54 protein-coding genes (1 of these 54 only partly in view) are annotated in these 56016 nt (G+C 72.1%); 34 read left to right on the forward strand and 20 right to left on the reverse strand.

The genetic code is table 11. The features are described 5' to 3' along the window. Positions 1–40 precede the first annotated feature (40 nt). Positions 41–958: a LysR substrate-binding domain-containing protein gene (locus Air01nite_RS06850; RefSeq protein WP_203701075.1), complete on the reverse strand. Its 918-nt coding sequence runs from the start codon at positions 956–958 to the stop codon at positions 41–43. A gap of 61 nt (positions 959–1019) precedes the next feature. Between Air01nite_RS06850 and Air01nite_RS06855 the strand changes: the two genes are divergently transcribed. Beyond that, positions 1020–1943 (forward strand): DMT family transporter, encoded by a 924-nt coding sequence (locus Air01nite_RS06855; protein WP_203701076.1) that lies wholly within the window; start codon positions 1020–1022, stop codon positions 1941–1943. Here the strand turns inward: Air01nite_RS06855 and Air01nite_RS06860 are convergent. Together Air01nite_RS06860 and Air01nite_RS06865 are read right to left on the reverse strand one after the other, a co-directional pair. Then, complete coding sequence (locus tag Air01nite_RS06860) at positions 1930–2343, reverse strand: hypothetical protein (RefSeq protein ID WP_203701078.1); 414 nt, start codon at positions 2341–2343, stop codon at positions 1930–1932. The genes Air01nite_RS06855 and Air01nite_RS06860 overlap by 14 nt on opposite strands. Positions 2344–2353: 10 nt before the next feature. Continuing rightward, on the reverse strand, positions 2354–2875 hold the full coding sequence (locus Air01nite_RS06865) for a PadR family transcriptional regulator (RefSeq protein ID WP_203701080.1): 522 nt from the start codon (positions 2873–2875) through the stop codon (positions 2354–2356). 57 nt (positions 2876–2932) lie between these two features. Between Air01nite_RS06865 and Air01nite_RS06870 the strand changes: the two genes are divergently transcribed. Together Air01nite_RS06870 and Air01nite_RS06875 are read left to right on the forward strand one after the other, a co-directional pair. Beyond that, a complete protein-coding gene (locus tag Air01nite_RS06870) occupies positions 2933–3985 on the forward strand; it encodes an alpha/beta fold hydrolase (protein ID WP_203701082.1) in 1053 nt (350 codons plus the stop codon). A 124-nt stretch (positions 3986–4109) separates the two neighbouring features. Next, positions 4110–8042 (forward strand): DUF8189 domain-containing protein, encoded by a 3933-nt coding sequence (locus tag Air01nite_RS06875; protein ID WP_203701084.1) that lies wholly within the window; start codon positions 4110–4112, stop codon positions 8040–8042. A 52-nt stretch (positions 8043–8094) separates the two neighbouring features. Here Air01nite_RS06875 and Air01nite_RS06880 read toward each other — a convergent pair whose 3' ends face one another. Beyond that, on the reverse strand, positions 8095–8454 hold the full coding sequence (locus Air01nite_RS06880; RefSeq protein ID WP_203701086.1) for a nuclear transport factor 2 family protein: 360 nt from the start codon (positions 8452–8454) through the stop codon (positions 8095–8097). A gap of 102 nt (positions 8455–8556) precedes the next feature. Between Air01nite_RS06880 and Air01nite_RS06885 the strand changes: the two genes are divergently transcribed. The 3 genes from Air01nite_RS06885 (at position 8557) to Air01nite_RS06895 (ending at position 11626) form a co-directional block, all read left to right on the forward strand. Next, a complete protein-coding gene (locus tag Air01nite_RS06885) occupies positions 8557–9324 on the forward strand; it encodes a helix-turn-helix domain-containing protein (RefSeq protein ID WP_203701088.1) in 768 nt (255 codons plus the stop codon). A gap of 203 nt (positions 9325–9527) precedes the next feature. After that, positions 9528–11117, forward strand: coding sequence for a PHP domain-containing protein (locus Air01nite_RS06890; protein WP_239090545.1), 1590 nt, complete (start codon positions 9528–9530; stop codon positions 11115–11117). After that, complete coding sequence (locus Air01nite_RS06895; RefSeq protein ID WP_239090546.1) at positions 11114–11626, forward strand: hypothetical protein; 513 nt, start codon at positions 11114–11116, stop codon at positions 11624–11626. The genes Air01nite_RS06890 and Air01nite_RS06895 overlap by 4 nt, the downstream gene beginning before the upstream one ends. On the opposite strand, the gene Air01nite_RS06900 is transcribed toward Air01nite_RS06895, so the two are convergent. Then, positions 11623–13698: an HsdM family class I SAM-dependent methyltransferase gene (locus tag Air01nite_RS06900; RefSeq protein ID WP_203701092.1), complete on the reverse strand. Its 2076-nt coding sequence runs from the start codon at positions 13696–13698 to the stop codon at positions 11623–11625. The two genes, Air01nite_RS06895 and Air01nite_RS06900, sit on opposite strands and share 4 nt — an antisense overlap. A gap of 93 nt (positions 13699–13791) precedes the next feature. On the opposite strand from Air01nite_RS06900, the gene Air01nite_RS06905 reads away from it, so the two are divergent. Further along, positions 13792–13962, forward strand: a complete 171-nt coding sequence (locus Air01nite_RS06905) for a hypothetical protein (RefSeq protein ID WP_203701094.1) — start codon at positions 13792–13794, stop codon at positions 13960–13962. A 45-nt stretch (positions 13963–14007) separates the two neighbouring features. Beyond that, positions 14008–14667: a hypothetical protein gene (locus Air01nite_RS06910; protein WP_239090547.1), complete on the forward strand. Its 660-nt coding sequence runs from the start codon at positions 14008–14010 to the stop codon at positions 14665–14667. Here Air01nite_RS06910 and Air01nite_RS06915 read toward each other — a convergent pair. After that, the gene (locus tag Air01nite_RS06915) at positions 14639–15898 is read right to left on the reverse strand and encodes a serine/threonine-protein kinase (protein ID WP_239090548.1); all 1260 of its coding nucleotides are present in this window, start codon (positions 15896–15898) and stop codon (positions 14639–14641) included. The two genes, Air01nite_RS06910 and Air01nite_RS06915, sit on opposite strands and share 29 nt — an antisense overlap. Before the next feature lie 161 nt (positions 15899–16059). Between Air01nite_RS06915 and Air01nite_RS06920 the strand changes: the two genes are divergently transcribed. From Air01nite_RS06920 to cas6e, 7 genes are all read left to right on the forward strand, one after another. Beyond that, positions 16060–18057, forward strand: coding sequence for a UvrD-helicase domain-containing protein (locus tag Air01nite_RS06920; RefSeq protein ID WP_203701096.1), 1998 nt, complete (start codon positions 16060–16062; stop codon positions 18055–18057). A gap of 67 nt (positions 18058–18124) precedes the next feature. After that, on the forward strand, positions 18125–18808 hold the full coding sequence (locus tag Air01nite_RS06925; RefSeq protein ID WP_203701097.1) for an HD domain-containing protein: 684 nt from the start codon (positions 18125–18127) through the stop codon (positions 18806–18808). Positions 18809–18838: 30 nt separating this feature from the next. After that, complete coding sequence (casA, locus tag Air01nite_RS06930; RefSeq protein WP_203701098.1) at positions 18839–20491, forward strand: type I-E CRISPR-associated protein Cse1/CasA; 1653 nt, start codon at positions 18839–18841, stop codon at positions 20489–20491. Continuing rightward, positions 20488–21108 (forward strand): type I-E CRISPR-associated protein Cse2/CasB, encoded by a 621-nt coding sequence (casB, locus tag Air01nite_RS06935; protein WP_203701099.1) that lies wholly within the window; start codon positions 20488–20490, stop codon positions 21106–21108. The genes casA and casB overlap by 4 nt, the downstream gene beginning before the upstream one ends. After that, positions 21105–22229 (forward strand): type I-E CRISPR-associated protein Cas7/Cse4/CasC, encoded by a 1125-nt coding sequence (gene cas7e, locus Air01nite_RS06940; protein WP_203701100.1) that lies wholly within the window; start codon positions 21105–21107, stop codon positions 22227–22229. The genes casB and cas7e overlap by 4 nt, the downstream gene beginning before the upstream one ends. Further along, a complete protein-coding gene (cas5e, locus tag Air01nite_RS06945; RefSeq protein ID WP_203701101.1) occupies positions 22226–22927 on the forward strand; it encodes a type I-E CRISPR-associated protein Cas5/CasD in 702 nt (233 codons plus the stop codon). The genes cas7e and cas5e overlap by 4 nt, the downstream gene beginning before the upstream one ends. 2 nt (positions 22928–22929) lie before the next feature. Then, positions 22930–23598: a type I-E CRISPR-associated protein Cas6/Cse3/CasE gene (gene cas6e, locus Air01nite_RS06950; RefSeq protein ID WP_203701102.1), complete on the forward strand. Its 669-nt coding sequence runs from the start codon at positions 22930–22932 to the stop codon at positions 23596–23598. Here the strand turns inward: cas6e and Air01nite_RS06955 are convergent. Both Air01nite_RS06955 and Air01nite_RS06960 read right to left on the reverse strand, forming a co-directional pair. Then, the gene (locus Air01nite_RS06955; RefSeq protein ID WP_203701103.1) at positions 23573–24943 is read right to left on the reverse strand and encodes a hypothetical protein; all 1371 of its coding nucleotides are present in this window, start codon (positions 24941–24943) and stop codon (positions 23573–23575) included. The two genes, cas6e and Air01nite_RS06955, sit on opposite strands and share 26 nt — an antisense overlap. Positions 24944–25407: 464 nt before the next feature. Continuing rightward, the gene (locus Air01nite_RS06960) at positions 25408–25866 is read right to left on the reverse strand and encodes a MarR family winged helix-turn-helix transcriptional regulator (RefSeq protein ID WP_203701104.1); all 459 of its coding nucleotides are present in this window, start codon (positions 25864–25866) and stop codon (positions 25408–25410) included. Between the two features lie 62 nt (positions 25867–25928). On the opposite strand from Air01nite_RS06960, the gene Air01nite_RS06965 reads away from it, so the two are divergent. Further along, the gene (locus tag Air01nite_RS06965) at positions 25929–26297 is read left to right on the forward strand and encodes a VOC family protein (protein WP_203701105.1); all 369 of its coding nucleotides are present in this window, start codon (positions 25929–25931) and stop codon (positions 26295–26297) included. Positions 26298–26305: 8 nt separating this feature from the next. On the opposite strand, the gene Air01nite_RS06970 is transcribed toward Air01nite_RS06965, so the two are convergent. Both Air01nite_RS06970 and Air01nite_RS06975 read right to left on the reverse strand, forming a co-directional pair. Next, positions 26306–26953: a hypothetical protein gene (locus tag Air01nite_RS06970; RefSeq protein WP_203701106.1), complete on the reverse strand. Its 648-nt coding sequence runs from the start codon at positions 26951–26953 to the stop codon at positions 26306–26308. Further along, the gene (locus Air01nite_RS06975) at positions 26946–27443 is read right to left on the reverse strand and encodes a sigma-70 family RNA polymerase sigma factor (protein ID WP_203701107.1); all 498 of its coding nucleotides are present in this window, start codon (positions 27441–27443) and stop codon (positions 26946–26948) included. Before Air01nite_RS06975 ends, Air01nite_RS06970 begins: the two co-directional genes overlap by 8 nt. 246 nt (positions 27444–27689) lie before the next feature. Between Air01nite_RS06975 and Air01nite_RS06980 the strand changes: the two genes are divergently transcribed. Further along, positions 27690–29906, forward strand: a complete 2217-nt coding sequence (locus Air01nite_RS06980) for an ATP-dependent Clp protease ATP-binding subunit (protein ID WP_203701108.1) — start codon at positions 27690–27692, stop codon at positions 29904–29906. Here the strand turns inward: Air01nite_RS06980 and Air01nite_RS06985 are convergent. Both Air01nite_RS06985 and Air01nite_RS06990 read right to left on the reverse strand, forming a co-directional pair. Then, the gene (locus tag Air01nite_RS06985; RefSeq protein WP_203701109.1) at positions 29894–30733 is read right to left on the reverse strand and encodes a hypothetical protein; all 840 of its coding nucleotides are present in this window, start codon (positions 30731–30733) and stop codon (positions 29894–29896) included. The genes Air01nite_RS06980 and Air01nite_RS06985 overlap by 13 nt on opposite strands. 41 nt (positions 30734–30774) lie before the next feature. Beyond that, complete coding sequence (locus Air01nite_RS06990) at positions 30775–31194, reverse strand: carboxymuconolactone decarboxylase family protein (protein WP_203701110.1); 420 nt, start codon at positions 31192–31194, stop codon at positions 30775–30777. A 152-nt stretch (positions 31195–31346) separates the two neighbouring features. Between Air01nite_RS06990 and Air01nite_RS06995 the strand changes: the two genes are divergently transcribed. Then, the gene (locus Air01nite_RS06995) at positions 31347–33611 is read left to right on the forward strand and encodes a glycoside hydrolase family 9 protein (RefSeq protein WP_203701111.1); all 2265 of its coding nucleotides are present in this window, start codon (positions 31347–31349) and stop codon (positions 33609–33611) included. On the opposite strand, the gene Air01nite_RS07000 is transcribed toward Air01nite_RS06995, so the two are convergent. The 3 genes from Air01nite_RS07000 to Air01nite_RS07010 all read right to left on the reverse strand — a co-directional run bounded on the left by Air01nite_RS07000 (position 33602) and on the right by Air01nite_RS07010 (position 36293). Next, complete coding sequence (locus Air01nite_RS07000) at positions 33602–34357, reverse strand: LLM class flavin-dependent oxidoreductase (protein ID WP_203701112.1); 756 nt, start codon at positions 34355–34357, stop codon at positions 33602–33604. The two genes, Air01nite_RS06995 and Air01nite_RS07000, sit on opposite strands and share 10 nt — an antisense overlap. Before the next feature lie 9 nt (positions 34358–34366). Then, on the reverse strand, positions 34367–35254 hold the full coding sequence (locus Air01nite_RS07005) for a hypothetical protein (RefSeq protein WP_203701113.1): 888 nt from the start codon (positions 35252–35254) through the stop codon (positions 34367–34369). Positions 35255–35372: 118 nt separating this feature from the next. Then, positions 35373–36293, reverse strand: coding sequence for a LysR family transcriptional regulator (locus Air01nite_RS07010; RefSeq protein ID WP_203701114.1), 921 nt, complete (start codon positions 36291–36293; stop codon positions 35373–35375). 71 nt (positions 36294–36364) lie between these two features. Here Air01nite_RS07010 and Air01nite_RS07015 point away from each other — a divergent pair, with 71 nt between their 5' ends. The 10 genes from Air01nite_RS07015 (at position 36365) to Air01nite_RS07060 (ending at position 45570) form a co-directional block, all read left to right on the forward strand. Then, the gene (locus Air01nite_RS07015; RefSeq protein WP_203701115.1) at positions 36365–36961 is read left to right on the forward strand and encodes a short chain dehydrogenase; all 597 of its coding nucleotides are present in this window, start codon (positions 36365–36367) and stop codon (positions 36959–36961) included. A 51-nt stretch (positions 36962–37012) separates the two neighbouring features. Continuing rightward, positions 37013–37750, forward strand: a complete 738-nt coding sequence (locus tag Air01nite_RS07020) for a prepilin peptidase (protein ID WP_239090552.1) — start codon at positions 37013–37015, stop codon at positions 37748–37750. Between the two features lie 168 nt (positions 37751–37918). Beyond that, complete coding sequence (locus tag Air01nite_RS07025; RefSeq protein ID WP_203701117.1) at positions 37919–38113, forward strand: Flp family type IVb pilin; 195 nt, start codon at positions 37919–37921, stop codon at positions 38111–38113. Then, positions 38074–38559 (forward strand): TadE/TadG family type IV pilus assembly protein, encoded by a 486-nt coding sequence (locus Air01nite_RS07030; protein ID WP_203701118.1) that lies wholly within the window; start codon positions 38074–38076, stop codon positions 38557–38559. The genes Air01nite_RS07025 and Air01nite_RS07030 overlap by 40 nt, the downstream gene beginning before the upstream one ends. After that, positions 38550–39569 carry a pilus assembly protein TadG-related protein gene (locus Air01nite_RS07035; RefSeq protein ID WP_203701119.1) on the forward strand — a complete coding sequence of 340 codons (1020 nt, stop codon included), beginning with the start codon at positions 38550–38552 and terminating at the stop codon, positions 39567–39569. The genes Air01nite_RS07030 and Air01nite_RS07035 overlap by 10 nt, the downstream gene beginning before the upstream one ends. Positions 39570–39589: 20 nt before the next feature. Continuing rightward, the gene (locus Air01nite_RS07040; protein ID WP_203701120.1) at positions 39590–40387 is read left to right on the forward strand and encodes an RcpC/CpaB family pilus assembly protein; all 798 of its coding nucleotides are present in this window, start codon (positions 39590–39592) and stop codon (positions 40385–40387) included. After that, positions 40384–41544 carry a CpaE/TadZ family protein gene (locus Air01nite_RS07045; protein WP_203701121.1) on the forward strand — a complete coding sequence of 387 codons (1161 nt, stop codon included), beginning with the start codon at positions 40384–40386 and terminating at the stop codon, positions 41542–41544. The genes Air01nite_RS07040 and Air01nite_RS07045 overlap by 4 nt, the downstream gene beginning before the upstream one ends. After that, positions 41541–42866, forward strand: a complete 1326-nt coding sequence (locus Air01nite_RS07050) for a TadA family conjugal transfer-associated ATPase (protein ID WP_203701122.1) — start codon at positions 41541–41543, stop codon at positions 42864–42866. Before Air01nite_RS07045 ends, Air01nite_RS07050 begins: the two co-directional genes overlap by 4 nt. Continuing rightward, positions 42860–44668, forward strand: coding sequence for a type II secretion system F family protein (locus Air01nite_RS07055; protein ID WP_203701123.1), 1809 nt, complete (start codon positions 42860–42862; stop codon positions 44666–44668). The genes Air01nite_RS07050 and Air01nite_RS07055 overlap by 7 nt, the downstream gene beginning before the upstream one ends. Before the next feature lie 2 nt (positions 44669–44670). Next, positions 44671–45570, forward strand: a complete 900-nt coding sequence (locus Air01nite_RS07060; RefSeq protein ID WP_203701124.1) for a type II secretion system F family protein — start codon at positions 44671–44673, stop codon at positions 45568–45570. Between the two features lie 4 nt (positions 45571–45574). Here Air01nite_RS07060 and Air01nite_RS07065 read toward each other — a convergent pair whose 3' ends face one another. Next, on the reverse strand, positions 45575–46156 hold the full coding sequence (locus Air01nite_RS07065) for a response regulator (RefSeq protein WP_203701125.1): 582 nt from the start codon (positions 46154–46156) through the stop codon (positions 45575–45577). Between the two features lie 159 nt (positions 46157–46315). Here Air01nite_RS07065 and Air01nite_RS07070 point away from each other — a divergent pair, with 159 nt between their 5' ends. Next, complete coding sequence (locus Air01nite_RS07070) at positions 46316–48394, forward strand: serine/threonine-protein kinase (protein WP_239090549.1); 2079 nt, start codon at positions 46316–46318, stop codon at positions 48392–48394. Here the strand turns inward: Air01nite_RS07070 and Air01nite_RS07075 are convergent. After that, positions 48378–49733 carry a serine/threonine-protein kinase gene (locus Air01nite_RS07075; RefSeq protein WP_203701126.1) on the reverse strand — a complete coding sequence of 452 codons (1356 nt, stop codon included), beginning with the start codon at positions 49731–49733 and terminating at the stop codon, positions 48378–48380. The genes Air01nite_RS07070 and Air01nite_RS07075 overlap by 17 nt on opposite strands. Positions 49734–49962: 229 nt before the next feature. Here Air01nite_RS07075 and Air01nite_RS07080 point away from each other — a divergent pair, with 229 nt between their 5' ends. From Air01nite_RS07080 to Air01nite_RS07090, 3 genes are all read left to right on the forward strand, one after another. Next, positions 49963–50229, forward strand: coding sequence for a DUF6458 family protein (locus tag Air01nite_RS07080; protein ID WP_203701127.1), 267 nt, complete (start codon positions 49963–49965; stop codon positions 50227–50229). A 115-nt stretch (positions 50230–50344) separates the two neighbouring features. Beyond that, a complete protein-coding gene (locus Air01nite_RS07085; RefSeq protein ID WP_203701128.1) occupies positions 50345–51166 on the forward strand; it encodes an SAM-dependent methyltransferase in 822 nt (273 codons plus the stop codon). A 6-nt stretch (positions 51167–51172) separates the two neighbouring features. Beyond that, a complete protein-coding gene (locus Air01nite_RS07090; RefSeq protein WP_203701129.1) occupies positions 51173–52768 on the forward strand; it encodes an alkaline phosphatase D family protein in 1596 nt (531 codons plus the stop codon). Here Air01nite_RS07090 and Air01nite_RS07095 read toward each other — a convergent pair whose 3' ends face one another. Then, positions 52769–53959 carry a DUF418 domain-containing protein gene (locus tag Air01nite_RS07095; RefSeq protein WP_203701130.1) on the reverse strand — a complete coding sequence of 397 codons (1191 nt, stop codon included), beginning with the start codon at positions 53957–53959 and terminating at the stop codon, positions 52769–52771. A gap of 84 nt (positions 53960–54043) precedes the next feature. Here Air01nite_RS07095 and Air01nite_RS07100 point away from each other — a divergent pair, with 84 nt between their 5' ends. Beyond that, entirely contained in the window at positions 54044–54604 is a 561-nt protein-coding gene (locus tag Air01nite_RS07100; RefSeq protein ID WP_203701131.1) for a TetR/AcrR family transcriptional regulator, read from the forward strand. Positions 54605–54654: 50 nt separating this feature from the next. Further along, complete coding sequence (locus Air01nite_RS07105; protein WP_203701132.1) at positions 54655–55278, forward strand: DNA-3-methyladenine glycosylase family protein; 624 nt, start codon at positions 54655–54657, stop codon at positions 55276–55278. Here Air01nite_RS07105 and Air01nite_RS07110 read toward each other — a convergent pair. Together Air01nite_RS07110 and Air01nite_RS07115 are read right to left on the reverse strand one after the other, a co-directional pair. Then, complete coding sequence (locus Air01nite_RS07110) at positions 55262–55720, reverse strand: hypothetical protein (RefSeq protein WP_203701133.1); 459 nt, start codon at positions 55718–55720, stop codon at positions 55262–55264. The two genes, Air01nite_RS07105 and Air01nite_RS07110, sit on opposite strands and share 17 nt — an antisense overlap. Positions 55721–55743: 23 nt before the next feature. After that, positions 55744–56016, reverse strand: the end of a protein-coding gene (locus tag Air01nite_RS07115) for a threonine aldolase family protein (protein WP_203701134.1). 822 nt of this gene lie beyond the right edge of the window; only the last 273 of its 1095 coding nucleotides appear in the window; the start codon falls outside the window, past its right edge; it ends in the stop codon at positions 55744–55746.

Genomic DNA, 56016 nt, shown 5'->3' on the forward strand with positions numbered 1-56016 from the left:
GTTACCCGAGCGGTGTGCCGGCAAGCGCCGGGCGTCCTGGTCATCGTGTGACGCCGGTCGCCTGATCGGTCACGGCGGCCAGGAAAGCGGTCAGGGCCGGTGCCGGCGGGGTGTCCCGCGTGACGACGACCAGACGGCGCGTGAGGTCAGCCTCGGCGACGTCGCGCACGGCGAGCGCTTGGTCGCCCACGGGCAGGGTCAGCGGCGGCAGCAAAGCGACGGCGGCGCCGACGCGGACCAGTTCGAGCAGGACGTCCGCGTCGTTGGAGCGGTGCCGGATGTCGGGCTCGTAGCCGCCCAGCGAGCGGCAGGTGCCGACGACCATCGCGTGGTGGCCGGTGCCCACGGCGGAGGCCGCCCAGATGTCGTCGCGCAGGTCGGCGACCGCGACCGGCCCGGCGGGCCCGGCCAGCCGATGGGTCGCCGGCAGCACCAGCCGCAGCGGCTCCTCGAGCAGCACCCCGAAGCGCAGCCCCGCCGGCCGCGGCCGTGGATGGCCGTCATACTCGTCGCCGATCACCAGGTCGACCGCGCCGAGCCGCAGGCCGGGCAGCGCCTGTTCGAGCTCGAGCTCGAAGATCTCCACCCGGACCCGCGGGTGGTCGGTGATCATCCGGGCCACGGCCGGGATCAGGAAGCGGCGCGCCGCCGACTGCAGGCCGCCGGCCCGCACGGTGCCGCGGACGTCGCCGCTGAGCGCCGCCAGGTCGGCCTCGGCCGTCTCCGCCGCGGCCAGCAGCACCTGGGCGTGCCGGGCCAGAAGCTGCCCGGCGTCGGTCAGCCGTACACCTCGACCGGCTTTCTCGAACAAGGGTGTGCGCGCGTCCTTCTCCAGGAGCGCGAGCTGCTGGGACACGGCTGACGGGCTGTAGCCGAGCGCGGCGGCGACGGCGGCCAGGGTGCCGCGCTCCGCGAGCTCGCGGAGGAGGAGCAGCCGGCGCAGGTCGAGCGTGACCATGCGGGAATGCTAACGAATCAGCTCCAGAAACCATCGCTGGCCCTGACGGGTCTGGTGATTGATGCTCGACGTCGTGGGTCCCGCTCTGTGTCTCGTCTCCGCCATGTTCTTCGGCGCCATGCCGATCTTCGGGAAGTTCGCCTACGAGGCGGGCGTCTCGCCGGGCGCGCTGCTGCTCGTGCGGTTCGGCCTGGCGGCGCTGCTGCTCGCGACGCTGCTGCTCCTGCGGCCTGGGCTGCGCCGCGGGCCACGGCCCTCCGGCCGGCAGATCATGATCGCCCTCGGTCTGGGCGCCGTCGGGTACGCCGCACAGGCCGGCCTCTACTTCTCGGCGCTGCAGCGGCTGGACGCCTCGCTGCTGTCGCTGATCCTCTACACGTTCCCGATCATGGTCACCGCGGTGGCCGTGCTGCTGGGCCGCGAGCGGCTGACCGCCCAGCGCACCGCGGCGCTCGCCGCCGCGTCCGGCGGCACCCTGCTGGTGCTGCTCGGCGCGGGCGGGATGAGCTTCCAGCCGCTCGGCGCGCTGCTGGCCTTCGGCGCGGCGGTCGTCTACACGGGCTACATCCTGGTCTCCGACACCGTCGTGCACAGCGTGCCGCCCGTGGTCCTCTGCACGCTGGTGATGACCGGCGCCACCGGCACGCTGGGCGCGCACGCGGCGCTCTCCGGCGGTGTCGACCTCGGCTTCGCCGCGCGGGGCTGGTTCTGGCTGGCCTGCATCGCGGTGGTCTCCACCGTGCTGGCGATGCTCGCCTTCTTCGCCGGCCTGCGCCGCACGGGCCCGTCGACCACGGCGATCCTGTCGACGTTCGAGCCCGTGGTCACCACGGCGCTGGCCACGCTCACGCTGCACGAGTCGCTGAGCCCGGTCCAACTCGCGGGCGGTGCCCTGGTGCTGTCGTCGGTCGCCGTCCTCCAGCTCCGGCCGCGCTCACCGCGTCAGGCGACGCCCGCGCCGGTCGCCGCCGCTACGACGACCTAGCCGCGTCGAGGCGGCGCTGGAGGAGGTCGCGGAGGGGGATCGAGTCGCCGTCGCGGCCGCCCTCGCCGACCCGCAGGGGTGCCGGGCGGGGCTGGATCGTGACGCCGGTGAACCGGGCCCGCAGGGAGTTCCGCGTGGTCAGGACATAGAAGCGGCCCTCGGTGTCGACGGCCAGGCGGTCGTGGCGGTCCAGGTACCAGCCGCGCAGGCCGGTGCGGTAGCGGGTGCGGCCGCGGTCGGCCGGCGCGGTCAACGCGGTGGGTGCGATGCCGCGGGCGGCGGCGTCGGCGACGAACGCGTCGATCAGCTCTTTCGCCTCGTCGGCCTCGCGCGCCCGCTGGTCGCGCTGCGCCCGGGCGTGTGCGTCGACCGCCCGCCGGCGCTGCTCGAGCCAGTCCATGACCGTGACCCTATTCGGCGCGGTCGAGGCGGGCCAACGCCCACAGGGCCCACTCGTGGGTGGTCTCGAACATGCGGAGGCCGTATTCGGCGATCAGGCGGTTGAACGACGGCTCGGCGTCGGCCGCGTCGGCCTTGTCGATCGCGTCCCGCAGGTCGGCCATCTCGCGGGCGCTGCCGTCGGCGATCGGTCGCAGCATGGCCCGCGCCTCGTCCCTGTCCAGTGTGGACAGCAGAAAGAGCCGCAGCACGAACTCGTTGCGGACCGTGAACACGTCCGGCGGGTCGAGCATCCAGGTGCGCAGGTCGGCGCGGCCGGCGTCGGTGATCGCGTAGGTCCGCCGGCCCCGGGCGCCTTCGGCGACGATCTCGACCAGGCCGTCGGCCGCGAGCCGGTTGAGCTCGGGGTAGATCTGGCTGTGCTGGGCGTGCCAGGCGTAGCGCGCAAGGACGCGCTCGAACTTCCTGGTCAGCTCGTAGCCGCTGGCCGGCTCCTCGGCGAGCAGCCCCAGCAGCGCGTAGCGCAACGACATGGGGTCATCGTACCGGTCGGCATTGACATGTAGAAACCTACATGTCATCTTCGGTATATGGCTGGTTTCGTCCTCGGCGGCGCGGCAGTCGTCGCCCTCGTCGCCTGTCTCGTCGCGTACCGAAAGGTGCGCCAACGCGCGGTTGCCCGCGCGATCGCCATCTCCTCCGCCGACGGCATCGACGAGGGGCGGTACGTCCGGGCCGGCGGCGTCGACCAGTGGATCCGCCTGCGCGGCGCGGACCGGGCCAACCCGATCCTGCTCGTCCTCGCCGGAGCCGGCCTGCCGATGGAGCCGTTCGTCCCGACGCTGCGGGCCTGGGAGCGGCACTTCACGGTCGTCCTGTGGGACCGCCGGGACGTCGGCCGCACCCGGGCCCGCAACGGCAAGGCGGGCAACGAGTCGTGGACCGTCTCGACGCTGGCCGACGACGGCATCGAGGTCGTCGAGTTCGTCCGCCGGCGGCTGGGCCAGGACAAGGTCGTCCTCTTCGGACACTCGCAGGGCAGCATGGTCGGCGTCACGATGGCGGCGCGGCGACCGGACCTGGTGCACGCCTATGTCGGCGCCGGCCAGATGGCGGACATGGTGGAGAACGAACGCGTGACGCACGGGTTGGCCGTGGAGCGGGCTCGCGCCGCGGGCAACCGCAAGGCTCTGAAGGCTTTGGAGCGCGCGGCGCCGCCGTACACGGACCGCCGCACCTGGGTCACGAAGCAGCGCTGGAGCATGGCCACGGACCCGACCCTGCGCGCCTGGCAGCGCAGCCTGCCCGCGCTGGCACTGACCTGGCCGGGCTACTCGTTGGCGGACGTCTACCGCAGCCTGTTCGGGGTGCTCTTCCTGCCGCCGGGCCTGTTCACAGCGGCGGTGTCGGCCTCCCCGTCGACGCTGGGCACCCGGTTCGAGATCCCGTTCTTCGTCCTGCACGGCGACGCCGACCAGCACACCCTCCCGGGGTTGGCCGAAAGCTACGTATCGGCGATCGACGCACCGCACAAGGAGTTCGTCCGCCTACCCGGCGCCGGACACCTTGGGCCGCTGACGCACCCGGACCTGTATCTGGCCGAACTGCTGGCGCGGGTGCGTCCACTGGCGACGGCGCCGTAAAGCGACCTTGGTCTGATCGTCCAGATGGCGAAAGCCACCCATCCGCACAGTCCGCCGCGGCGAACCACAGCCGACCTACGGCATTCGGCCGAGGGAGAACCGAGCAGGGCGGAGGGGTTTGACGATGTATCGAAGGAAGCGGCACGGGGCGTGGCTGGCCCGCGCGTCGGCGGCCGCGTGCCTCCTCGTGCTGGCCACGGGGTTCACCGCGCCCAGGGAGCCGGATCCGTCCGGCATCACCGTGGCGGCCGACCCGTCGGCGGCGGACGTGTCGGCCGAGATGCGGGCGGCGCTGCGGCGGGATCTGAAGCTCACCGACCAGCAGGTCACCGAGCGGTTGATCCGCGCGGACTGGGCTGCCCGCCTGGATCCGAAGCTGCGCGGTCGGCTGGGAGAGGCGTACGCCGGTTCGTGGATCGCCGACAACGGCACGGACTTCGTCGTCGCGGTCACCGACCGCAAGATGGAAAGCGTCGTCCGGGCCAGCGGGGCCACTCCCAAGCTGGTGCGGCGCAACGCCGCCGAGCTCGCCCGGATCGGCGACCGGCTCGGCAAGCGGTCCGGCGTCCCGAAGTCCCTTGTCGGCTGGGTCACGGACCCGACGACGAACCAGGTCCGCCTGCGCCACGAGCCCGGCGGCCGGGCCACGGCCGAGGCGTTCGCCGCGGCCGCCGGGGTGTCCGGCGACGGTGTCGGTTTCGAGGTGACGGCCCAGCGACCGAAGCCGCTCTTCGACACCGAGGCCGGCGACCTGGTCGGCTTCACCACCGGCGCACCGCCGGGGCGGGGACCGGACGGCCAGCTCAACTACGTCGCCTGCACCACCGGCTTCGGCGTCGTCCACCGGCCGTTCACGGCGCAGGCCCGCTCGGGTTTCCTCACCGCGGGACACTGCGTCATCGACGGCGGGACCGTGGCCTGGGGCAAGCCGTTCGCCAACCTGCCCATCGCGTTCCCGCTGGGCGAGGCCGTGGACCTGCGATTCAACGGCGAGAACGACGCGGCGCTGGTCACGACGACGCCGCTTTTCAACCCGGTGGCCCGGGTCAACGGCCACCGGCGGGCCGACATCCCGGTCCGCGACGGGATCGAGCAGCCCGGCGGGTCGCCGGTGTGCGTCTCCGGCTACACCAGCCGTCGGCTGCAGTGCGGGCACATCAGGCAGGGGACCTACACCTTCCCGGAAGGCATACCGCGGGTCGGCCTGCGCGGCACCGACACCTGCCAGATGCCGGGTGACTCGGGCGGCCCGGTCATCTCCGGGAACCACGCCCAGGGCCTCGTCAGCCTCGGCTACTGCGGCGCCTTCGAGTCGGGCACGTTCTATCCGCCGCTGGAGAACGCCCTGCGGATGAACACCTTGCTGAAGACCACGCCGGCGCCGGTCACGCCGCCGGCGGCGACACCGAGTACGAAGTGGACCGAGGGCACCCAGGTCTGGTCCGGAGATGTCGGCGGCACCGCCCTCGGGCAGGTTTCCGCTGTCGCGCTCGGCCCCGACCGGCTGCACGCGTTCGCCCGCGGCACCAACAACAACCTCTACACGAACGTACAGACCAACGGGGTGTGGGCAACGGAGTGGCTGAACCTCGGCGGCGGGCTGACCGACCCGCCGACCGTGGTGACGCGGGCCGGCGGCATCGACGTCTTCTACCGAGGCTCCGACACCCGGCCCTACTTCCGGCGTTTCAACGGCTCGTCCTGGGAACCGGCCGTGAAGCTGGGTGACGTCGACGTCGAGGGCGGGATCGCCGCGGCGGTCTACCAGGAGAACTGGGTGATCCTGTTCATCCGGAGCTCCGACGACGAGGTCAAGTACAACTTCTTCGACGGGCAGCAGCAGCGCTGGTCCGGCTGGCTCGGCCTGGGTGGCGACGTCAGCGACGCGCCGACGGCGATCATGCGGCCCAACGCGGCCGGCCAGCCGGTCCTCGAGGTGTACGCGCGATGGGCCGACGACAACGTCCGCTACCGCAGGCTCGACCCCGCCGGTCCACCCGGCTGGCAACCATGGACCAACCTCGGCGGCATCTGGAAGCGCACTCCGGTGCCGGTGACGGTCGGCACCGATGACAGCTTCCTGCTCGGCTGGGCGCGCGACGACACGTTGCACTTCCAGCGTTGGCGGGGTGGAACATGGCTGCGGGGTCCGGACGGCAGCAGCAACACGGGCTGGCGGGGCATCGGCGGCCAGCTCGCCGCGAACCCGACCGCCGTGGCCGGCCCGGGCAACCAGATCCGCGTCTTCGCCCGCGACGCGAGCCAACGGGTCAACATGGCCGCGTGGACGGGCAACGACATCTACTGGGAGAACTGGGTCCCGCTCGACGGCGACACCACCGCGCCGCTGGGCGCCAGCCTGCGTACGTTCCAGGGCAACGGTGTCATCGACGTGCTCGGCGTCGACGCCGCCACCCAGCGGGTGTTCCAGACCAGCGTCGACGTCCTCGGGCCGCAGCCCACGATCGAGGCGGGCGAGGAGCGGTTCGATGTCGGCGAGGAAGCGGCCTTCACCGTCACGGGCCCGCCGGGCGCCGAGCTGAGCTGGTCGTCCACGAGGGACGGCGTGGTGGTCGAGGACCACGTCTCCGCCGGCCAGCATCTCGACGGCAGCGGCGTGTTCACCTGGTACGCCGGCGAGCTGCCGGGCTCGGCGATCGGCTCCTGGGTCCGCCAGGCGCACGTCGTCACCCCGGCCGGCACGACGACCACCCAGGTCGCCTACACCGTGGGCGCCCGGCCCGTCACCGTCGACGTCAGCCGGAAGCAGTTCGCGGTCGGCGAGACCGTCAGCTTCGCGGTCACGGGACCACCGAACCAACCGATCCTCTGGTCGAGCACGGTCAACGGCGCGTCGAGCGGCGAGAGCAACGCGTTCTACGGGCAGCACACGGATGCCAACGGCATGTTCCTGACCGCGGTGCCGTGGACCGACGGCCGCGCCGGCACCTGGGTCAAGTCGGTCAGCGTCGGCGGGCGGACCGCGCAGATCTCCTTCGACGTGACCGCGCCGACGCCACCACCGCCTCCGCCGATGCCGCGGGTGGGACCGCTGGCGACGGCGACGGGCGGGGACGGCCGCACCTACGTCGTCGCCCTCGCCGAGGACCGCCGGTTCCTGGTGCGCGAGCAGCAGGGGAGTGGCTCGACGGACTGGTACGCGCTCGGCACGCCGACGTTCGCGCACCCGCCGACCGCCGTGACCAACTCCCGCGGCGGCGTCGAGGTCTACGGGGTCGGCACGGACGGCGCCGTCTACCGCAACGCGGTCGCCGGCGCCGGTCCGGGCGGCTGGTCGGGCTGGACCACGGCCGGACCCTGCTGCATCGTGAGCCGATTGTCGGCGGTCGTCGACCGGTTCGGCCGGGTCAACGTCTTCGGCCTGGGCACGGACAACGCCGTGTACGTCAACCGGGAGACGGCTGCCGGCTCCGGGGCCTGGACGGGCTGGACCAGCATGGGCACCTACCTCACCAGCGCACCGGCCGCGGTCCGCAACAGCGACGGCTATCTGGTCGTCTTCGCGGCCGGCAGCGACCGCAACGTCTTCGCGAAGGAGATCATCGACATCGGGCCCGACACCCGGCAGTACAGCGCCTGGAAGGCCCTCGGCGGCGGGCCGGTCGTCGGCGAGCTGACCGCGGCGGGCCCGGTGCCGACCGTCTTCGTGCGCCGACCCGACAACCTCGTGTACGCGACCCACGCGCAGGGCGCCTCCTTCCGGCCGTGGATCTCGGTCGGTGGTGGCGCGCTGGTCAGCGACCCGGTCGCGGTCAGCGGCCCGGGCAGCACGACACCACTGGTGATGGCGATGGGCACTGACCAGCGGCTGTATGTCAACCGGCTCACCTGCTACGGCGGCGGATGGCAATGCTTCGAGACGCTGTACTCGGGCTGGCAGCCGACGGGTGCCGAAACCTTCGGCGCGCCGGCGGCGCTGGGCTACCTGCCTGACGGCCGTCTCCGGGCGGCGGCGATAGCAGCGGACCGCCGGGTCTTCAGCAACACGCAGACGGCCGGCAACACGACCTCGTTCGGCGGCTGGTCTCCGTTCTGAGGTGAGGCTGGCGGACCGGACCGGACCCGGCCCGGTCCGCCAGCCGGGCAGGTCACGCCGGGACGCGGTCGAGGAAGCCCAGCACCTGGTCAAGGCGGCCGTCGCCGTCGGTCGTCGCGACGTCGAAGCCGACTATCGGTGCCTCGACGCCGTCCGGGCCGAGCTCCCAGGTGAACCGGACCTGGCTGTGGTGGCCGTCGACCGGCCCGACCAGCCGGAAGGTCATGCCGGGGAACTGGCCCTGTGCGGCCGCGATCGTGGCGTCGATCGCGTCCCGGCCCTCGGCGACCGCCAGCGGGTCGACGTAGCGGCCCTCGGGCGCCCACAGCTCGTCGATCAACTGCCGGCGCTTCACCGGGTCGGTCTCGTTCCAGGTGGCGATGTACCCGTGGGCCAGGTCGTCGTACGTCATCGTGCAGTCTCCTTCGTATCGGTCGTGTGGCAATGGAACCCGGCGTGGCGGCGCGGCGTCGATTACCTCGGAGGTAATGGCCGGTCGTTAGAGTCGGTTGGCGTGACCACTCTGACCAGGCCCGGGCCTGCGGTGGGCGACCTCCTCCGCGACTGGCGCCGCACCCGCCGCCTGAGCCAACTCGACCTGTCGATCTCGACCGGGGTCTCGGCGCGACACATCAGCTTCGTGGAAACGGGCCGCTCACGCCCGAGCCCGGACCTGATCCTGCGGCTGGCGGAGCAGTTGGAGATCCCGTTGGCGGACCGCAACGCTCTGCTGCTGGCCGGGGGACACGCGCCGGCGTACCCGAGCCATGCCTTGACCGACCCGGAAATGGGCCCGGTCCTCGCGGCGGTGCGCCACCTCCTCGACGGCCACGACCCGTATCCGGCGGCCCTGATCGACCAGCACTGGGATCTGGTCGAGGCCAACGCGGCCATCGAGGTCTTCACGGCGGGCTGCGCGCCCCACCTGCTCGAGCCACCGATCAACGTGCTGCGGCTGAGCCTGCACCCGGACGGCATGGCCCCCCGCATCGGCAACCTGGCGGAGTGGCGCGCGCACCTGCTCCACCGGCTGCGCCAACAGGCCACGACAACCAACGACCCGATGTTGTACGACCTGCTGGAGGAGCTGTCCGGCTATCCGGGCGGCACGGGCGCGGCCGGACCGACGAGCGTCGTGGTCCCGCTCGTCTATCAGCACTTGTCCTTCGTCAGCACGACCACGCTGTTCGGCACGCCCCTCGACGTCACCGTCGCGGGCCTGGCCATCGAGTCCTTCTTCCCGGCGGACAGCGCGACGGCCGAGCGCCTCCGCGCGCGCTGACCGTCACCAACGGTTCACCGCATTTCAGCCGGCCGTAGCCGGGTAGCCACCCTGCGTTACCCGGCCGGGACGAGCGTGATTCGCCGCACGGGCGCTCGGAGGACGTACCTGACCGAAGGGATCCGCAGATGAGCCACGCCCACCCGCACCACCATCACCACGATGAGGTTGAGGCCGCCGGCGATCGGCCGGAGGCGCTTGACTTGTCCATTCCGGACACCGAACTCTCGCCGGACGACTTTTCCCGGCGGTCCTTCATCCGGCGGGCCGGGTTGCTCGGCGCCGGTGCCGCCACCGCCAGCGTGTTCGGGACCGCCACTGCCGCGGCCGCGCACGGCGGCGGCGATGACGACGGCGGCGACCTGCGCTGGCTGGCCGGCGACCACCACATCCACACGCAGTACAGCAGCGACGCCATGTTCCGCGTCATCGACCAGGCCCAGCACGCGCAGGCGTACGGCCTCGACTGGATCGTCATCACCGACCACGGTGGACCGCAGCATGCCCGCATCGGCGTCGAGCGGGTCAACCCCGACATCCTCGCCACCCGCAACGCGCTGCCCGACCTGTTGGTCTTCCAAGGTCTGGAGTGGAACATCCCGGCCGCCGAGCACGGCACGGTGTTCGTCGCGCCCGGGCGCAACGAGGTCGCGGTGCTCAAGGAGTTCGAGAACACCTACGACGCCAGCGTGGTCGGCGCCGGGCCCTCGACGCCCGCCAACGAGGCGCTCGCGATCGCCGGCATCAACTTCCTCGGGCAGGCCGTCAAGCGTCGGCGGGTCGACGCCGCGCTGTTCCTCGCCAACCACCCCGCCCGGCGCGGGCTCGACTCGCCGCACGAGTTCCGCGGCTGGCGGGACGCCGATCCCACCGTGGCCGTGGGTATGGAGGGCGCGCCGGGGCACCAGGCCGCCAGCATCCCCGCGCCGCAGGGTCCGGGGAGCGGGCGCGGCTTCTACGCGGGGTCGCCCACCGCGGACTCGTTCCCCGGTTTCCCGCCGGAGAGCTACCGCACCTGGGGCGGCTTCGACTTCTTCACCGCGACCGTCGGCGGGCTCTGGGACAGCCTGCTCGCCGAGGGCAAGCCCTGGTGGATCACCGCGAACTCCGACGCGCACTCGATCTACCTCGACACGGCCGTCCGCGGGCCGGGCAGCAACTTCGACGTCAACGGCTTCTACAACGACCCCGTGCACGGCGGGGTGCCGAACACCGGGGCCGGCGACTTCTGGCCGGGCCTCTACAGCCGCACGCACGTGGGCGCCAAGGCCGACTCGTACCGCGCGGTGATGGACGGCATCCGCGCCGGCCGCGTGTGGGTCGACCACGGCGGGCTGATCCGCGGCCTCGACGTGCGGGTCGACGGCACCCCGCTGGGCGGCGTGCACCGGGTCCGCCGCGGCACGGCGGTGGAGCTCACGATCTCCGTCGACCTGGCCGACAAGCCCAACTGGGCGCAGTTCCTGCCGAAGCTGGCCCGCGTCGACGTGATCCGCGGCGCCGTGACCGGCGTGGCGGCGGACAAGGACACGTTCACCGCACCGCAGACCCGGGTGGTGAAGTCGTTCGAGGTCGCTTCGGGCCAGCGCCGGGTCACCTTCCGGTACGCGCTGGGCCGCCTGGACGAGCCTTTCTACGTCCGGGTACGCGGCACGGACGGTCTGCGCTCGCAGCCGGGCTTCCTAGGCGCCTCCGTCGACCCGGTGGGCCCGCAGCTCGACGTCCTGGGCAACTCCGACCCGTGGTCGGACCTCTGGTTCTACTCGAACCCGATCTGGATCATCCCGCGGTGACCTCCGTCCACATCGGCCTCGACCGCGGCGACGCCACCGTCGCCGCGGCCGAGCACTGGCTCCACGAGCTGCTCGCCGACATCGACCCCACCGACGTGATGGCGTGCACCCACTTCGTCTCGACGCCGACGCCGCATGTCGCGGTCAGCCTGGCACTCCCGCGGGCCCTTACGCTGCCGGACCCGGCGGCGGAGTTCGCGGAGGGCGCGCGGATCGCCCGGGACGCGCACGCGGCCGGCACGGCCGGCCGAGCCGTGGTGTTCCCGGGCCAGGACCGGATGACCGGCGTCATGTCGGTCGCGGACCTCCTCGCCGCCGGCGCCATCGACCGGATCAGGGTCCTCGGCAGCGCGGCGCCGCCAGCTCCGTCGACGGAGGTGGACACGCTCGGCTACCTCCGTCCGCAATGGATGGACGGCCGCCTCACGCTGCTCACCCAACCGGCCAACAGCGGCCGCCTGGCCCCGTTCGAGGTCGCCGACCAGCGGGGTTGCTGCTCAGACCACTAACCAACAGGGTCCACACCGATGGTGCCCGCGGTGAGGCTGTCGCCGATCTCGCGCGCCAGCACGGCACCACTCGCTGCGGCGTCGTCGAGTCGTGTCCGAAACTCGGCCAGTTGGAGGAAGACCCGCCCGTACTCCTGCTGCTGGTCCAGGGGCAGCACAGGAATGCTGAGCCGTCTGATGTCGATGCGGAGGGCGCCGCTGACGCCGCTCGACGTGCGGGCCGCGACCCGGACGTTGTCGGTCCGGGAGATGACGCCCGCGACGAACCACGAGTCGAAGAGGTCCCGGTCGACGCGGATCAGTTGGACTCCCGGTCCGAGCTCGGCCCCGACCTGCTCCGCGGTGGCCACTCGCGCGGTGATCCGGTGGCCGATGACGGGCACCAGAATGTCACCGGCGGCGACCCGCGGCCCCGGCTCGTCGTCAGCGCCGCGGGCGGCCGTGCCGGTCGCCGGCCCACCGGACAACGCGTCGGACGGGGTCAGGACAACGGTGGCCGCGCCCTGCCGACCGCGGGAGACCGCTCGCAGGACGGTGATGCTCCCCGATCGGACCAGATCGGCGACGTCGGCCTGCGGTGCCGATCGCAGCGGCGTCGTCGAGACCTGTCGCACCATGGGCAAGCTTTGCCGTACCCGTTCGATGAGCTCGTCGAAGTCCTTGATCCTGGCGATGATCTCGGCGGGGTCGGCGGCGACCTCTCGGGCCTGCGCCAGGTAGCGCTGCGGCGTCATGTCGACCTGGTCGTCGAGCAGCTCGATCGCGGGCACGGCGCGATGGACGGCGGGCTCCTCGGCGTAGCTGCCGGACAGATAGGAACGCCAGGCATTCGCGACGACGTCGACGAGGGTACGACCGGCCGGCGCGGCTGTGGCGTCGACGAACAACAGCTCTCCGGACCCGCGCGGGTCGGGCTGGGTCAGCACCCAGACGTGCATCCCGATGCTCGTCGGTGCCATGAGGCCCGCTGGCAGGGCGACCACCGCCCGCAGCGCGCCACGGCGGATCAGCTCGGCGCGGATGCGACGCCCCGCGGGGCGCGACGCCGCGGCGGGCGGCATCAGGACCACCGCGGTCCCCTCGGGAGCGAGGTGCGCCAACGCGTGCTGCACCCAGGCGAGCTCGGGCTCCGTCCGCGGTGGCAGACCAAAGGTCCAGCGGGCGTCATAGCCGAGCCGGTCGTGACCCCAGTCGTGGATCCCGAACGGAAAGTTCGCGACCACCACGTCCGCCTTCAGGTCCGGAAACGCGTCCGCGAGCAGGCTGTCGTCGACGCGCACCACCGGCGGCTCCGCGTCGGGCCACTCGCGTCCGGCGCGTAGGTGTACGAACCAGAGGCGCAGCAAGGCGACGAGGGCGTACTGCGGGTTGATCTCCTGAGCTATACAGCGCGTGCCGGAGCCGGAGCGGAGCGCCTGGTCGGCCGCCATCCGCAGCAGCGATCCGGTGCCGCAGGTGAAGTCGAACGTCCGGGCTCCGGAGCCGGCCAGGACCAGCATCACCTCGGCCACGTTGTCGGGTGTCCCGGCGAGCCCGGACAGCGAATGGGCGGAGGACACGAACTGGCCGTGGAGGTACTCGAAGGCGCTCTCCGGATCCCGTTCGGAGCTGAGCTGGTCGACGGTCTCGAGGATCGTGACCAGCTCCGGCGTCCACGATTCGGGCAACACGTTCCCGACCCGCTCGGCCAAGTCGGCATCAAGCTTGCGCAGCCTCCTCAGCAGCTCTTGCGGGTTAGGCAGCCGGTCGGCCATGGCCCCGGCGCGCGCGAGCAGGTGTGCGCCGCAGATGGCGAGCACGTCGTTGATCTGGGCCGCCGGCTGGTAGCTCTCGATGTGTCGCCAGGCCCACTGCTCGGTGCCCGCCCGGTGCAGCCTGCCGTGCCGGCGGAGCCATTCCTCGACGTGTCGCGCGTCGAAGGACGGGCTCGTCGGTGTGCCGCCGATGGGCAACGGGAAGTCGGCGTACCGGCGACGCCAGTTGCTCACCGCCGCCCGGCCCACGTTGGCCAGTCGGGCGATGCCGCTAGCCGTGAGGCTGGCGGAGCTGGGGATCGTGCTCGGATCGGTCACGCGTGAACATTAGCACCAGGAGTTCACTTGTGTATACGGTTCACAGTGGATATCGTCATCGCTGGTTGCATTCACAAGCCGCATGGAGGACCAATGCCGCGTCGGGGGCACAGCACCACCATCGGGAAATTCGCCAAGGTGTTCCACGACCGCCGGGCGTCCGACATCCGCATGCTGGGCGAACTGCTGCGTCGCGAACAGCGTGCCAAGTCGGCCACCCGGGAGGAGAACACCGCCCGGAAGCCGGGCACCGTGCTCCGCTGATCCAACGTTCAGCTCGCCACAACCTGAGGAGGACCATGAACACCGTTGCTCGCGTCCGCGTCGCCGCCCACTGCGTCGTTTCCGCCCGTCGCGCACCTGCTCGCCGGCTCAAGGCGGTTCGCGCACGATTCCACGCCGCCGGAGGAATATGCGCGTGTACGGCTTGATCCGCTGGTCGGTACGGCCATCGCGGACGCGTACGTGGCCGCCCCGATCCGCGACGAGCGGGCCTATCCGGCGTACGCGGCGTTCTGCCGCGAGACGCTTGCGCAGTACCACTTCTTGGTCGGGCGGGTCGAGTTCGGGGGCCTGGGCGTTGACGTTCGCGTGGTCGACGAGGACCCGTACGCGGACGCCGAGTCCATGATCGAAGACGCCCGTCGGAGTCGGCTGAAGGTGTGGGCCAGCACGGCCACGGGCAACCCGCACCCGTACCTCAGCGACAACGAGAACGACATGTTCCGGGCGGTGCACGACGTGTTCGGGCACGCGGCCATCGGTCGTGGGTTCGACCGGCATGGCGAGGAGGCGGCCTGGATGAAGCACAGCCGCATGTACTCGCCGCTCGCCGGGCGCGCTCTGGCGACCGAGACGCGCGGGCAGAACTGCGCGCGGATCTTCGGCTACACCGACGGGCAGTTCGCCGAGCAGAAGGTCGCGCTGCTGCCCAGAGCGTTCAGCGACCGGCCGGTCGCTGTGTACTGACCGTTGCGATCTCGCGCCGGAGGTCGCGCACGACGGCGGCCTCCGGACCCCGGGCGCGGATCAGATCATCGAGTACGGCGTGCATCAGGCGTAGCGCCCGGTCGTACTCGCCGAGAGGCAGGTGGGCCCGGGCGGCGCGCAACCTGGCCTCGACGACGCGGTGATCGTCGGCACCGTGGCGCCGCGTCCGCAGTTCGACGAGCCGCCGCCAGTGCCGGGCGGCGGCTCGGTGCTCGCCGTCGGCCTCCAGTCGCTCGGCCCGCGCCGCGGTCGGCTCCGCCTCGTCGTCCTTCGCAGGTCGTGCGGCCGGGGTGCGCCACTGCGCGGGCACCCGGCCGACGATCGCGGCGTACGCCTGGACCGCCCCGGTCGGATCGTCGACGACGCCCGGGATCGGCGGTAGCTCACGGGCGAGCGGAGCGAGCGTGGCGTAGACCTCCGCCGCCGTCGCGGGCCGGTCCGCCGGATCGGTCGCCAGCAGCGCGTGGACCAGGTCGTCGAGTGTGTCGGGGACGTCCGGCCGGAACTGGACGGGACGTGGGGGAGGGGTGCTCAGTTGGTGCCGCACCATGGTCAGGGTGGTGGCGCCGTCGAACGGCGGCCGGGCGGTGAGCAGGTCGTAGAGCGTCGCTCCGAGACCGTACAGGTCGGTGCGCTGGTCGGCCGGACCGCCGGAGATCTGCTCGGGTGCCATGTAGCCCAACGTGCCGACGCTCTGACCGCTGAGCGTGATCCGCGAGTAGCGGTCGTCGTCGGGCATCGTCGCCAGCCCGAAGTCGAGGACCTTGACGGCCCCGCTCGGATGGAGCATGACGTTGCTCGGCTTGATGTCGCGATGGATCAGTCCGATGTGGTCGGCGGCCACCAGCACGCCGCAGATCTGAGCGCCGATCGCGGCCACCCAGGCGACCGGAACGGGACTCTGCTCGGCGATCAGGTCCTTCAGGTCGGTCCCGGCGATCTTCTCGATCACCACGTACGGGCGACCGTCGTGTTCGCCGAGATCGTAGACGGCCGGCACCCCGGGATGATCGAGCCGAGCGGTCAACAGAGCCTCGCGGCGGAACCGCCGCACTCCTGCGAGGTCCATGGCGGCCGCGTCGACCAGCTTGACGATCACCGCCCGGTCGAGCAACGTGTCGTCGGCGGGCCAGACCTCGCCCATCCCCTTGTGTGCCAAGGGAAACCGGCCGAGTTCGTACCGGCCTCCCAGGAGCGCGCCCGCGACCACACGACAGAGCATATCGGCGGCTCGGGTGATGGTTCCGAGCCGAGTACGGCTCAGGTGTGGCCGATCTGGTGAATCGTGATCACGAAAGGATTGTTGCAAGCGCCGTTCACAAGGTGCTTCAATGTGGAGCTACTGAGGACGCCCGACGACCGGGGGAAGGCATGGCTGACTTGGCCATCGACCGTGGGTTCCTTCCCGCGTACGCGAGGTTGCAACGCCGGGTGCAGGACGCCGTCGTCGCCGCCATCGGCAAGTTCGCCGCGCACACCCACGCCGGATTGCACCTCGAACGGCTGGCCGGAGCGCGCGACCCGAACATCCGCACGATCCGCATCGACCGTTTCTACCGCGGCGTCGTCCTCGCCCTCGGCGAGGACAGGTACGCCCTGCTCGACGTCCTGCCGCACGACGACGCGATCGCGTTCGCGGTGCGGCGGCGCTTCACCGTCAACCAGGTGCTCGGCGTGCTCGAGATGCGCGACGAGGCGGGCATCGAGGAGTTCTCCCGCGGACAACCAGCCGGACCGACCAGCGCCGGGCTGTTCGACCACGCGTCCGACAAGGATCTCGTGCGACTCGGTATCGACGAGGATCTCGTGCCGCTGCTGCGCGTGATCAGCACCGACCGGCAACTGGAGAGCCTCGACGGGCGGCTGCCCGACACGCAACTCGACGTCCTCCGCGGGCTGGCCAGCGGGATGCCGGTCGAGGAGGTCTGGTCCGAGCTGGCCGCCCGCGTCGTGTCGGGTGTGGACACCGACGACCTGCTCGCGGCCGCACGCCGTACCCCCGAACGGATCCGTTTCGTCTCCGGTCCGGTCGAGCTGGCGGCGATTCTCGACCATCCCTTCGACGCGTGGCGGGTCTTCCTCCACCCCACCCAACGTGACGTCGCCTACCGCGAGTTCTACAGCGGTCCCGCTCTGGTGACCGGGAGCGCCGGCACCGGCAAGACGGTCACCGGTCTGCACCGGGCCGCGTTTCTCGCCGAGCGGCTGACCGACCAGAGCGCCAAGGTGCTGGTGACCACGTTCACGCGGGCAGTCGCCGACTCCCTGCGCCGCCAGCTCCATCGCCTGAACGCGGACCCGGCCGTCCGAGCCCGCATCGACGTCGTCAGCGTCGACAAGCTGGCCTACGAGGTCGCCGTCCGAGGTGGCCAGCGGTTCACGATCGCGGAGAACGCCGTCGCGGATCAACTGTGGGAGTCCGCCGCGGCGTTCGGGTTCACCGGGGCGTTTCTCAAGCGAGAGTGGGAGCAGGTCGTCCTGGCCCAGCAACTGACCACGGTGGAGGATTATCGGGCCGTCAAGCGGGCCGGCCGTGGCGAGGGCTTGCGTGCCGCCCAGCGCGACCAGGTGTGGGCCGCGATCGAAGCCGTGCGGCACGAGCTGGCCAGGCGCCGGCTGCGCACCCACACGCAGCTCGCCGACGACGCGGCGGCGCTCGCCCGTCGGTCGCCGCCGCCCTATCGACACGTCGTCGTCGACGAAGGCCAGGACCTGCACCCGGCGCAGTGGCGCCTGCTGCGTGCGCTGGTGACCCCCGGGCCCAACGACATGTTCCTGTTGGCCGATCCCTACCAGCGCATCTACGACAGTCACGTCTCGCTCGCGCGGCTCGGCATCCAGGTTCGGGGCCGAGCGCGCCGGCTCACGGTCAACTACCGCACCACGCACGAGATCCTCGACCTGTCGGTCAAGGTGCTCGGCGGCGACGCCGCCGTCGGCCTGGACGGAAACGGCGACACGCTGCGTGGCTATCGCTCGGTCACCCGCGGCGCCACACCGGTCGTCGCCGCGTGGACCGACCGCGACAGCGAGCTGGAAGGGCTGATCGAACGCGTGGGCACCTGGCTGGACCAGGGCGTGGAGCCGCACGCGATCGCCGTGGCCGTCCGCACCGGCCAACTCGTGGCGACCATCGCCAGGCTCCTGAGCGACGCCCACATCCCCGTCGCGGACGAGAGGCGGGGAGTCGACGGCGTGCACGTCGCCACCATGCATCGACTGAAGGGCCTGGAGTTCCAGTGCCTCGCCGCCGTCGGGCTCGACGCGAACGTCCTTCCCGCGCGGCAGGCCCTCACGCCCGCGACGGTGGACCGGCACGCCCACGACAGGACCTGCGGCGGGAACGCTGCCTTCTGTTCGTCGCCCTGACCCGGGCCCGTGACGTCCTCTACCTTTCGCACAGCGGCGCGCCCAGCCCGCTGCTGCCGGCAGCGCCATGAAGCACCGGGGACCCGGCCTAGGCGAGGCGGCGCGGTCGGTCTGGGGCAAGACCGACCGCACGGGAACGTCCCCGGCGGGTTGGCTGCCGCTCTGGCGTCACCTCGCCGACTCGGCCGACGTGGCCGGTCACCTGTGGGACCACTGGCTGAGCGCTTCGGTGCGCCGGCTCGTCGAGGCGAAGCCGTCCGAGGACACGGCGGCGAAAGAGCTCAAGGCCGACGGCTTCCGCCTGGACGGTGTGGCCGCGCCCGGCGTGCCGCCGATCGGCTGGCTGTCCGGCGGAGTCGGCGAAGTCGACGACCGCGCCGGGCAAGGCCATGTGCGCGACACCGACGGGGAGTCCGTCGAGGTCCTCCTGCTGGTCCGTAGCCCCGACGGGTTGGTCCTGCCGCCCTGGATCGAGGGTGGGGGAGTGCCGGTGCCGATCGGCAGCGTCCCACCCTGGCCCCTGCCACGGCGGATCGCCCGCTGCACCCTGCCACTCCCACGCGCGATGACCAGCGACGCCGTCCTCGCCGAGCTGGGCCTGCGCAACGACCTGCGCGCTTGGCAGGCAAGCCACTGGCTCGCCGGTGAGCTCGTCCTCGACGTCGACGCGGACGGCTGGGCGGCGCTCGCCGGCTTCGAGCTCGAGTACGACGTGGACGAAGGATTGCGGGTCACGCGTGCCACCGCGTGAGACCCGCCGGTCGTGAAGGAGGCGCCACCGGTGACCGGATCACCGAACACCGCCGGATTCTCGCTCGTGGAAAATCCCTGGATACCGGTGCTCGACGGGGCTGGTCGGCGACAGGAGCTGTCACTGCCCGACCTGTTCACCCACGCGGGCGACATCCGGATGATCGCGTGTGAGCTGCCGACGCAGTCGTTCGCGATCCTGCGGTTGGCGTTGGCGATCGTGCACCGAACCACCGGTGGCCCGCCGGGCGAGGCCGCCTGGCGCGCCTTGTGGCGGGATCGGCAGCTGCCGCTGACCGACATCGCCGACTATCTCGGGGCGTTCCGCGAGCGGTTCGATCTTCTGCACCCCGAGCGTCCCTTCTACCAGGTCGCCGACCTGCGCGCCGCTAAGGACAACACGTACGGGCTCGAGCGTCTCATCGCCGACGTGCCCGCCGGCATGCCGTTCCTCGCCGCCCGCGCCGGGCCGGGGATGGAGTCCGTCTCGCCGGCCGAAGCCGCTCGGTGGCTGGTGCATTGCCAGGCATTCGATCCGTCGGGAATCAAGACCGGCGCGGCAGGCGACCCGCGCGTCAAGGGTGGGCGTGGCTACCCCATCGGTGTCGCGTCAGCCGGTTCGCTGGGCGGCATTCATCTCGAAGGAGCCAACCTGTTGGAAACCTTGCTGTTCAACCTGGTGCCGGTCGCACCGCGGTGGCAGCGGTCCGACGAGCGGGACCTTCCGGTCTGGGAACGCGAGCCACAGACGGCGTGCGAGGAACCGGATTCGACCCGGGGACCTTTCGGCCTGCTCAGCCTTTACACCTGGCAGTCCCGAAGGGTCCGGCTCTTCGGCGACGCCGACCGGATCACCGGCGCGATGGTCGCGATCGGCGACCGGCTCGACTGGCACGACCGGCATCTGCTGGAGCCGATGAGCGTCTGGGGACGCAGCGGTCCGCGGGAGCGCGAACAGAAACGGACACCGGTGTACTTGCCCCGGCCCCACGACCACGCCCGTGCGTTGTGGCGCGGGCTGCAGACCCTGTTGCCGTCGCCGCCACCGGGGGCAGAGCCGGCGCAGCGGCTGTCGCCGATGGTGGTGCAGTGGCTGGCCAGCCTGTCCGTCAGCGGCGTCGTCGGCGGGGATTTCCAGGTGCGGCCGCGCGCGACCAGCGTCACCTACGGCACCCAGCAGGCGGTCATCGACGAGGTGTTCAGCGACGCGTTGACGATGAACGTGCTGCTTCTGGTCGAGGACTCCGCACTGCGTACGGCCGCCGTCGACGCAGCGGCCGACGCCGAGGCGGCGGTGACGGTGCTGCGCCGGCTCGCCGAGAACCTACGGCGCGCGGCCGGTGGCAGGGACGCTGAGAGTGGCGAGGGTCAACGGGCCGCGGAACACGCGTACACCATGCTGGATCGGTCTTTCCGTGACTGGGTGGCCCGCCTCGGGCCGAACAGCGATCCGGTCGAGGAGCGGTCCGCCTGGCAGCGCCACGTGCGCCGGTCCGTCTCCACCCTCGCCGCCGACCTGGTCGCGGCAGCCGGACCAAAAGCCTGGGTGGGCCGACCGGGCGTCGACCGCAACGGTCGCGGCGTCCACTACTCCAGCCCGCAGGCCGAGGCCTGGTTCCGAGCCGGCCTCGCCAAGGCGCTGCCGATGGCGTCTTCGCAGCAGGGTCGGGAGGACGCGCCATGACCACGCACCCGTGGGTACGGCATCGCCGCGAGCTGGGCGACCACGTGGCCCGCACGGTCGGCGTCCTCCAGGCCCGGGTGCGCAGCGACGTGCCCGACGCCGTGAGCGCCCTCGCCCGGCTGCGTCGCGGCATCGGCCGGGCGCCGGGCTTCGACTTCACGCTGGACCGCTACCTGCACGTGCCCGACCAGCTTCTGGGCCGCCGGCCGGCCGACGACGCCGAGGCGGCGGACTCCGAGCACGCCGTGCACGACGCCGTTACCCACTACGCGCTGCACCAGCAGTCGCGCCGCGAGCGGATGCACGTGGACGGGCGCGGGCTCGGCCAGGCTCTGGTCACGCTCGTCCGCACGTCGACCGGCCCGGAAGGCGTCCGGCGCCGGTTCGCCGCGCTGGGCACCGCCAGCAGCTACCACGAGAGCGTCTACCACCTCCGCGGCCTGATCACCATGTTGCGCGAGCAGCAGATCCCGCTCGACTACGGGTTGCTCGCCGACGACCTGCGGGCCCTGCGCGGACGTGACGGCCGCCCGAAAGTCCAGGCCGTCTGGGGCCGGGAGTTCTTCCGGAGCGGGCCCGCCACCAGCACCGGCGACATCGAGGAGGACCCATCATGAGCCGCACGATCATCGACGTGTATGCGCTGCACACCGTGCCACCGAGCAACCTCAACCGCGACGACACCGGCTCGCCGAAGACCGCGATGTACGGTGGCGTGCGGCGCGCCCGCGTGTCGAGCCAGGCCTGGAAACGCGCGATCCGGCTGGCGTTCGCCGACCTGCTCGACGACTCACAGCTGGGCGAGCGCACCAAGCGAGTGGGCGAGTCACTCGCGGCCCGCATCAAGTCCCTCGACCCGGGCGTCTCCGACGCAGCCGCCTCGGCGCTCGCCACCGAGGTCTTCGTGGCGAGCGGCCTGGCCAGGGCGGACAAGAAGAAGGGCGAGCCGAAGGACGTCGAGTCCGGCTATCTGCTGTTCCTGAGCCACCGCCAGCTCGACAACCTCGCCGCCGCGGCGGTGAAGGCCAAAGCCGCCGGCGGAACTCTGGACAAGGCGACGATCAAGACGCTGGCCAACACCGATCACTCGGTCGACATCGCGATGTTCGGCCGCATGCTCGCCGACATGTCCGACATCAATGTGGACGCTGCCTGCCAGGTGGCGCATGCGATCAGCGTCCATGCCGTCGACAACGAGTTCGACTACTTCACCGCGGTGGACGACCGCAAGGAGGACGCGGCCAAGACCGGCGCCGGCATGATCGGCACGATCGAGTTCAACTCGTCCACCCTGTACAGGTACGCGACGATCGACGTCGACGCGTTGCAGCGCACCCTCGGCGACGCCAGAGCCACCCGGGCCGCCGTCGAGGCGTTCCTGGTGGCTTTCGCGCGCAGCATGCCGACGGGCAAGCAGAACACCTTCGCCCACCGGACACTGCCGGACGCGGTGATCGTCCGTGTACGCGAAACGCAGCCGATCAACCTGGTCGGCGCGTTCGAGAAGCCCGTCCGCGAGACGTACGCCGCCGGGCGGGTCGAGTTGGCGGCGGCGGAGCTCGCCAAACACGCCACGGAGGTCGAGGCCGCCTACGGCGAACGCCCGGTCGGCAGCTGGGTGACCCAGGTAGGTGACCGCACCTCAGTGCTGACCGACCTCGGCAAGGCCGTCACCTTCGACGAACTCGTCGCCGGCGTGGGGGAGCAGGTCGCCGTCGCGCTCGGACAGCCGACATGAGCGTGCTCCTGCTGAGGCTCGCCGCCCCCATGCAGTCGTGGGGTTCGTCGAGCCGCTTCGCCCGCCGGGGCACCGAGGTCGCGCCGACCAAGAGCGGTGTGATCGGCCTCCTCGCCGCCGCCAAGGGCGTGCGGCGCACCGAGCCGCTCACGGACCTGCTCGGGCTGGAGTTCGGGGTGCGCCTCGACCAGCCCGGCCAGATTCTCCGCGACTTCCAGACCGCCCGCTCCCTCGACGGCCGCGACACCGCCCCGCTCACGTACCGCTTCTATCTCTCGGACGCGGTCTTCGTGGTCGGTGTCGCCGGCGAACGCGACCTGTTGCGCGGCCTGGACGAGGCGTTGAGACGGCCGAGGTTCCCGCTCTACCTGGGCCGCCGGTCCTGCCCACCGGCCGGCCCGATCAGCCTCGGCGTACACGAAGGGTCTCTCGACGGCGCCCTCGATGCCTGCCCTTGGCAGGCCGCGAACTGGCACCGCCGCGCAGCTGCCCCCACCGTCCGGCTCGAGATCATCCGCGATGCCCGCGAGGGCGAGCCGGTGACGGAGACGGTGCACGACGAGCCGCTCAGCTTCGACCCGGCCCATCGGCAACACGGGTGGCGGTCGGTGCTGCGCCGGCACGTCGACCTGGCGAACGACCTCGCCGACCGCTCCAGGATCGCCGAACACGACCCGATGACCCTGCTGGGAGGCTGACCGTGTTCCTCACCCGGTTCCGAATCAACCCGGCACGCCGCGGCGCGCGCAAGCTGCTCTCATCTCCACACGCGATGCACGCCGCGGTCCGGGCCGCGTTCGCCACGCCGGAGGACCACGAACGCGACGGCGCCCGCACCCTGTGGCGGCTCGACAACCCGGCTCCCGCGACGGTCCACCTCTACATCGTCAGCCCGGGCCGGCCCGACCTGACCCACCTGGTCGAGCAAGCCGGCTGGCCGACGACCGAGACGTGGGCGACTCGCGAGTACGCGGGGATGTTGGACTCGTTGCGGGCCGGACAGCGGTGGGCGTTTCGACTCACCGCCAACCCGACGCACAGCGGGCGCAAGACGGCGGAATCCAAGGAGACACAACGGTTCGCGTATCTGCGGGAGGAGGAGCAGGTCGCCTGGTTGACCAGCCGGGTGGGCCGGCTCGGCTTCGTGGTGGCGACGCAGCAGGACGGTCACCCGAACCTGCGGCTCCACCACCGGCAGACACACACGTTCAAACGCGGCATGGGTACGGTCACCCTCGGCACGGTGACGTACGACGGGGTTCTGCAAGTGGTCGACGCCGACGCCTTCCGCCAGGCACTCAGACGAGGAATCGGCCATGGGAAAGCGTACGGCTGCGGTCTGCTTACCCTGGCGGCGGCAAACGCCTGAACGGACCGCTCGACGGTGATGCGGCGGCTCGCCGATCCGGGCCGTTCGAGGCGGCATGCTCCCCGCACACGCGGGGATGGTCCCGCGTCCGGTTGATCTCTGTCGGCGAATGGCGTCGCGTTCCCCGCAGGCTGGTCCGGCGGTCCCGATTGGCCCGAGGCCTCCGGATCCAGTGCTCCCCACACACGCGGGGATGGCCCCAGAGCCGGACGCTGCCGGCCGCCGAGCAGACGTGTTCCCCGCGCACGCGGGGGTGGTCCGGACTCGCCCGGCGGCTGCGCCTGCTCCCCGCGCACGCGGGGGAGGGGACGTGCGAGGGGCCGCCGTTGCTAGCGGGCGCCCAACTACGAACGGATCGCGACGAAGATTGAGTCGTTTGGCCACGGTGGTCGCTCCATGAACACGCCGAGATCCAGGTCGTGGCCGGCGTAACGCGCGAGAACGTGGCTGAACGAATAGTCCGGCAGTTGCGCGTGGAGGCCACCCGGTCGGAAGACGACCGCTCCCCAGCGGTCGGGTCTGCGTCGGCCTGGGCCCACGCGAAGATCCACCCGTCCGCCGTCTCTCCCCAGGCGATGAGGCCCTCGTGCTCGGGATACACCGGCAGCACGATCGGTAGGTCTCCCGCTGGCCTCGTGGCGATCGTGCGGGCCAGCAACCCGAACATGTCCGCGTCCCCGGCGGCGCCGGGTGCGGTGACGACGATGTCACCGATGCGGCCCGGTCCGTAGGTGTCGACGAACCTACGGCAGTCCGCGGGCAGCCGCACGCCCATGAACTCCTCCGCCTCGGCCCAGTCCGTGCGCGCGACGCCGGCCGGCGCGCGACCGATCAGCACGGCCAGCGAGTCGAGGTCGCCGGCCGGCGAGCCGGGCGTGCCCGACCTGGACGACTCCGGGCTCCTCTCGACGTCCGCGATCAGGAACTGGGACTCGCGGTCCGACTGGCTGTCGGGCTGACCTCCGACGGCGTTGATCAGGAACTGGGACGCCGGACCCGGCAGCGTGCGCCACCGCTGGAACTCCGCGTCGACCGCGACGAGCGGCCATCGGTCGGGGTCGTCGTCGTTCGTGAGCCAGCAGACCGGATCCATCCGGGGGCCGCGCGCCCACGGCAAGAGCCCCCCGGGCTCCGGGTAGATCGGGTGTGGGATCTGCAGTCCCGACGCCCTCGCGGCGCGCATGTCCTCGAGCCCGTAGGCGTGAAAACCCAGCAAGTCATCAATTGGATGACCGAAGTCGCCGGGCAGGTTGAGTTGCCACGGGCCGATGTGAATGCCGTCAGGCAAAGTTTCGGCGAGCAGCTTGTAGTCGGCCGGTAGGCGCAGGCCCAGGCCTTCTTCCATGGCAGCCCAGTCGAACTTTCCGCGTCGCCGAGCCTGCACTCCTAGCAGGAAACAGAGTCGCCCGACAGCGTCCGCACCGCTCATGCGCGATCCCGTCGTTGAGGTTCGTGCCGAACCCGCACCACCCTAGGGGCGCACCCGCGCAACGACTCGCCCATGACCTCCTTTGATCTCGCGTCACCGGTCGAACCCTGGATGGTGATCGCGCGGGCCGGCGACCGCGCAGTCCGTGACCAGGTTGGAGCACTTGCTCTCCTGGCTCGTCCGTTCCGTATGGCAACGTACGCTTTGGATCCGAGGTGCTCCCCGCGCACGCGGGGATGGTCTCGTCCCAGAAGGCTTTCTGGACCTGGATGGAGATGTGCTCCCGGCGCACGCGGGGATGGGCCGACGACGTGGCCGTGCCGGCCGCGCTCGTGCTCCCCGCCCACGCGGGGATGGTCGAGACGTGCGCGGGGAGCCAGCTATCCACCGTCGTTGGCGTCGCGCAGCGAACGGACCATGCTTCGCAGGATCCGGAGCGCGTCTGACTGCTCGGACTCCGTCAAGCCGGCGAGCATCCTGAGCTCGACGGACCGGACCGCGACGGTCGCCTGCTCGAGGCTGTGTCGGCCGCGAGGCGTGAGCCGCGTGGGAAGGACCTTCCCGACGGGTGCCTCCGCTGGGCGGGTCACGTAGCCGTCTCGTTCCAGTGCCTGGAGCAGCACGTTCATCGACTGCCGGGTCACGAACGCGCCCCGTGCGAGCTCGGAGTTCGACAAGCCTGGTCGTTGAGCCAGCAGCTCGAGGCAGGAGTAGTGCGTCACGGTCATCCCGAGCGGTCGCAGCACCGCCTCCATGGCCGCGCGGAGGGCACTCGACGCCTCTTTCAGGAGGTAGCCCAGGGACGTCTTCAGGTCGACGCCGGCGCCTTCTTGACTCATGTCAGTAGTCTGACATAGCTTGGTCTGTGTCAGAAGACTGACATAGAAGAAGGAGCATCATCATGCCCGCCACCGGCCCTGACTTCATCTCCCTGCAAGCTCGCGACCTCGGCGCGTCGCAGGCGTTCTACGAGCACTACCTGGGCCTCGTCCGCTCGCCGGCTGGGCCGCCCCATGCCGTCGTCTTCGAGACGACGCCGATCGCGTTCGCTCTTCGCGACGTCGCTCCCGGCACCGATCTCGCCTCGGTCGCTCAACCCGGCATCGGTGCCGCGATCTGGCTCCACGCCACCGATGTCCAGGCCATCCACGATGCTCTGGCGGCCGACGGTCACACCATCGTCTCCGCACCGATCGACGGTCCCTTCGGCCGGACGTTCACCTTCGCCGACCCCGACGGCTACCAGGTCACTCTCCACGACCGCGCCTGATCGGCCGACTACCGGGATGCCGCCCTGAGGATCGACACGATGACCTGGGTGCGGGCGTCGGTGTCGCCGCCGTAGACGATGACGAAGTCGTTGTCGCCTGACGGGGCGAACGACTGCATGTAGAGCGCCTTCTGCCATGGGTCGTCGGTGACGAGTGCCTGCAGGTCGCCGTAGGCGTTTCGGGGCAGTTCGACGACCAGGCCGGGCAGGCCGACGGGTTCGCTCGGTTGGCGGACCCAGGCCAGGCCCTCGACCGGGCTGCCCGCCGGACTCGTGTAGAAGCGTGTCTCGGCTCCCGTCGGCACCCTGAAGGACCCGGACGGAGGCGCGGCGGCGATCCCCAGATAGGACGGTATGCCCGGGAAGGCGACCGTTCGCGGCGGTGGGTTGCCGAGCGGCACGTGCGGCGTGCCCGATGGCGACGCGGCCGTCGACGGGGCGGCCGGGACCACCGTGGTGGGGCCGCCGTCGCCCAGGGCCGAGGCGGCGACCGGCACCGCGAGCGCCACGGCCCCCACGAGCAGCGCGCCGGCGACACCCCGGCGGACCCGCGCCTTGCGCTCCCGGGCGTAGACCGTGTCGAGCACGGCGCGGGCCTCCGGCTCCGGTTCGTCGCGGTTGAACTCCGCCCGCAGCTGTTCGTCGAGGTCAGGCATGAGGCAGCACCTCCTTCGAGGGTGACTCGCGGAGTTTGGCGAGCGCCCGGCTCCGCGCCGCCCGGATGCTCGACGGGCGGCGGCGGAGTGCGGCGGCGATGGTGGCGTCGTCCGCGTCTTCGAGATAGGTCATGACCAGCACCGCGCGCTGGATCGGCGGCAGCGTCATCAGCAGGCCGCGCAGGTGGTGCCGGTCGTCGACCTGGTCCACCGCCGACGAGGGCGGCGGCGCCGACAAACCGGGCCGGGCCGAAGACAGCCGCCGACGGAGACGGCGTGCCGAGCTGAGGTGCAGCCGCACCATCGTGGTCTTCGCGTACGCCACCGGGTTCCCGTCCCGGCGCACCGCCGGCCACGCCCGCCAGACCCGCAGCAGCGCGTCCTGCACGAGGTCCTGGGCGTCCTGCGGATCGCCGGTCAGTGCCCGCCCGTAGCGGAACAGCGCCGGCAGCCCCGCCGTGGCGAACTCTTCGAACTCCGTGCGGTCCACATCTCTATTACGTCATGAACGCCGCGACTGCTGCAGGTTCGCTGAGGGCGAACGACCACGGCGGTCGCACCCGGCCAACGCCGCGCTACCGTCAACCTCGGGTAGTGCGCCTGCCCGTGCCTCGGGTGACCGCCCACGCCGGTCGCCCGGGATGGCCAAGAGGCTTCGACTCAGCGCTCTCGTTTCGCGCGGCCATGTCGCGTCCGGAGAACGAGGGGCGTGGGGCCTCGCGAGGGCGTGAAAAGCATGTTCGAACGGTTCACCGACCGGTCCCGCCGGGTGGTCGTCCTGGCTCAGGAAGAGGCGCGGATCTTCAATCACGCCTCCATCGGCACCGAGCACCTCCTGCTCGGCATCCTCAAGGAGGGCGAGAACGCCGGCGCGCGGGCGCTGGTCAACCTCGGGCTCTCGCTCGTCAGCGTCCGGCAGCAGGTCGAGGAGGTGATCGGTGCCGGTGGCAAAGCGGCCGCCGGGCACATCCCGTTCACCCCGCGGGCCCGGCGGGTGCTGGAGCTGGCCCTGCGGGAGGCGATTCAGCTCGGCCACGGGCACATCGGGCCCGAACACATCCTGCTCGGGCTCGTCCGCGACGGCGGCGGGGTCGGCGCCCAGGTGCTCGCCGCGTCGGGCGCCGACGTCGACGCCGTCCGGCGGCGCGTGATCGAGGAGCTTTCGCAGAAGCAGGAAGAGCACCAACCGGCCAGCAGCGCCGTGCTCGACCAGTTCGGCACCAACCTCACGCACAGCGCGCGCACCGGCGGGCTCGACCCCGTCGTCGGCCGGGAGACCGAGATCCAGCGTGTCATCCGTGTCCTCTGCCGGCGCACCAAGAACAACCCGGTCCTGCTCGGCGATCCCGGTGTCGGCAAGACCGCAGCCGTCGAAGGGCTGGCGCAGCGCATCGCGGCCGGTGACGTGCCGCCGCGGCTGCGCGGCAAGCAGCTTTACACCCTCGACCTCAGCGCGTTGGTCGCCGGCTCGCGCTACCGCGGCGACTTCGAGGAGCGGCTCCGCAAAGTGCTCAAGGAGGTACGCGGCCGCGACGACATCATCCTGTTCGTCGACGAGATCCACACGATCGTCGGCGCCGGGGCGGCGGAGGGGGCGCTCGACGCCGCGTCGATCCTCAAGCCGCTGCTCGCCCGGCCCGAGCTGCAGCTGATCGGCGCGACCACCACCGACGAGTACCGGCGGATCCTGACCCGCGACCCCGCGCTCGAGCGGCGGTTCCAACCCGTCGCGTTGGGCGAGCCGACGGTCGCGCAGACCGTCGAGATCCTCACCGGGCTGCGCCGGCACTACGAGGCGCACCACGGTGTCGCGTTCACCGACGCGGCGCTCGCGGCCGCCGCGGCGCTGGCCGACCGGTACGTGGCCGACCGGTTCCTGCCCGACAAGGCGATCGACCTCGTCGACGAGGCCGGCGCCCGCACCCAGCTCCGCGGCGGGACCACCGTGGACGAGGACGACATCGCCGAGGTGTTGGCCGACTGGGTCGGTGTGCCGGTGCGGCCGCTGAGCGAGTCCGAGACCCGCCGGCTCGCCCGGATGGAGGACGAGCTGCACCGCCGGGTGGTCGGCCAGGACGAGGCGGTCGGTGCGGTGGCGCGCGCGGTGCGCCGTACCCGAGCCGGTTTGAAGGACCCTCGCCGCCCTGCCGGGTCGTTCGTGTTCGCCGGGCCCACCGGTGTCGGCAAGACCGACCTCTGCCGCGCCTTGGCGGAGTTCCTGTTCGGCGCCGACGACGCGCTGATCCAGCTCGACATGTCGGAGTACCACGACCGGCACACCGTGGCCCGGCTGGTCGGCGCGCCGCCCGGCTACGTCGGCCACGACGAGGGCGGGCAGCTGACCGAGCGGGTGCGCCGCCGGCCGTTCTCCGTCGTGCTCTTCGACGAGGTCGAGAAGGCGCACCCGGACGTGCTGCTGACCCTGCTCCAGATCCTCGAGGACGGCGCGCTGACCGACGCGCAGGGTCGCAAGGTGGACTTCCGGAACACGGTGGTCATCCTGACCACGAACCTCGGCACGCGGGCGGCTCCGGTCGGGTTCACCGAGTCCATGGTGGACAACCAAGCCGCGGGTGTACGCGCGGAGCTGCGCCGCCACTTCCCGCCCGAGCTGCTCAACCGGATCGACGAGACGGTGGTGTTCCGGCACCTCGCGGAAACCGAACTGCTCGCGATCGCCGACCTGATGCTGGCCCGGGTCGCGCAGCGGCTCGCCGCCCGCGACATGGCGCTGGTGGTCACCGACGACGCCAAGCTGCACCTGGTGCGGCACGGGTTCGATCCGGCTTACGGTGCCCGCCCGCTGCGCCGAGCCATCCAGACCGGGGTCGAGGACGCGCTGTCCGAGCGGATCCTGCTGGAAGAGCTCCGTCCAGGCCAGACGGTCGTGGTCGATGTGGACGGTGCCGAGCTGGCGTTCCGCGTCGACGAGCTGGCGGATCAGGCCGGGTAAGGGGTTTCCTGCCGCGGCAGCACCACGATGTCGCCGGGCCGCACCCGCCGCGGCCCGGCGGCACCGTCGAACCAGACGTCGTACGCGACCGGCGGCCCGTCCGCCGCCCACCACAGCCCGACGACCGATCCGCCGGCAGCGCCCGCCCGGACCCGCGTCCCCGGCGCGTGCCCGTCGTCGCCGACCACCAGCAGGGCGTCGAGAATCTGCCGCACACCGGTCCAGGGCGCGCCGGCCTCGTCGCGGAAGTTCCGGAACATTTCTCGCAGCCGGGGGTACGCACCGGCGGTCAGCGCGCCGTCGATGCGCTCCCACAGGATCGTCCAGTCCCCGTCGAGCAGCCGGCGCGCGGCGCGGTCGATCTCGGCACAGACCAGGTCGATCGCCGCCTCCTCTCCGGTCTCGGCTGCCCAGGCCCGCTCACCGGCACTGGGCGCCGCGTCCGCGACAACGAGGTAGAGCATCGCCAACAACGCCGCGCGCCCGTCGCCGGCATAGAACCCGTCTATGCCCGGCGGAAACCGCGACGCCAGATGCCCCGCCCGCCCGCCGGGCAACCGCGCGGCCCGCCGCGCATCGGCGACACGCACGTCCACCGGCCGGGCGGCGCGGGCACCGAGCGACCAGCGCCGCCCGCCGTCGAACAGGGCGACGGGATAAACGGTCCGGCCGTAGTCGCCGAGCGTCTCGCCGGCCCGCAGCCCGGCCGTGGCCACCTGCCGGGCCGCGACCGAATAGGCCACACCGCTGTGCGCGGCGTGGGCCCGGACCAGGCGCTTGCGCGCCCGCCCGGAACGGGGACGCTTACGCGAACGCTCGTCGGTCATGGCGGCCCTCCCGTGATCCCCTCTGACGGTACAGCCGGCGGTCAGCCCGTCCTGACCGGGAGCAGACCGCGTTCGGCGAAGACCTTCTTGGCGACCATGGTGGCGTTGAGGGCCTTGGGGATCCCGCAGTAGACCGCCGAGTGCAGCAGCGCCTCGACGATCTCATCGGCGCTCAGGCCGACGTTGAGCGACGCGTTGACGTGCACCTCGAGCTGCGGTTCGCAGCCGCCGAGCGCGGTGAGCATGCCGAGCGTGACCAGTTGCCGGTCGCGCGGCGGCAGCCCGGGCCGGGAGTAGATCTCGCCGAAGGCCCACGAGACGACCTGGTGGCCCAGCTCAGGGCTGACATCGGCGAGCGCGTCGATAACCCGCCGGCCGCTGTCGCCGTCGACGCGGTCGAGGACCGCCATCCCATGCTCGAAACGGTCCTGACGGTGATTTGCGGTGTTTCCGTCGTTCATCCAAGAAACGTAGAACCTAGACCCAGCTCTAGGCCAAGCGACATTTGCCTAGAGCGGCGCTCTAGGCCAAGCCGCATTGACACACGCCACACTTGCTGCCAGCATCCCATGCAACTGGGAGCGCTCCCAGTCTCTCCTTCGATGCACCGTCCATGCCCATCGAAAGGAAACCTGTGACTTCGTCGAATCCCTGGCGGCGCCGCATCGCCGCCGTCACCGGCCTCGTGCTGGCGGCCACCACGCTGGCCGGTGCGCCAGCCGCGGCCGAAGGACCCGAGCAGATCGTCAACGGCACCTTCGACAACGGCCACGCGCCCTGGTGGGCGACCGGCAACCTGACCCTCGACTCCAGCAGCGGCCAGCTCTGCGCCGACGTGCCGGGCGGCACGGTCAACCCGTGGGACGCCATCATCGGCCAGGACAACATCCCCCTCGTCGCCGGCGAGACCTACGAGTTCCGGTTCTTCGGCACCGCCACGCCCGCCCGTGTCGGCAAGGCGCTGATCCAGCTGCCGGTCGACCCGTACACCCAATATCTGTCGGCGACCCCGGAGCTGAGCGTTTCGGGCAACGACTACACGTACACCTTCACCTCGCCCGTCGATCTGCCCAACGCGCAGGTCGCGTTCCAGATCGGCGGCAGCGCCACCGCGTGGCGGATCTGCCTCGACAACATCTCGCTGCAGGGCGGCGCCGAGCCCGAGGAGTACGTGCCGGACACGGGTCCGCGCGTGCGCGTCAACCAGGTCGGCTACCTGCTGCACGGCCCGAAGAACGCGACGCTGGTGACCGACGCGACCACGCCGCTGCCGTGGCAGCTCAAGAACGCGACCGGCGCCGTCGTGGCGCGCGGGAAGACGACGCCGCGCGGCGTCGACGCCTCCTCCGGGCAGAACGTTCAGACCATTTCCCTGTCGTACGGGCGAAAGGGCACCGGTTACACGCTGGTGGCCGACGGGGAGACGAGCCGGCCGTTCGACATCGGCACCGACTTCTACGAGCAGCTTCGCCTCGACGCGCTGAAGTTCTACTACACGCAGCGCAGCGGGGTCGCGATCGACGACGCGCTGCGCCCCGGCTACGGCCGCCCGGCCGGCCACGTCGGCGTCGCGCCCAACCTCGGTGACACCGACGTGCCGTGCCAGCCGGGCGTCTGCGACTACCGGCTCGACGTCGCCGGCGGCTGGTACGACGCCGGCGACCACGGCAAGTACGTCGTCAACGGCGGCATCTCGGTGCACCAGCTGATGAGCGAGTACGAGCGCTCCGCCCACACCGGCCAGGTGCGCACCCTGCGCGACGGCACCCTCGCCCTGCCCGAGAGCGGCAACCGGGTGCCGGACATCCTCGACGAGGCCCGGTTCGAGCAGGAGTTCCTGCTCAAGATGCAGGTGCCGGCCGGTCAGCCGTACGCCGGAATGGCCCATCACAAGATCCACGACGCGGCCTGGACCGGCCTGCCGCTGCTGCCGCACCTCGACCCGCAGCCACGCGAGCTGCACCGGGTCTCGACCGCGGCGACGCTCAACCTGGCCGCCACCGCGGCCCAGGCGGCCCGGGTCTTCAAGCCTTACGACAAGGGCTTCGCGGCGCGCAACCTGGCCGCGGCCAGGACGGCGTTCGCGGCGGCGAAGACGAACCCGGCCCTCTACGCCGACCCGGCCGACGGCGTCGGTGGCGGTGCCTACAACGACGACGACGTGAGCGACGAGTTCTACTGGGCGGCCGCGGAGCTGTACATCACGACCGGCGAGCGCGAGTACCGCGACGCGATCCTGGCCTCGCCGCTGCACACCGCCGACATCTGGCGGGACCGCGGTTTCGACTGGGGTCACACGGCGCAGCTTGGCCGGCTGGAGCTGGCGACGCTGCCGAACAAGCTGCCGGATCGTTCCCGGGTGCGAGCGTCTGTCGTCGCAGGCGCCGACCGCTATCTCGCGACGGCGCGGGCGCACCCCTACGGCATCCCCTATGCGCCGGCCGAGAACACGTACGACTGGGGCTCCAACAACCTGGTGCTGAACAACGCGGTCGTGCTGGCGGCGGCGTACGACCTGACGGGCAGGGACCGCTATCGCGACGGCGTACTGGAGACAATGGACTACGTCTTCGGCCGCAATGCGCTCAACCAGTCCTATGTGACCGGTTACGGCGAGGTGGCGTCGCACAACCAGCACAGCCGGTGGTACGCGCGGCAGCTCAACCCCGACCTGCCCAACCCGCCGCGGGGCACGCTGTCGGGCGGGCCGAACTCGTCCATCCAGGACCCGGTCGCGCAGCAGAAGCTGCAGGGTTGTGCGCCGCAGTTCTGCTACATCGACGACATCGAGTCGTGGTCGACCAACGAGCTGACGATCAACTGGAACGCGCCGCTGGCCTGGATCGCCGCCTTCGTGGCCGACCAGGATCAGGGCTGAGGTGGGCCCTGGCCGACGCGGGCGGCCGCGTCGGCCAGGCCACCCCGCCACCAGCCCAGCGCCTCGACCCACCAGGTGATCCCGGCGGCGGCGTAGGGCGCGACCTGCGCGTGCGTGTCGGCCGCACCCTCGACGGCGACGTCGATCGGGCGGCCGGCACGGCTTCTCACGAACTCGACGGCGGCGGCGACGTCGTCGACCGGCGGCGCCTTCGGCGGCCAGTGGCCCTCGAATCCCGGCATCGCGCCGTCGAAACGGGCGGCCCTTTGAAGTCCTTTTCGCCGCGGCCAGCGGCCACCACACCAGATCGGCGCGCGGTCGGCACCCCATCGCTCCCACAGGGCGGTGAGCTGGTCGAGGCGGTCGTCGAGGGCCCGCCCGCGCGCCCGGAGGTCGGGATCGAGGCCGAAGTCGGCGTACTCCCTGTCCATCGACCCGATGATGGCGAGCAGGGTGAGCCGCCCACCGGAGAGCGCGTTGATCGCGGCGGTGTCCTGCGCGACGTCCTGCACCTGCCGCCGCGGCAGCACGACGGTGAGGATGATCCGGATCCGCCGCGTCCGGGCCGCGATGGTGGCGGCCGCGACGGTCGAGCTGGCGACGGGCCAGCCGGGCTCGTCGTAGAGCAGGTGATCCCAGAGCTGCACGCCGTCCCACCCGCGCTCCTCGGCGGCGACGGCGAGGTGGGTCAGTGCCCGCGCGTCACCGAACGCACCGACCGTCGGCAGCCCGACCGCGTACTCCATGGCAGGAACCTACTGCGGCAGTGCCGTCACCGGGTGCGTGCCTCGGTGATGCGCGACGTCGTCCCACATCTCCCGGAACCCGCGGATCAGCTCCGGATGTGCCTGGACGAAGAGAAACTCGCAGAACGCGTCGAGCCGCTGGTGCCGGTCCCGGTTGGCGGCGTTGAGCTGCAGCATGAGGTGCGTACCGTCCACGAGGATGAACTTGAACGGATAGCGCAGGTCGGCGGTCTTGAGCGTGACGTTGCGGCGCCCCGCGTCCCACAGCTCGACCATGGCCGCACAGTGCGCCTCGAAGACGGGTTTGGCCGACCCGAGCGCCTCGGGCCGTCTCATCTGGACGATGCGGTGGTAGGCCAGGTCGCGATCCGCCGTGACCCGGGTGATCAGCATGTCCAGGAAGCCGGCGAGCACGGGGTCCTCGATCGACGACGCCGGATGGTCGCCGGAGTCGTCGATCACATCGAGGACGAGGATCTCGCGATGCGCGGCACGGCAGGCCCGGGTGACCGGGTCGTCGTCGCTGGACGCGAGCGCGCTCAGCGCCTTGATGGTCTGGTAGGTGACGGTCTGACCGACCTGATGCCCAAGGTCGGCAAGCCCGGCCAACAGCCGTCCGGTCGCGTGATCGACGGCGCGGCCCTGCCCGACCACGGTCTCCTCGACGGTGTCGGCGTGCTGCCCGAACGCGCGCACGAGCAGCTGCATGACCGCCGCGAACCCACCGATCGCGAGGGCCGCGGCCACGGCGGTCATGCTCGCGATCCCAAGGGACCCACCAGCGAGGTCTTCGGCGACGACACCGAGGATGGCACCGGCAATGAGCCCGGCGAAGGCCGTAGAAACCGACGAGATCGTGATGAGCCGCCGCTGACGTGGCTCGCGCGCGATCGCCATCACTCAAGGTTGCTGCGCACCCACCCGGGCGCGCTATCCCACGACGCCCGAATGTTCAGGATCATCCACTGTGGCCGCCGCGCCAGACGAGAAGGCCGCGCATGCAACCTCCCCGGGTTCACCGCCCGTCAGGAAGAACACGATATTCGCCGGGTGTGGCCGGGGTCGGCGGTCGCGGCGGCTGTTCGGCGGCGCCGGTCGTGCGCCGCACGTGGTCGACGAAGGCGTGGGTGGCGGGATGCGTAGGGGTGCGCGGCCAGACCAGGTGGACCGTCACGGGGGGTGCGTCTGAGACAGGCAGGTAGCGGACGCCGGGGTGCGGGTGGCTGTGGGCGGTGCCCTCGGCGGTGACGCCGACCGCCTCTTCTGTGGCGATCGCGGTGAGCCACTCGTCGACGTTGGCTACCTCGAACGTTTGCGGTCGCTGCCCGTCGGGCCAGAGTCCGGCCGTGGTGGCGGCGGTCGAGCAGATGACAACCCGCCGGTCGGCGAGGTCGTGCAGGCGTACGGCCGTGCGGCGGGCGAGCGGATCGCCTTCGGGCACGGCGGCTAGGCGCCGCTCCCGGTACAAGGGCTGGGCCGCCAGCCCGCGGCCGGGAGCGGGGGCGCTGCGCAGGACGGCCGCATCGATCTCGCCGCGGCGCAATGCCACGTCCGGGTCGTCGTGGCGGTGCACCCGTACCGGGGTGCCGGGATGTTCCTCGCGCCAGCTGCGCAGCAGCGGCACGGTGCGGTCTCCCAGCGCCGCCGAGGCGAAGCCGACGCGCAGTGGTCGCGGCCCTGCCGCGGCTTGCGCCAGCGCGTCGTCGAGCTGGTTGAGGATGAGGTGGGCGCGCTCGCACAAGGTGCGGCCGGCTTCGGTGAGTGCCAGGCGGCGGGTGGTCCGCTCCACCAACTGGATGCCGAGGCGGCTCTCCAACTGCTCCAGGGTGCGGGAGAGCGCGGGCTGGCTGACATGCAGGACGGCCGCGGCGCCGGTGATGGTGCCTTCATCCCCGATCGCGGCCAGCGCCCGCAGGTGCCGCAGCTCCACATTCATAACTGCTGACTATAAGTGCTTCGCAGACGGCATTTCCCTCGTCCGGTGGGCCGGCCCTAGCGTCCCCAGGCATGAAGATTCTCCTCATCGGCGCCACCGGCACACTCGGCACGGCCGTGCGCATGGCACTGACCGCCCGCGGCCACGAGGTCCTCTCCGTCGGGCGCACCGGCGGCGACCTGCGCTACGACGTCGCCGACCCGGCACAGACCGCAGACCTGTACGAGCGGGTCGGCCGCTTGGACGCGGTGGTCAGCACCGCCGGCGACGTGCCCTGGAAGCCGCTCACGGAGATGACACCCGAGGACTATCAGGCTGCCTTCCGGGGGAAGGTGCTCAGCCAGGTCGATCTGGTGCGCCAGGGGGTCGCACGCGTCGCTGAGCGGGGCTCGTTCACCCTGATCACGGGCGTGCTGGCGCGCGAGCCGATCCCCACGGGCAGCGCGGCTTCCATGGCCAACGGCGCGGTGGAGGCGTTCGTGCGCGCCGCGGCCATCGAGATCGCCCCGCAACGCATCAACGCGGTCAGCCCCACGGTCTTCACCGAGAGCCTCGCCGAGTACGGGGACTACTTCCCGGGCATGAGAGCCGTCGATCTCGCCGACGTCGCTCAGGCCTACCTCCGCTCCGTCGAAGGCGCCCAGACCGGGCAGGTCTACGTGCCGTAGCCCTCGTTCTCGTGAATGCATCAGGTCGGTGGCTACGATGCGCGCGTGTCGCTGGCGCTGGTCGTCGCTGCCGCGGTGGGCGGTGGGTGCTGGGGTGCCGTGGTGCCCGGGCTCGTCAGCCGGTATGCGGTGGCGTGGCCCGAGGGTGAGCCCCAGCCGCCCGCCTGGCGGCGCGTCTGCCAGCACTGCGGCAAGGACCGGCCACACTGGTGGCTGGCCTCCGGAAGATGTCCCGGCTGTGGGCGGGCACCCGCACCCAACCGCTGGGTGACCGTGCCCGTCACGGCGGCCCTCTGCGCGGTGATCGCCGCCGCCGTCGGGCCAAAAGCCGCGTTGCCGGCGTTTCTCCTCCTCTCGGCACTCGCCGTGCCGCTCGCCGCTGTCGACCTGCTGGTGTTGCGGCTGCCTGATCCGTTGGTCGGCGCCCTCGCCGCCGGCGGCCTGGTCCTGCTCGGCGGCGCCGCACTCATCGACGACAACGGCGCGGCCCTGGCCCGCGCAGGCCTCGCGGCCGTCGTCTGTGGGGCCGGCTACCTGATATTTGCCCTGGTCATGCGGGCGCAGATGGGGTTCGGCGACGTCAAGCTCGGCGCCACCCTGGGCCTCTTCCTCGGCTGGTTCGGCTGGCCAGCCGTCGTCGCGGGGGTCGTGCTGGCGCCTGTCGTCAACCTGCCACTCGTCCTGGCTTTGTTGGTGACCCGGCGCGCCGATCGCCGCGCGCAGGCGCCGTTTGGGCCTGCCATGGTGGCGGCGGCGTTGGCCGCCGTCGTCTTCGGTGCCGTTCGGTAGCCGAACGGTCACATTCCTGCTCGTGTGATCGTCCCGCATTTTTGTGGCCACTCACAGCGATCATCCAGTCCGGATAGCGACCGGCGACTGAATGACAGTGATCTCTTCCCGAAAGAGACTCATGTGCGTTCCCGACCCTGTCCCGACACCCAATTTGGAGTTTTGTCGATGATCGAGAAGATCAAGCGGTACGCCGGTCGGCGTGATCGCGATCGTGGGGCGACAGCGACCGAATATGCCCTGATCATGGGGTTCATCGTGGCCGCGGTCGTCATCATCCTGGCCGTGTTCGGTCCGGCGATCGCGAACAACTTCGACTCGGCGTGCCGCAGGATCGTCAACGCACCGACGTGTCTGCGGTAAGCAATCTCGAAGGGGTGGCGCCCAGCCGGCCGCGCCGGTCGGCCGGGGCCGCCTTCGGCGGGAAACGGGATCGCGGCGCCGCCGCGGTGGAGGCCGCCTTCGTATTTCCCATTCTGTTGCTGATCGTTTTTGGGATCATCGATTTTGGACGGATGCTCAACGCACAGATGAACGTTACCGAGGCGGCGCAGCAGGGGGCGCGGATCGCGTCGTTCGGTGACCGGCCGGACGATCGGGTCCGGGAGCTCGCGGGTGACGATGCGCGCGTCAGCGCGATCCGGGTCTGCGAGGTGGCCGGCAGCGCAGGGGGCGACGCGCGGGTGACCGTCACCGCGTCCTTCGAGTTCGTGACTCCCGTCGGCGTGCTCGCGGCGATGGTGAGCGGCGGCGGGAGCAGCCGCGGCGACGTCACGCTCGCCAGCAGCGGAGTCATGCCGTGTTCCTGAACCGCAGGCGTGACCGCGGCGCGGTTTCCGCGATCGCCGCGGTCCTGTTCGGGACCGGTGTGGTGCTCGGGGTCAGCGCGTTGGTCGTGGACGTCGGCCTCATCTACGTCGAGCGCAAGCAGCTACAGACCGGCGCCGACGCCGCCGCGATCGACGCCGCCCGGGTCTGTGCCACCGACGCCACCCGGTGCGGCGGCGCGGCCATGGACCGGACCGCCGCCGCGTACGCCCGGCAGAACGAGAACAACGGCGAAGCGACGGCGATCGTCTGCGGGCGCGGCGGCGACCTGCCGAGTTGCCCGGCCGGCGGCGCCCGGTGTGTGCGGCCCGCACCCGCCGACGGCGCCTACGCCGAGGTGCGCACCAGCATCCGCCGTGCCGACGGCTCGAACCTCCTGCCGCCGGTGTTCGCCCAAGCGGTGCTCGACGACTACGACGGCGCCGCCGTCAGCGCCTGCGCCCGCGTTGCCTGGGGGCCGCCCGCCGCGGCCCGGACGACCGCGCTGGCGATCTCCACCTGCGACTGGCAGCGGATGAGCAACCGCGGCCGACTCCTGCCGTCCGTCGAGGAGGCGATTCCGCTCTTCGACGAGACAGATCCGACCTCCTGCGGCCGCAATGGCGTCGGCAACGGCAACCGGGGCGGCTTCCGCTGGTTGGAGAGCGCCGACTGCCGCACCGACGTCGAGACGGCCGAGGAGAAAAGGGCCGGCGAGCGGCCCGACGGTTGCCTCGACCTCCTCGAAGCGACCAGGGGCAAGGCGATCGCCGTGCCGATCTTCAATCGGGTGAGCGGCCGCGACTACACCATCCGGGGCGTCGCGGCGTTCGTCGTCACCGGCTGGCGCCTTCCGGACGACGTCGAACCGTCGCCCCGCCTCGGCCGCGACTGTGCCGACCGGGAAGCGACCACCTGCGTGTTCGGCTTCTTCACCCGCGCCGTCGTACCCGGCGGCGGCGCCGTCGGTGGCCCCGACCTCGGCGCACAGATCACCGCACTCATCGGCTAACGACAGGGAAACGACCGGACATGAACCGACGCGTCATCGCCGTATTCGCCGCCGTCGTCATCGCGGCCGCGGGAGCCGTGGCCGTCCTGCTGTACGCGAGATCGGCCGACTCCAGAGCCGTCGCGGGCAAGGCGGCTCGCACCGTGCTGGTCGCGGAGAAGCAGATCCCGGCCGGCACCGACGGCCGCGCCCTGCGCGAGGGCGGCTACCTGCGGCAGACCCGCATGCCGGTCGAGACCCTGCCCGACGACACCCTCGAGGTCGTCGATCCCGACCTCGACCTGCTGGTCACCACCGCCGTCGTGCAGCGCGGCCAGTTGGTTCTGCGCACCATGTTCGGCACCGCCGTCAGCCACTCCGGCATGGTGATCCCCGACGGCAAGCTGGCGGTCTCGGCCAAGGTCAAGTCGGCGGTGTTCGGCCCCGGATCGGTCCGCGCCGGCACCCGCGTCGCCATCTTCTACACCTACACACCGCAGGACGCCGGAAAGCCCGACGAGGTATCGGGCGGCGGACTCGAACGCGCCCGCGACGTCAACAGCATCACCCGCGTGCTGATGACCGACATCGAGGTCATCTCGGTGGGACCGGCCGAGGACGACGGAGGCGACGGCGCCGCGCCACTGCCGGCCACGGCCGAGACCACCGGCGAGCGCGACGTCGCCATCACCTTCGCCCTCGACCAGCGGCAGGCCGAGATCCTGGCCCACGCCACCGCACTGGGCGGGCTGCTCAACGTCGGCCTGCTCGGTGACTCCTCGGACGTCAGGCCCGACCGGGGCGTCGACAACGGATCGCTCTTCGGGAGGGCGGGATGACGATCCTCTTCGAACCCAACCGGCAGTGGGCCGCGCACCTGACGCCGCTGCTCGGCGCCGGCGTCCACACGGTCGCCCGGTCCGAGGACCTGCGGCGGCTGCTCACCGATCTGCCGGCCGAGCCGCTCGTCGTCGTCGGGCCGACGACACCGGCCACGGTCGCGCTGGAGGTGGCCGCGTTGCAACGGCTGCGGAGGCCGGCCCTGGGGGTGGTCCTGCTCCGCGAACGCCTCGACATGGAGACGATGGCACAGGCACTGCGGTCAGGGGTACGGGAGGCGGTCGACGCCCACGACACGGCCGCCGTGCAGTCCGCGTGCAGCCGCTCGTTGGAGGTGTCCCGACAGTTGACCGGCGCCGCCGCACCAACGGCCGCGGAGGCGAGGATCGTCACCGTCTTCTCCGCCAAGGGTGGCTGTGGAAAGTCCACATTGGCCACCAACCTGGCCGTCTGCCTCGCCGACGGCGGCCGGCACCGGGTCTGCCTCGTCGACCTCGACCTGGCGTTCGGCGACGTCGGCATCATGCTCCAGCTCGCACCGGACAGGGGGATCGCCGACCTCGTCGCGTCGCGGGACCGGATCGACGCCGGACTGGTCCGGGCGCTGCTGACGCCGTACGCGCCGGGTGTCGACGTCCTGCTCGCGCCGGTCGGCCCGACCGAGGCCGAGCGGATCGACCGCGACCTGGTCGTGGCGGTGCTGGCCGCGGTCCGCACCATGGCCGACTACGTGGTCATCGACACGCCCGCCCACTTCAGCGAGGCCGTGCTGGCCGCGCTCGACGTCACCGACGTCCACGTCCTGGTCGCCACGCCCGACGTGCCCGCGCTCAAGAACCTCCGGATCGCCATGGACATGCTCGACCTGCTCGGGCTCGGCAAGGACAACCGGCTCGTGGTGCTCAACCGCAGCGACGCGAAGGTCGGCCTCTCCGGCGCCGACATCGAGCGCGTGCTGCAGAGCCGCACCACCGGGCACATCCCGTCGAGCCGCGACGTGCCGATCTCGATCAACCGTGGCACCCCGATCGTCGTCGACAAGCCGAGTCATCCGGTGAGCAAGGCGATCCGTGACCTCGCCTCGGGCGCGATCGCCCAGCAGGCGACGGCGCGCGGCGGCCGGTGGCAGCGCGCCCGGTCGGGCGGTGGGCGATGACGCTCACCGACCGGCTCACCCAACGGCAGCACGGTGCGCGCAACGGCGTCGGGTCGGCGGCCGCGCTGCGGCTGCGCGTACACCGTGAGCTGTTGGCCATTCTCGGTCCGCAGCTCTACGACCGCCGCACCGGCGACGCGGCGCTCGAACAGAAGGTCCGGGAGACCATCAACGACGTGCTGGCCCGGGACGACTCGCCGCTGGCGGTGGCCGACCCGGCCCGGGTGGCGGCCGAGCTGATCGACGAGATCCTCGGCCACGGCCCGGTCGAGCCGCTGCTGCGCGACCCGGACATCACCGAGATCATGGTGAACGGTCCCGACCGCATCTACGTCGAGCGGTTCGGCCAGATCCACCACGTCGACGCGGCGTTCGTCGACGAGACGCACCTGCGCCGGGTGATCGACCGGATCGTCTGGCGGGTGGGCCGGCGGGTCGACGAGGCGAGCCCGATGGTCGACGCCCGGCTCCCGGACGGCAGCCGGGTCAACGTGGTCCTGCCGCCGATCTCGCTCGACGGTCCTATGTTGACGATCCGCAAGTTCGCCCGTGAGGCGTTCACCGTCGAGGACCTGATCGGGTTCGGCACCGTCAACCAGGAGCTGGCCCAACTTCTCTACGCCTGCGTACGCGGGCGCCTCGACATCGTGATCAGCGGCGGCACCGGCTCCGGGAAGACCACGACGCTCAACGTGCTGTCGGGCTTCATCCCCGCCAACGAGCGGATCGTCACCATCGAGGACGCGGCCGAGCTGCAGCTGCGCCAGGAGCACGTGCTGCGGCTGGAGGCCCGCCCGCCGAACATCGAGGGCCGCGGCGAGGTCACGATCCGCGACCTGGTCCGCAACGCGCTGCGGATGCGCCCCGACCGCATCGTCATCGGCGAGGTCCGCGACGGCGCGGCGCTCGACATGCTCCAGGCGATGAACACCGGCCACAATGGATCGCTGACCACGGTGCACGCCAACGCGCCGCGGGACTCGATCGCCCGGCTCGAGACGATGGCCCTGATGGCAGGGCTCGACCTGCCGGTACGGGCGGTCCGGGAGCAGGTCGCCTCCGCCGTCGACCTGATCGTCCACCAGGAGCGCATGCGCGACGGCGCCCGGCGGGTCACCCACGTCTCCGAGGTGATCGGCATGGAGGGCGAGGTCGTGACGCTGCAGGACCTGTTCGTCTTCGACCACCGCGCCGGCTTCGACGAGCACGGCCGGCACCAGGGGACGATCCGGTGGACCGGCCTGCGGCCGCGGTTCCTGGACGCCCTCGCCGACGCCGGGATCGCCGTGCCCGCCGGCCTGTTCGAGAGCTCGCCGTGGTGATCCGGCGCGTGCTGGCCGGCGCCGCCGGCGGGCTCGCGGTGCTGCTGCTGGCCGGAACACCGGCGCACGCGGACGGCGCCCTGCCCGTCGCGGTCGGAAAGGTCCGCGCCGCGGAGGTCGAACTGGTCGCGGCGCTGCCCACCGGCGCCGGTGGCCGCCTGCCCGCCGTCACCGTGTCCCGCGACGGCTACGCGCTGCCGGCGGGGATCCGGCCGGGTGCCGCGGCCGGCGGGCCGGCGCCCGCGCGCACCCTGACCCTCGTGGTCGGCGGCGCGGCCGCCCGGGACACGGTGGCGGCGCTCGCCGACAGCGTCCCCGCCGACGTGGCCCTCGGGCTGGTCGCCGCCGCGGACCCGCCGGTCGTCGCCGTCCGGCCGACCCGCGACCGCGCGGCGTTCCGGGCCGGCCTCGCCCGGCTGTCCACCGGCGGCGGCACCGACCTGCTGGCCGGGCTGCGGTCGGCGGCGGCCGCCGCACCCGACCAGGGCGAGCGGCGGCTGCTGCTCGTCGCCGCGGACGCGGGGTCGCCGGGATCGGACCTCGCCGCGACCCGGCGCGCCCTGGCCGGCCAGCGGCTCGACCTCGTCACCGTCGGGGAACCCGACGCGGGTCTGCGTCGACTCGCCACCGGCAGCGGGGGAGGAGCCACCTCGGCGGCGACCGCCACGCTGGCGGCGACGGTGCGCACGGCGGCGGCGATGCCGGGCCTGTTCACCATCACCGTGCGGGTCCCACCCGAGCTGGCGGGCACGACCGCGACGCTGCGGGTGACGGCCGGCTCCGGCGCCGCACGCCGCACGGCCGACGTCGACCTGCGGTTCGCCGACGCGGCCGGCACGCCGCCCAACACAGACGGGGGCGGAACGGCTCTGTTCGACCTCGTACGCCCTGGTGGGCTCGGCATCCTGCTGTTCGCCGTCCTCCTGCTCGCGGTGCTGCTCGCGGCGTTCGGCGGCGGAAGCACCCGGCAACGCCGGCTCGACCAGGTCCAGCGGTTCCGGCTCGCGGGCCGCGGCGCCACGGTCACCGGGCCGGCACCGGGACGGTCCCCGGCGGAGCGGACCGTCCCGGGATCCAACCGACCCGACGACGCCGGCGTCACGCTGCCGCGCGGCCACCGGTTGCGCCTGCGGATCGGCGCGATCTGCGCCGGCACCGTGCTGCTCGGGCTGCTGTTCGGCGTCGCCGGTGCCGTGCTCGGCGCCCTGCTGGGCTGGCTGGTCTCCACCGGCTATCCGCGGTGGCGGGAACGGCGGCGCCGGCAGGCGTTCGCCGACCAGTTGCCCGACGCGCTGCAACTGGTCGTCAGCTCCCTGCGCTCGGGCTTCTCGCTGACGCAGGCATTGGACGCGGTCGTCCGCGACGGCCCGCCCGGGCCGCTCGGCGAGGAGCTGGGCCGGGCGCTGGGCGAGGTCCGGCTCGGCGCCGACCTGGCGGACGCGCTGGACCGGGCGGCCGCCCGCGCCGGCAACCAGGACCTCTCGTGGGCGGTGATCGCCATCCGGATCCAGCGGGAGACGGGCGGCAACCTCGCCGAGACGCTGGAGACCACTGTGGAGACGCTGCGCGAGCGGGACCGCCTGCGCCGGCACGTCCACGCGCTGTCGGCCGAGGGGCGGCTGTCCTCGTACATCCTGATCGGTCTGCCCTTCGCGATCGGCGCCTGGATGTTCCTGATCCGCCGCGACTACGTCAGCGTCCTCTGGACCACCGGCGTCGGCCTGATGCTGCTGATCGGCGCCGGCCTGCTGATGGTGATCGGCGCGTTCTGGATGTCCCGCTGGCTGAAGGTCGAGGTCTGAGCATGCTGTTGCTGATCGGCATGGTCGCCGTGGCCGGCGGGCTCGCGGTCGCCGCGGTGGCGCTGGCCGCGGGGCCGCACGACGCGGTCGCACGCACGATCAAGACCGTCGACGAGGGGTACCGCGTCGCTAACGCGGACACGGTGCCCGGCGTCGCGCGGCCCGGTGCGCTGCCCAGACGGGCGTACGCCCTGGGTAAGGCGATGGGCCGCGGCGGCACGTCGGCCTGGCTGACCAGGCGGCTGGACCAGGCCGGGAACCCCACCTGGCTGAGCGTGGAGACCGTGACCGCGTACCAGGGCCTGCTCGTGGTCGTCGGCGGCGCCGCCGGTCTGGCCCTCGCGGTGCTGTTCGCCCCGCCGCTGACCTGGCTGGTCTGGGCGGTGGCGGGCGCGGCCACCGGCTACGCCGCACCGGCCCTGCTGGTGCTGCACCTCGCGCAGGAACGCCAGGAGCTGGTCCGGCGCACGCTGCCCGACGTGCTGGACACCCTGGTCGTCACCGTCGAGGCCGGGCTCGGTTTCGAGGCCGCGCTGGCCCAGGTGGTGCGCAACGGGCGCGGGCCGATGGTCGGCGAGTTCGCCCGCGTGCTGCACGAGATGCAGATCGGCCGGCCGCGGGTCGACGCGCTGCGGGAGATGGCCGCCCGGACCAGCGTCACCGAGCTGCGGGCCTTCTCGTCGGCGGTCGTGCAGGCCACGACGCTGGGCATCCCGATGGGCAAGGTGCTGCGGGCGCAGGCGGCCGAGATGCGGCTGCGCCGCCGCCAGCGGGCCGAGGAGATCGCGCAGAAGGTGCCGGTGAAGATCCTGTTCCCGATGGTGTTCTGCATCTTCCCGGCCCTGTTCGTGGTCGTGATCGGGCCGGCGATGATCAAGATCCTGGAGGCGTTCGGTGGGTGAGCGGTCAACCGGCCTGCGGGAGGTCGCCGCCGCCGGCCGTCTTGGTGCGCACGCGGGCGACGTACGTGCGCACGGTCGACTCGCCCACGCCGAGCCGCTTGGCCACGGCGGCCTGGCTGAGGCCCGCCCGGACCAGGTCGTACACCTCGCGCTCGCGCCGGCTCAGGCCCGCCGCCCGGGTGTGCCGCAGGGCGGCGTTCAGCGTGTGCGCCGAGTAGCTGAGCCCGCCGGACAGGCAGGTGCGGATCGCCGCCGCGAGCTCGACCACACCGGCGTCGCGGGCCACGTAGGCGGCGACGCCGGCGGTGACCGCCCGCTCCAGGAGGCCGTGCCGGGCCGGGCCGACCACCAGCACCGGCAGGTGCGGCCGGGCGGCGCGCAGCTGCTGGGCGAGGGCGATGCCGTCGCCGTCGGGCAGCCGCAGGTCGACGGTCACGACGTCGGGGGCGAGGGTCTCGACGACCCGGCGGGCCTCCACGACCGAGGCACTGCGACCGGCGAGCTCCGTGTTGGCGATCGTGGCGACCGCGCGGCTGATCGTGAGCTGGGTCGTCGCGTTGGCGTGGATGGCGAATACCGTCGCCAATGCACCACTCCGATCCGGTCGGTCCCTTCCTTTGCCCCGTATGAAGTCCTGTCGACGGTACTTGACGTGGCTATGGATGGGCCAAGCGAATGCTTAGGTGACGGTTAGGTCTTGCTTAAATCGCCTGGATGATCCATTGCGGACGCGAGAGGAGGAGTCGTGGAGGAGGGCACGCTGCTCGGCGCGCGCTACCGGCTGACCAACCAGCTGGGCGCCGGCGGCATGGGCGTCGTGTGGCAGGCGTACGACAAGGTCCTCGACCGCGACGTGGCGATCAAGCTGTTGGCACCGCAGTTCGCTCGCGATGGCGAGTTTCGCCGCCGGATTCTCGCCGAGGCACGGGCCGCCGCGCGGCTCAACCATCCGCACATCGCCAGCGTCTACGACTACGGCGAGACGACGGGAGCCGGCGACCGGCGGCCGTACGTGGTGATGGAGCTGCTGCACGGCCGCTCCCTGGAACAGCGGCTCAAGCGCGGCGCGATCGGCGTGGAGCCGGCGCTGCGGATCTGCGCGGAGGTGGCGTCCGCGCTCGCCGCCGCACACGCCCGCGACGTCGTGCACCGCGACGTCAAGCCGGGCAACGTGATGCTGCCGGCCGGCGGCGCCAAGGTGGTCGACTTCGGACTCGCGGCGGTGGCCGGCGTGCACGACGTGATCGAGGGCGACCAGCTGCTCGGCACGCCGGCCTACCTGGCGCCGGAACGGCTCGACGGGCGCCCGGTGGTCGCCGCCACCGACGTGTACGCGCTCGCCCTGCTGCTCTACCGCCTGCTCGCGGGCCGCCTCCCGTGGACGGCCGAGACCAGCACCCAGATGCTCGAAGCACACATCTACCTGGAGCCGGCGCCGTTGCCGAACCTGCCCGGCGTGCCGCCGGTCGTCCGTGACCTGCTGCACCGCTGCCTGCGCAAGGAGCCCGACGAGCGGCCCGTCAGCCGCGAGGTGACCGTCACGCTGGCCCGGGCCGCCGGAGTGCGGGTCCCGCTCGACGGGCTCGAGGAGGCCGACCCCGACGACGGCGACGAGGCACCCGCGGAGGTGGCACCCGACTCCCGGACGACCGCCGACCGGCGCCTGCCGACCGGTCGCGGCGCGTCGCGCACCGGCCCGGAGCCGTTCGCGGCACGGGTCGGCACCGGGCTCGACATGTCGCTCGACCACGTCAGCCTGCGGCGCCAGGCCAGCGTGATGCTGCGCGAGACGATCGGGTTCGACCTGGCCATCTGGGCGGTGCTCGACCCGGCGACGCTGATGTGGGCGGCGTGCGTGGTCGACGGCGGGCCGCACGACCACTCACTGGAACGGGAGCTGTTCGCCAACGAGTACGGGCAGGACGACGTGCTGCGGCTCGTGGACCTGACCGGGGACCAGCGGATCGGGACGCTGCACGGCGCGACCCACGGCGATCCGGAGCTGAGTCCCCGGTTCCGGTCCATCCTGCGGCCGCGGGGGTTCACCGACGAGCTGCGGCAGTCGTTCCACGACGCCGACGGCACGTGGGGCGCCCTGTTCGCCTACCGGGCCGGCGGTGTGTTCTCGGCCGACGAGCTGGCCCAGCTCGCGCCGGCCGGACGGCTGCTCGGCGCGGCGATGCACAACGCCTTGGCACGCGGGAACCCGCCGCCCGCGCCTGCCCCGGCCGCCCCCGCACCGGCCGAGCCGCCGCGCGTCTCCCGGTTCCGGCGGCGCCGCGCGGAGCTCGCACCGGCACCCGTGTCACCGGCGGTCCCGGAAGCGCCGGACTCCGAGTCGGGCCGCCTGATGCTGGCCGCCGACGGCCGCCTGCTCGACGTGACGGCGTCCGCCCGCGGGGTCCTCGACGCGGTGGAGCTCGACCGGGTCGGCGGCGCGGTCGCGAAGGGCCGGCGGACCGGCCTGATCGACACGTCGGGCGGGCTGCGGTACGACGGCCGCTGGCTGGCCTTCCACGCCGTCGACCTGGACAGCGCGATCGCCGTGACGGTCGGCCGCATCCGCCCGCACGAGATCAGCGCCTTCGTCGTCCGGGCCCGCGGGCTGCAGGGCTGGCACGGCAAGCTGCTGGGCGCGGTCGCCCGTGGCCGCAACACCCGCCAGATCGCCCGCGAGCTGGGCCTGTCCGTCTACGCGGTCGAGGACGGCCTGACCGAGCTGCTGACCGCCTTCCGTGCCGGCAGCCGGGGTGAGCTGCTGTCGAGCCTGTTCTTCGACCACTACGTGCCGTTCCACGCCTCGGACGTCATCCTGCCGCGTTGACCACGGGGGTTGCGGCAACGGTCCCACCCTCGTCGGGCGCCGAGGTTTCGGTCGGTGCCGGCTCGGGGGAGGACGTCGGCTCCGGAGCCTGCGCCGGCGACTCGGCACCGGTCGACGGATCCTCGCCGGCCTGCCCCGGCGGGCTCGCGGTGACGGCGCCGGCCGGCGGGGTGGTGCCCGACACCTCGGGCCTGGCGGTCCGCCGTCCGGTCGGGCTCGGGAAGGTGGCGGGCACACCGCTGACCGGCAGCGGGTCGTCGCCGGACGGCTCTGCGCCGGCCGGTTGTTCGGCGTCGCCGGTTGCGGCCGGTTGTGGGGATGGACCGCCCGGGCGCGGGATCAGGCCCGCCGGGTCGGCGATCGCGAGCCCGGCCAGCAGCACCGCGACCAGCACGAGCACCGCGCCGGCCAGCCGGCGCCGCGGCCTGCTGCGCGGCTCGTCTTCCGTCGGGGCGGGCGTCTGGTCCTCCGTCGTCGGCGGCACGGCGGCGCGCGCCGCGAGCACGGCCGTCGCGGCGCCGGTCTGCCCACCGTCGACGGCGTCGGCCAGCGCGGCGGCGCTGTCGAACCGCAGGGCCGGCTCCTTGGCCATCGCGGTCTCGACGATGCGGCGGAGCTGCGCCGGCACGTGGTCGGGCAGCGGCGGTGGATCCTCGTGGAGGTGGCGCAGCGCCACGGTGAGGGCGTTGCCGTCCTCGAACGGCGGCCGGCCGGCCAGGCAGTGGTACGTGACGGCGCCGAGCGCGTACACGTCGGTCAGTGGGGTGATCTCCTGTTTGGCCACCTGCTCCGGAGCCATGTAGAGCGCGGTGCCCACCACCTCGTCCACCCGCGTGTGCGACATCCCGCCGGCGGTGACCGCGACACCGAAGTCGATGAGGACGACCGCGCCGCCCGGGGTGACGATCATGTTGCTCGGCTTGACGTCGCGGTGCACCACGCCGGCGTCGTGCACCGCCTGCAGGGCCCGCGCCGCCTGGGCGACGATCGACCGCGTCTCGGCGGGGTCGAGCGGGCCGGCCTCGGCGATGCGCCGGGAGAGCGGCTCGCCGTCGACGTTCGCCATCGCGATGTACGCGGCGCCGGTCCCGTCCGGCAGGTCGGTCTCGCCGTAGTCGTAGACGTCCGCGACGCCCGGATGGTGCAGAGCGGCCATCGCCCGCGCCTCGCTGCGGAACCGCGCCTGTGCGGTCTCGTCGACGATGCCGCGCAGCAGCTTGACGGCGACGGTGCGGCGCAGGACGGTGTCGGTCGCCCGCCACACCTCGCCCATGCCACCGGTGGCGATCGGCGCGTCGAGGCGGTAACGGTCGTCGACGAGCAGCCCGGGCTCAACCATGCCGAAGTGGATACCCAGGTGGCGGCCCGGCAAGCCTGCATTGTCAAGAACGGCCGGGGCGGTTTGCGGCACCCGATTGAAGTTGGGTTCCGCCCCGGCCGTCCAGTGGGTTCCCAGCCCCACCGCCCATACAGCGCGCGACCGGGCGTGCGCGTCACACACCGCGTTTGCGGCCCGGCGGCCGATGGGTAAGACCTGCGCACGGCACCCGAACACGAGGAGGACCGGCGTGGGTATCGGAGCAAGTATCTTCCTGATCGCGATCGGTGCGATCCTGGCGTTCGCTGTCGACCTGAACCTCGGCAGCCTGGACCTCACCGTCGTCGGCTGGATTCTCATGGCCGTCGGCGTGCTGGGGCTCATCATGACGGCGCTGATCTGGGGTCGGCGGCGCCCGGTCGTCGCGCCGACGGTCGAGGAGCGCGAGGTTGTCACCGAGCGGCCGGTCTCGTACCGGCGCGTCGAGCGGCGCAGCGACTACGACCCGCCACTGTAGACACACGCTCGGTGCGGGTCGCGTCGGACTGACCCGCACCGGTGGCCCCGGGGCGCGCGACACGCCAAATGCGACTACGCTGCGCGTGTCTAGCTCGCCCGGAAGGACGGCCACCATGACGGACAACGCGCCCCTCGTCGACGGCGACGAAACCGCGCCGACGATCGACACCACGACGGCGCATTCCGCGCGGATCTGGAACTACTGGCTCGGCGGCAAGGACAACTTCGAGGTCGACCGCGCCGTCGGCGACGAGATCCTCGGCATCCTGCCCGACGTCGCCGACCTGGCCCGCGCCTCCCGCGGCTTCCTGGAGCGGTCGGTCACGTTCCTGGCCGAGTCTGGCGTGCGGCAGTTCCTCGACATCGGCACCGGGCTCCCGACCGCCAACAACACCCACCAGGTCGCGCAGGCGATCGCGCCCGAGTCGCGCATCGTCTACGTCGACAACGACCCGCTGGTGCTCGTGCACGCCCGGGCCCTGCTCGTGGGCACCCCGGCCGGCGCCACCGCCTACGTCGAGGCGGACCTGCGCGACCCGGGTCGCATCCTGGCCGAAGCGGCGAAGACGCTCGACTTCGACCAGCCCGTCGCCATCACGCTGATGGGCATCCTCCACCACGTCACCGACACCGCGCAGGCCTCCGCGATCCTCGGCCAGCTCATGGCGGCGGTGCCTTCGGGCAGCTACCTCGCGCTGTCCCACGCCACCAACGTCATCCACGGCGCGGCCTCCGACGACGTGGTGAAGCAGTGGAACGAGGTCGGTGGCGAGCCGATCCTGCTGCGCAGCCCCGAGGAGATCGCCGACTTCTGCGCGGGCCTCGAGATCGTCCCGCCGGGCGCCGTCTCGGTCTCCCGCTGGCACGCGCCCGAGGTCGACGGCGTGCTCCCGCCCGAGGTCGACGAGTTCGGCGTGGTCGCCCGCAAGCCCTGACGCCGCTTGACCGGCAACCATCTCGGCCGGCGCGGGCTGCTGCGGCTCGGTGGTGTCAGCGCGGCCGCGGTCCTGCTCGGCACCGGGGCGTTCGTCTCGAGCCGGCCGCACAAGGAGCCGCGGTTCCAGACCGACCCGTTCAGCCTCGGGGTCGCCTCCGGCGACCCGTTGCCGGACGGCGTCGTGCTGTGGACCCGGCTCGCCCCGGATCCGCTCGCACCGGACGGACTGGGCGGCATGCCGCCCACCCCGGTCCGGGTCCGCTGGCAGGTCGCCACCGACGAGCGGTTCCGGCATGTGGTCCGCTACGGCTACGTCGAGACGAGTCCGGAGCTGGCCCACTCGGTGCACGCCGAGGTGCACGGTCTGGCGCCGGGCCGCGGCTACTTCTACCGGTTCGCCGCCGGCAACGCCGAGAGCCCCGTGGGCCGCACGCGGACCGCACCCGCCGTCGGCGACCCGGTCGGGCGGCTGCGGTTCGCGTTCGCGTCCTGCCAGGCCTGGCAGGACGGCTTCTACACCGCCTACCGGCACATGGCGGCGGAGGATCTCGACTTCGTCGTCCACCTCGGCGACTACATCTACGAGAACGGCATCCCGAGCGACGGCGCGACCCGCCAGGTCCCGTTGCCGGGGCACCTCGGCTGGGAGGCCGTGACCCTCGAGCGCTACCGGACCCAGTACGCGCTCTACAAGAGCGACCCGGACCTGCGTGCCGCACACGCCGCGTTCCCGTGGCTGGTCACGTTGGACGACCACGACGTCGAGAACGGCTGGGCCGGCGACGTGCCGGAGCGCAACACGCTCACGCCCACCCGCGCCGAGTTCCTGCGACGGCGGGCGGCGGCGTTCCGCGCCCTCTACGAGCACCTGCCGATCCGCAGCACCGCATTGCCGGTGGGCCCGGAGATGCGGGTGTTCCGGCGGTTCACCTACGGCGACCTGGCCGAGTTCAACCTGCTCGACACCCGGCAGCACCGGTCCCCGCTGGCCGATCCGGAGACGCGTGAGCGGTTCGACCCGGCGCGCACCCTGACCGGGGAGGCGCAGGAGCGCTGGCTGCTCGACGGGCTGGCCGCGTCACGGGCGCGGTGGAACGTGATCGCACAGCAGATCCGGGTCGCGCAGTTCTACCACGGGGCGCGGGCCGTCCCGCCGCAGGACAGCGGAACGGGCTTCGGGATGGACAGCTGGGACGGGTACGTCGCGTCCCGCGACCGGATCTTCGGCGGCATCGCGGCGCGGCGGGTCGCCAACCCGGTCGTGCTGACCGGCGACTGGCACCGCAACCTCGTGGCCGACATCAAGGCCGACTACGCCGACCCGGACTCCGCGACCGTCGCCACGGAGCTCGTCGGCACGTCGATCAGCTCCGGTGGCGACGGCACGGACGTCGACGACCTCGGCCGCACCCGCGTGGCCGGCAACCCGCACGTGAAGTTCTACAACGTCCAGCGCGGCTACGTCTCGTGCCGGCTCGACCATCGCCTGTGGACGACCAATTTCACGGTCGTGCCCTGGGTACGCACACCAAACGCGCCGGCGGCCGTCCGGGCCACGTTCGTGGTCGAGGACGGCCGGCCGGGCGCCGCGCCCGGGTGATCAGGCGGCCCGCGACCACCGTGGACGGTGCGCGTTCGTCGCGGCGCGCAGGACCCACTCGACCGGTCCGTACTGGTGAGCCGCCAGCCAGCGGGCGCTGACCACCGCCTGCGCGGCGAAGATGACGACGGCGAGCCCGACCGCGGCCAGTGGTGACACGTCGCCGATCAGCCCGAACCCCCACCCGGTGAAGACGACGGCGCAGACCACCGACTGCGCGAGGTAGTTGGTCAGCGCCATCCGGCCCGCGGGTGCGAGGGCGGCGGCAACCCGGTGGCCCGACGGGGTGCCGAAGAACCGCAGCAGGGTGGCGACGTACGCCGCGGACAGCAGCGGAGCGGTCACCACGGTGAGCGCCACCGCGGCCATGTTCAGCCCGGTCGTGCCGCCGGTCGACGCGAGCACCACCGCACCGGCCAGGCCCACCGGGTAGCCGACGAGTTGGACGATCGACAGCGCACGGCGGTGCCGGTGCGCTTCGGCCAGCAGGCGGCGCTTGCCGGCGGCGAGGCCGACCAGGAACGCGGCCAGCGCCGCCGGCGCCTGCAACCCGGCCAGGGCCCCCAGCATCTGCGGCATCGAGCGGAGGTGCTCGGCGATCACGGTGGCCGGGTTGCCCGCCAGCGCCGCGGTGGATCGCTGCCCGGCGGCCAGCGCGGCGGCCGTGTCCGTGGCCGGGACCGCGCCGCTGAGGGAGGCGAGCGCGATGAACGACGCGACCAGCACGGTCAGCCCGACCGCCGTGATCATCGCGGTCCGCGGGCCGACCCGGCGCATCGCGAGCAGGACCAGGCCCAGCACGGCGTACGTCGTGAGGATGTCGCCGTGGAAGAACAGCAGCGCGTGCGCGGCACCGAGCACGAACAGCACCGCGAGCCGGCGCAGCATCCGGGCGCGGAACGAGGCTCCGGCGCGGGCCGCGGAGTCCGTCTGCAGCGTGAAGCTGTAGCCGAACAGGAACGAGAACAGAAGGTAGAACTTCAGCTCGAAGACCAGCGCGACCACCCACCGGACGGCGTCGTCCACACCGGACGCGTACGCCGGGTCGTCGATCCCGTGCCACGGATAGGCGGTCGCGAAGAACGCGATGTTGACCACGAGGATGCCGAACAGCGCGAACCCGCGCAGGGCGTCGACGTCGAGGATGCGGCGGGTGGCGGTGTCCGGCCGGGCCGGGGCGGAGGTCGTCATGCCGATGAATATACGTACGTCCTATACAAATGTCTATGACGTTTGTATAGGACGCTTGTTTAGCTGTCGGCTAGACTCACCGCCGTGGGTCATCGGGAACAGCTCCTCGAAGGTGCCAAGCGCTGCCTGCTCGAGCGGGGCTACGCGCACACGACGGCGCGCGACATCGTCGCCGCGTCCGGCACCAACCTGGCGTCGATCGGCTACCACTTCGGCTCGAAGGAGGCCCTGCTCAACGCCGCGATGATCGAGGCTATGGACGAGTGGGGGACCGAGCTCGAGCGGGCCATCCAGGTCGATCCGGACGCCGGCCCCCTGGAGCGCGTCGAGGCCGTCTGGGCCGGCGTCGTCGAGTCGATCGCCGCCAACCCGCGACTCTGGTTCGCCAGCGTCGACGTGCTCACCCAGACCAGCCAGAACCCTGAGCTGGCCCAGCGCCTGGCCGCCGCGATGGACACCGGCCGGACCAGCTTCACCGACCTGGTCCTGGGCGACGCCCCGGAAGGCGAGCCGCGGCCCGCGGTCGGCGCACTGGTGATGGCCGTGATCACGGGGCTGACGGTGCAGCGGCTGCTCGACCCGGAACGCGCGCCGAGCGCCGAAGACCTGGTCGGTGCTCTGCGGGCGGTGGTCGCCGCGCGCTGATCGCGACGGAGCTACGTTTGCCCCGTCGGCCGATGACGGGGGTGGGGCCGGTGGCGAGGATTTCTTTGGACAACGCGACCAGCGCGGTCGCGGCCCGGGACCGGGCGCTGGCAACGCTCGTGGCGAAGGTGGGCCCGATCCGCTACCTGCCACGCTTCCCGGACGGGCCGTTCGGGATGCTCATCCGATCGATCATCTCGCAGCAGATCTCGGCCGCCGCGGCACGGGCCATCATCGGCCGGACCGCGGCCGCGATGGGTGGCCTGTTCACACCGGACGGCTTCGTCGCGACGTCGGACGACGCGCTGCGCGCGGCCGGCCTGTCGCGCAACAAGGTGCTCTCGGTGCGCGACCTGTCGGCCAAGGTGCTCGACGGCACCGTCGACGTCAACCCGTCCACCAGGCTGTCCGATGCCGAGGTGGTCGAGCGGCTGACAAAGGTGCGCGGCATCGGGCGGTGGAGCGCGGAGATGTATCTCATGCACTGCCTGCGCCGCCTCGACGTCTGGCCCGTCGGCGACCTCGACGTCCGCGAGGGCTACGCGCTGACCTGGGAGGTCGAGCCGATGCCTACCGCTTCGGAGTTGGAACCGCTCGGCGAGCCGTTCCGGCCGTACCGGTCGGTGGTCGCCCGCTACTGCCAGGAGGCGGTGTTCCTCAGCCGGGCGAGCTAGTCCCGTTGCGGGTCTCGATCGCCTTGACGGTCTTCGCGAGCTCCGCGCCGAGGACGCGGGTGCCCGCGAAGTTGAGCAGCAGACCGACGGCGCGTCCCTTGGCGTTCTTGCCGTCGCGCACGACGTCGACGTCCACATTGGTCGTCCCGTCGGGCTGCGGCGTCAAAGTGTAGGTGTGCCCGGACCGGTTGCTCCACGTGTTGGAGTCGGTGGTGGTGAGCACGACGTGGTTGACGTCGGACCAGTCGTAGTGCAGCCGTTCCCAGATGCCGCCGGATCCCTCGGTCACGTCGGCCGACGTGGGGCCCTGCTCGTGCACCTTGAGGTAGCCGTCGGCACTGCGGCCGAAGATCTCGGACCGCCCGGGCCCGAAGTCGGTCAGCGCGGCCACGAACTGCTGCGGCGTCACGGTGGTGGTCTGATGAAGGTGGATGGTTGCCATGGTTGCTCCCTCCGACCTCCAGCCTAACTCCCGGGCCCGACCCGGCCCAGGAAACGGGCGCCCGCCTCGACGACGTCGTCCGCGGTCCACGCGAGTGCCGGCTCGGCCGCGGTGATCTCGGTCAGCGCCATGCCCGGCACGCCGGCGTCCCGCCAGCCGCCCGCGAACCACACCTTCTCCTCCTCGGCCAGCGCCAGCGCGGCGTCGTTGAGGGCGTCGGCCGCATGCGGCAGCCAGAGGCGGAACCGGTGGGTGTGCGGCGGCTCCGGGAACACCCGCGCCCCCGGCAGCGTGGC

The sequence above is a fragment of the Asanoa iriomotensis genome (genome assembly GCF_016862515.1).
In the GTDB taxonomy this organism is placed as follows: Bacteria; Actinomycetota; Actinomycetes; order Mycobacteriales; family Micromonosporaceae; genus Asanoa; species Asanoa iriomotensis.

Bases quoted from the DNA above. Each gene is read 5' to 3' on its own strand.
- Air01nite_RS06850 (WP_203701075.1), bottom strand. From the start codon at position 958: ATGGTCACGCTCGACCTGCGCCGGCTGCTCCTCCTCCGCGAGCTCGCG.
- Air01nite_RS06855 (WP_203701076.1), top strand. From the start codon at position 1,020: ATGCTCGACGTCGTGGGTCCCGCTCTGTGTCTCGTCTCCGCCATGTTC.
- Air01nite_RS06860 (WP_203701078.1), bottom strand. From the start codon at position 2,343: ATGGACTGGCTCGAGCAGCGCCGGCGGGCGGTCGACGCACACGCCCGG.
- Air01nite_RS06865 (WP_203701080.1), bottom strand. From the start codon at position 2,875: ATGTCGTTGCGCTACGCGCTGCTGGGGCTGCTCGCCGAGGAGCCGGCC.
- Air01nite_RS06870 (WP_203701082.1), top strand. From the start codon at position 2,933: ATGGCTGGTTTCGTCCTCGGCGGCGCGGCAGTCGTCGCCCTCGTCGCC.
- Air01nite_RS06875 (WP_203701084.1), top strand. From the start codon at position 4,110: ATGTATCGAAGGAAGCGGCACGGGGCGTGGCTGGCCCGCGCGTCGGCG.
- Air01nite_RS06880 (WP_203701086.1), bottom strand. From the start codon at position 8,454: ATGACGTACGACGACCTGGCCCACGGGTACATCGCCACCTGGAACGAG.
- Air01nite_RS06905 (WP_203701094.1), top strand. From the start codon at position 13,792: ATGCCGCGTCGGGGGCACAGCACCACCATCGGGAAATTCGCCAAGGTG.
- Air01nite_RS06920 (WP_203701096.1), top strand. From the start codon at position 16,060: ATGGCTGACTTGGCCATCGACCGTGGGTTCCTTCCCGCGTACGCGAGG.
- Air01nite_RS06925 (WP_203701097.1), top strand. From the start codon at position 18,125: ATGAAGCACCGGGGACCCGGCCTAGGCGAGGCGGCGCGGTCGGTCTGG.
- casB (WP_203701099.1), top strand. From the start codon at position 20,488: ATGACCACGCACCCGTGGGTACGGCATCGCCGCGAGCTGGGCGACCAC.
- cas7e (WP_203701100.1), top strand. From the start codon at position 21,105: ATGAGCCGCACGATCATCGACGTGTATGCGCTGCACACCGTGCCACCG.
- cas5e (WP_203701101.1), top strand. From the start codon at position 22,226: ATGAGCGTGCTCCTGCTGAGGCTCGCCGCCCCCATGCAGTCGTGGGGT.
- Air01nite_RS06955 (WP_203701103.1), bottom strand. From the start codon at position 24,943: ATGGAAGAAGGCCTGGGCCTGCGCCTACCGGCCGACTACAAGCTGCTC.
- Air01nite_RS06960 (WP_203701104.1), bottom strand. From the start codon at position 25,866: ATGAGTCAAGAAGGCGCCGGCGTCGACCTGAAGACGTCCCTGGGCTAC.
- Air01nite_RS06965 (WP_203701105.1), top strand. From the start codon at position 25,929: ATGCCCGCCACCGGCCCTGACTTCATCTCCCTGCAAGCTCGCGACCTC.
- Air01nite_RS06970 (WP_203701106.1), bottom strand. From the start codon at position 26,953: ATGCCTGACCTCGACGAACAGCTGCGGGCGGAGTTCAACCGCGACGAA.
- Air01nite_RS06980 (WP_203701108.1), top strand. From the start codon at position 27,690: ATGTTCGAACGGTTCACCGACCGGTCCCGCCGGGTGGTCGTCCTGGCT.
- Air01nite_RS06985 (WP_203701109.1), bottom strand. From the start codon at position 30,733: ATGACCGACGAGCGTTCGCGTAAGCGTCCCCGTTCCGGGCGGGCGCGC.
- Air01nite_RS06990 (WP_203701110.1), bottom strand. From the start codon at position 31,194: ATGAACGACGGAAACACCGCAAATCACCGTCAGGACCGTTTCGAGCAT.
- Air01nite_RS06995 (WP_203701111.1), top strand. From the start codon at position 31,347: ATGCCCATCGAAAGGAAACCTGTGACTTCGTCGAATCCCTGGCGGCGC.
- Air01nite_RS07000 (WP_203701112.1), bottom strand. From the start codon at position 34,357: ATGGAGTACGCGGTCGGGCTGCCGACGGTCGGTGCGTTCGGTGACGCG.
- Air01nite_RS07005 (WP_203701113.1), bottom strand. From the start codon at position 35,254: ATGGCGATCGCGCGCGAGCCACGTCAGCGGCGGCTCATCACGATCTCG.
- Air01nite_RS07010 (WP_203701114.1), bottom strand. From the start codon at position 36,293: ATGAATGTGGAGCTGCGGCACCTGCGGGCGCTGGCCGCGATCGGGGAT.
- Air01nite_RS07015 (WP_203701115.1), top strand. From the start codon at position 36,365: ATGAAGATTCTCCTCATCGGCGCCACCGGCACACTCGGCACGGCCGTG.
- Air01nite_RS07025 (WP_203701117.1), top strand. From the start codon at position 37,919: ATGATCGAGAAGATCAAGCGGTACGCCGGTCGGCGTGATCGCGATCGT.
- Air01nite_RS07040 (WP_203701120.1), top strand. From the start codon at position 39,590: ATGAACCGACGCGTCATCGCCGTATTCGCCGCCGTCGTCATCGCGGCC.
- Air01nite_RS07045 (WP_203701121.1), top strand. From the start codon at position 40,384: ATGACGATCCTCTTCGAACCCAACCGGCAGTGGGCCGCGCACCTGACG.
- Air01nite_RS07050 (WP_203701122.1), top strand. From the start codon at position 41,541: ATGACGCTCACCGACCGGCTCACCCAACGGCAGCACGGTGCGCGCAAC.
- Air01nite_RS07060 (WP_203701124.1), top strand. From the start codon at position 44,671: ATGCTGTTGCTGATCGGCATGGTCGCCGTGGCCGGCGGGCTCGCGGTC.
- Air01nite_RS07075 (WP_203701126.1), bottom strand. From the start codon at position 49,733: ATGGTTGAGCCCGGGCTGCTCGTCGACGACCGTTACCGCCTCGACGCG.
- Air01nite_RS07085 (WP_203701128.1), top strand. From the start codon at position 50,345: ATGACGGACAACGCGCCCCTCGTCGACGGCGACGAAACCGCGCCGACG.
- Air01nite_RS07095 (WP_203701130.1), bottom strand. From the start codon at position 53,959: ATGACGACCTCCGCCCCGGCCCGGCCGGACACCGCCACCCGCCGCATC.
- Air01nite_RS07110 (WP_203701133.1), bottom strand. From the start codon at position 55,720: ATGGCAACCATCCACCTTCATCAGACCACCACCGTGACGCCGCAGCAG.